Genomic DNA, 57671 nt, shown 5'->3' on the forward strand with positions numbered 1-57671 from the left:
GAACGTTCAGCACCGGTGGAACAAACTCCGCTATTGAAAGTCCAGGAACAAGACAGCAACAGGCGGTTGGTGGAGGATCGGGTGGGCACGCCACTAACAAAGGCACAACTAAACGGCGCCACCTCAAACAACGGTCTCGTTAACCCTTTCGGGACTATATAACAAGTATAGCAAAAAGCATGGGCAAACCCGACGAGATCAGGGCGCCCATGCTTTTTTTGGGTTTGGTGAGTTGCGTTACAGGTACTTTTTAGTACCTATAGCACTTTAAAGTACGTACTATACTTAATGGACATATCTCTTCATAATAGCACTTACCGGCCGGTGATTAACACAGCGTAGGAGTGAAAGAAATGTCCTTAGATAAAAGAAGAAGCACCTTGGCGCTCTTAGCTCTAGCCATTAGTGCCTTTGCGATTGGAACCACTGAGTTTATCAGTGTGGGGCTGCTGCCTCTAATCGCCACGGATCTGCATATACCGGTAACCACAGCCGGGTTGACCGTTACTTTATACGCTTTAGGAGTAACTTTTGGCGCACCCATCTTAACGTCGCTAACCACGTCGATATCACGCAAAACATTGCTGCTAAGCATTATGATCGTTTTTATTATCGGCAATAGTCTTGCGGCGGCGGCGGACGGGATTACATTGCTGTTAATCGCGAGAGTGATTTCCGCCCTGGCACATGGCTTGTTCATGTCGATTGCTTCGACCATTGCCGCCGACCTCGTGCCTGAGGATCGTAAGGCCAGTGCCATTGCCATCATGTTCACTGGACTTACAGTAGCTACTGTTACTGGCGTTCCGCTAGGTACGTTCCTTGGCCAACAACTCGGCTGGCGTGCTGCATTTGTTGCTATCATTGCAATCGGGCTTATAGCACTCATCGGCAATCTGATCCTTGTTCCTTCATCCGGGCTGCGCAAAGGTACCCACACACCCCTTCGTGAGCAAGTTAAGCTGGTCACCAATGGGCGTTTACTGCTTGCCTTCGCGATTACAGCTTTGGGCTATGGGGGCACATTTGTAGTCTTTACTTATTTATCGCCCCTTCTGCATGAGATCAGCGGATTCAAAGAGAATACAGTCGCCGTCATCTTGCTTGTATACGGCATTGCGATTGCCATCGGGAACGTGATTGGAGGTAAAGCCGCCAACCGCAAACCAATGAATGCTCTATTCTATATGTTTGCAGTCCAAGCTGTCGTCTTATTTGTCTTAGCTTTTACCGCACCTTACAAGGTTGCCGCACTGATTACGATCTTCTTCATGGGACTGTTAGCTTTCATGAACGTGCCCGGCTTGCAAGTACATGTTGTTACGCTTGCAGATCGATATGCGCCAAGTGCACGAGATGTAGCTTCTGCATTAAATATTGCTGCTTTTAACGCTGGTATTGCCATTGGAGCGTACCTTGGCGGCATCGTCACAGATCATATGGGACTGATTCATACCACTTGGGTAGGTGCAATCATGGTTCTGTCCGCAGTATTACTGACGGCATGGAGCCGTGCTCTGGAGAAGAAAGATGAGGCTCCTCTCCAGACTAAAGCTGCTTAAACAGCAGTCCATTAACAACCCAAACAAACTTTTAAATATCTTAGGAGGTTACTTTATTATGGCTCAACATCTACAGGATACAACTACATTACACAACGGTGTAAATATGCCTTGGCTAGGGCTTGGCGTATTTAAAGTAGAAGAAGGCGCAGAACTGATACAAGCGATCAAGTCCGCTATTAAACACGGTTACCGCAGCATTGACACTGCCGCAATTTATGAGAATGAAACAGGCGTGGGACAAGCCATCCAAGAGGCTCTGCAAGAGAACAGCTTGTCCAGAGAAGAGCTTTTCGTAACCACAAAGGTCTGGACCGCAGATATGGGCTACGAAGAGACCATCGCCGCCTACGAGACTAGCTTAGCTAAACTCGGACTTAAATACCTGGATTTGTACCTTATTCACTGGCCTGTAAAAGGAAAATATAAAGAGTCTTGGAGAGCGCTTGAAACGTTGTATAAAGAGGGCCGGGTAAAAGCCATTGGGGTCAGCAACTTCCAGATTCACCATCTTGAAGATGTACTGAAGGATGCTGAGATTAAGCCGATGGTCAATCAAGTTGAATTACATCCCTATTTGAATCAGCAAGAGCTGCTCGACTTCTGCAAAGAGCAAGGAATCCAATTAGAAGCTTGGTCTCCGTTAATGCAAGGTCAATTGTTCGATCAGCCTGTACTGAAACAAATTGCTGCCAAACATGACAAATCCGTCGCTCAAGTTATTGTCCGTTGGGACCTGCAACGTGGGATTATCACTATTCCTAAGTCTACTAAAGAACACCGGATCATCGAAAATGTAGACGTGTTTGATTTCAATTTATCTGACGAGGATATGACTCTAATTAACTCTCTCAACCAAGATCAACGGGTAGGTCCAGACCCAGATCATTTTGATTTCTAAGGGCTTACGCACCTTGCACTAACACTATAAGCACCGGCAACACGAGAAACGAAGCAAGCGTCGTCCACAAAATACATTTGGATACCAGCTCCGGTGAGGCATTAAAGCGCTCGGCTAACACTACGGCGTTGACGGCAACTGGCATAGAAGCCAAAATCAGCAGCACAGAGAACAAGGTCCCGGTTATTTGCAGGATCGATAATCCGAGGTAAGCCACTAGCGGCGCTAAGATTAATCGAATCGACATCCCTGTCCAAAAAGTAGACTGGCCCTTGCGTGCGGATGGCATGGTTCTCACTTTAACCATCTGTGCGCCAAGGATCGCCAGTACCACCGGCGAATATCCTCCAGCTACCAAGGCAACCCCTGTAGCCACCTCTGTAGGCAAATGCAGGCCAAAGATGCGGAGAAGAAGGGCCAACAGAGCTGCGTAAATGGCAGGAAGCGAAAAGACCGATTTCACTGCATTTTTTACCGAAAACTGAGATCTTGCTGCAAAATAAACGCCTATCGTATTCACGATAATCATCTGTCCGATCACATATACAGAGGCCTTATCGAGACCAAGCTGTCCGAAAGCTAGCAACACCAGCGGAAGTCCATAATTCACGCTATTCGTAAACGTTGAAATCAAGGTCAGACCGGATACTTCGGATGGATCTAGCTTCAATAATTTGCCCACTATATTCGCAATCGCCCATAAGAAGATTAGATTTAGAAGCGAAAAGGCGAGCGTCCTATAAATATCATTCATGGATATCTCGGCAGTAGCCAATGTATTTAAAATAATTGCCGGCGTTAAAAAGTATAGATAAAGCGTCAATAACGGCTTCGTATCCAGATTCTTAAACCGCCCAAGCAGCGCACCCACGATCACAGGAATGGACAAGGGCACGATGACTTGGTATAACGTCGATAACACACTTTGGATCATGAATAGAACTCCTCTGCTGTAGTTTACTTCAAACTATAAGCGCAACAGCGCAGAACGTCTAAGATATGAAATCAATATACCTCATAGCCAAAACCTATCATGCCAACAAAAAAAGCTCCCAGCCCTTACAAAGGGTTGAGAGCTTTTCGGTATATTGTTACATCATTTTGATCTCAAGCAACTCATATTTAATGATGCCCATCGGTGCATTTACACTAACAATATCGCCGACCTTTTTACCCAGCAATTCCTTGCCTAGCGGGCTTTCATAGGAAATCTTGTTATTAAGAACATCTGCCTCAGCAGCTCCAACAATTCTATATTCGATCTTCTCCGAATATTCGATGTCATTCAGAATAACAATACAACCCATACTAACCTTTGACAGATCCATTTGGCTCTCATCCACGATCTTGGCTTTGGTCAACATTTTCTCCAGAATCATAATACGAGTCTCCATGAACGATTGATCGTCCTTGGCCGAATGGTACTCACTATTTTCCTTCAAGTCTCCATAGCTGATCGCCAATTTAAGCCGTGCCGCCAATTCCTTACGCCCTGCGCCTTTCAATTCCTTCAGCTCTTCCTCTAATTGAGCCAACCCTTCTTTGGTCAAGAACACTTCTTCATTAGACATGTATACAACTCCTATTTAGATAATTTACAGCTTGAACATATAAATGCTTATATTTTAAAAAAATCCCTGCCACAATTGAACATTGGGCAAGGAGGTCAATGCTGCTTAATTATTCTGGCAAATGCTCTTTACAAAAAAGGAGTAACGCTTCTTCCTCGTCCTCTTCCATATCGAAATCGAGCAGTTGACCTGAAGTTGTCTCCTGTAGATCATAACTTACGATGCTGACTTGATCTTCATCCACCTTAATAATCGCTCTAGCGGATACTCCGTTCTCTACATACAGCTCATCATCCTCTGGAACGTCCAGTTGAACGACAAATTCATACCGTTTACCGGTTAGTATACCGAAAGGATCTTTTACATTCTCCACATTGTAGCCCGTAAATGTCAACATAACTCAATCAACCTCTTTTCCTAATACCTGCCACGTCATTGTATCACAAAAAGTAACATATTGTTGTCGAGGTAGTCCATCAAGCCATGGCTTTGGATTTCTTGATTTGTTTGCTTCGCAGCTGTCCGCAGGCAGCATCAATATCCACACCATGCTCCAGACGAGTGCTTACGCTGACACCCTGCTTCTTCAAGGTATCAAAAAAGGCACGCACCGTCTCCCGCTCGCTTCTTTGATATTGGCTGTGTTCATCCACCGGGTTATAAGGAATCAAATTCACATTGACGAGCGGGCGTCGATCGCCAATCAGCTCGGCCAGTTCAAGCGCATGCTCTCTGCCGTCGTTTACATCCTTCATCAGAATGTATTCCAGCGTAATTCTCCGCTTGGTTTTCTCCAAATAATAATCTATAGACTCCATTAGCTTCTCTATTGGAATGGCCTTGTTAATCTTCATGATCTGCGTCCGCAGTTCATTATTAGGGGCATGCAAAGAAACCGCCAGGTTCACCTGCGTATTCGCATCCGCAAATTCAACGATTTTGTTAGCCAATCCGCTCGTTGATACGGTAATCCCTCTACCCGCAATTGCTAGTCCCTTGTGATCTTTGACAATCGCCAGGAAATCGAGCAGGTTCTTAAAGTTATCGAATGGCTCGCCAATGCCCATCACTACGACGTGACTGACCTTTTGATCCAGGTTCGCCGCATCCAGATGCTGCTGGACCTTCATAATCTGCTCCACAATCTCTCCGCTGGAGAGATCCCGGCTCTTCGCCAACAGCCCACTTGCACAGAAGCTGCAGCCGATATTGCAGCCCACTTGCGTGGTTACACATACAGACAGACCGTATTTCTGTCTCATAAGCACTGTCTCGATCAGGTTGCCATCCTTTAGGCGGAACAGGAACTTAATCGTTCCATCCGCAGATTCCTGCTTCACATGTTCTTCCAAGGTATGAATGACAAAATTCTGCTCTAATAATTCTACACAATCTTTATTTACATCGAGCATTTCCGAAAAGTCTGTAATCCGCTTCCGATAAAGCCAATCCCAGACCTGCGTAGCCCGAAACTTTTTATGTCCACGTTCTAACAGCCATGCCGCCAGTTGATCAAAAGTTAATCCATAAATGGATTCTATATTCATTCGTTATCCTCTTTTCAAAACGTTAAAGTTCAGACCATCACTACTCATTGTCTCAAATTTTTTTTATTAAAACAAGGGGAGTTATTGGGTTGTGTCGAAGTTTACACCATTAAAGTCTGTTCTATGAACATGTATCTAAGGAGCGATGGAATCATATGGGTTCAACAAGAATAAAAGCAATCAGTCTCACCCTTCTAGCTGCCGTTCTAATCCTTGGCGGTTTTTTAGTGTATATTACCCTCACTGACTACAAACCACAGGAGATTACTACCCTTACTGTAAACAATAATCCGCAGCAAGTACTGAAGCAGGGAGAGTCCTTCTCGGTAACCACCTTTAATATTGGCTACGCCGGGTTGGATAAAGGCCAAGATTTCTTTATGGATGGCGGAACAAAGTCACGCTCAAGCAGTAGGGAACAAACGAAGACAAACCTTGAGGCCGTAGCGTCCCTTATAACAACTACAGACTCGGACCTGTTCATGTTGCAGGAGGTCGACATCGATTCTTCCCGTAGCAACGGTATAGATGAAGTCTCTTACTTGTCGAATAAATTCGCTGATTACAGCAATGTTTTCGCGACCAACTACAAGGTACCTTGGGTACCGCTTCCTGTTCTTGATCCGATGGGCTCGGTGAACAGCGGTTTATTAACTTTATCCCGTTTTAACAGCACAAGTAATATTAGATATGATCTCCCGGGCAAAGAAACCTGGCCTCGCCAACAGTTTGATCTCGACCGTGCTTTTGTGGAGAGCAGATTCCCCGTTGATAATGGAAAAGAACTGATTCTAGTCAATCTTCATTTATCAGCTTTTGACCAAGGCGGAACGATTCGTAAACAGCAGTTGGAGTATTTATCGGCTTATATCAAGAAGGAGAATGACAAAGGGAATTACCTCATCTTAGGGGGAGATTGGAACCATTCCCTTCCGGGTACAGTTCCTGATGCTTTCGAGACAACGCAGGATTGGCCGCAATGGCTGCAAGAATTCCCAGAACATTTTCAACAGGGCTTTCAGTGGGCCGTAGATGCCAAGGTACCCTCCGTCCGGACGCTCGATGTTGCCTATTCAGAAGGTGTGAATTTCCGCGCAGTGATTGATGGCTTTCTAGTCTCACCAAACGTCAGCATAAGCGGCGTACAGGGTCATGAGTTATCCTTCGAACACAGTGATCACAACCCTGTAACAGCCACTTTTATTCTGCAATAACATGGATTCTCTGATTCTATTTAAACACAACAAATTTCAGGTTTTTCTCTTGAAAATACTTAATGATAGCAGGCAAAGCTTCTACAGTAATCTTCTTTTCGTGAAATAGATAGACTCCGCCGGACGGATCGGCATGATGAACATATTGAAGAATATCCTCTGGGTTCTTGACGTTCCAATCCTCAGGATCACGATTCCACAATAATACCTTCATCTGCTGTTCCGTCACCTTGGCGGTTAACTTGTCATTGATCGCCCCATATGGCGGCCGAAAAATAGTAATCGGCGATTGTGTAATTTGCTCCAGCGCCTGATTAGTCTTCGCCAAGTTACTCCGGTTCTCCTCAACGCTATTAGCAGTCATTTTGCTATGATCCCACGAATGACTCCCAACCGACATCTTATGCTCATCAGCATACCTAACGGCTTCCGCATTATGAGCTACTTTATTCCCAATGAATAAAAAGGTGGCAGCCACCTTATGTTCTACTAGAATATCTACGATCTCTTTCGTATACTTTGACGGTCCATCATCAAATGACAAGGCAACGTAACCCTTTGGCAAGCTATACAAAAATTCATTCTCGGGTAATTCATACTTTTCGTACGGCAATGTCTGTTCCTGAGGAGGGGCCGAAGGTTCTGGTGTAGGCTCGGCTTGCTGGTTATGAACCGATATCGTCTGCGCAAGGGTAACGAACGGCACCGAAAGTAATGGCTCAGAGTCGGCCCCTAATACGGGTTTCTCCAGCGCTTCAGCACTATCTACGAGTTGTCCATCCATTCGCAGAGGTAACACAAATATCAAACAAGCGAACATGAGACACAGCAGTGCAACCAGTCCAATTCGTTTGGTCTTCTTTCTGCTTATCCTATGCCCTGGTTCTGTAGAGGGAAGCATGGTCTGAACTACCCTCTCCTCTTCTGCTTGAGGATAGTCCTGCTGCTTTAATTGAAGAAGTTGGTTTACATAATTTTCAGAACAGGCAAAATACAATGTTTCGCTGTAAGCTCTGTTCATTATAATCAGCGTGCTGTAGTAACTATTCCGAAACGGATCCCACTTCGGATACAGCGACAATCTCATTCTCCCTCCGGAAAAGGGACCTAGCGCCTTCAATTGTTCGTATGTAAATTCATCTATGGTGAGCTTGCTTCTTGCGTACCCAACATTACGGGTTAGACCTACCTCAATCTGATAACCGGCCTGTTCATGCTCAAGCGACAGTAACTCAATCATTAGAATGGTGTCCGGTTCCTTAGGTGCCATGAATCCTATGTATCTCCGTTTCCATCGTTTCGATCCGTCAGACTACTGCCACTCCCAAAAGGAACCGTCATCCGATTGGTAAAATCGCTGATCATACCCGAGAGATACGCCTTTTCTTGGCGAATCGTATCGTACTTTTGTTTTAGATGTGCATTCTCAATCTCAACCCGTCCGATTTTCTCTTCCAGATCATTCATCTTTTTGAGTTTCTCTGCATGGGCTTCGTTATGTTTTTGAATCAGATTTACATATTTTTGCTGCTCCAGCTCAATGGTACTCTTTAATTCCTCGATCTCAGCTGTGAGCGCAGTTTGAAGCTCGCGGTAATCCTCCAGCACTTGATCGACCTTCAAATTTCTCTCAATCAACTTATGCTCAAGCTCGCGGACATTCTTTTCTCTTTCCTCAATGACCTTATTAAGGTTTTTCATATCCCGGTTTAATCGCTCCACATGACTGCTGGAATGGGTCAACCGATCCTGAAGCTCATTAATATTGGTCTCCGCATGTTGTCTGGCCTGAATAATCTGCTCCACGGAGAAGATCAAATCGAGTGATTTTTTATCAAGCTGAGCTTTGCCTGTCGTAACCAATCCAGCTAAAGTCTCGTCCGAGGTCTTTTCTTCTATTTCTTCGACCTGATCATCTAATAACTGTACCTTTTGAACCATATCCGACTTGGATTGCTTATCCACTGAATCTTTCTTTTTAAAAAAGGGGGAAATCATCGATTTTATCACCTCAATTATAAAAAAATGTCAAAAAATGTCGAGTACCCACGAGTCTATTATAGTTTACTTATCTTGTATGTAAGTGAGCCTTTATATCTAACTTTCTGAAATGCACCTAAAGACCTATTTTCTTCTGCAAAATAAAAAAAGCACCCCTTCGGGTGCTTTGATTTCAATTGAATTTATCGGGAAATTGTTTGATCAATCCCTCGGTTAAGATATCTGCGAACATGATCATATGCTCCAGCCCTTTATCAAATGCGACAATTTCGGCATCCCAATCCTTTTTAACTCTAGCCGTCACGTCATCAGTAATCAATTCCAGATGTTCATGAAGCATTTCCTTTAATTGTTCATAAGAATATTTGGGATTCTGACTACTAAGGAACTTGGCAATGTCATCGGCGTTGGTATACCACTCTTTATTGTATTTTTCCACATCGGCCTGATTTCCAGCCTTTACAGCACCTAGAACTTTTCCGGCAATAAGAATATGCTCCCGCAATAATTGAGCCAGCTTATCTCCAACTGCCTCACCGTAATACGGTTTAAAGACATCCCCTATGTCCTGTTGATTCTGTAACAGCCTTGCCAGTACCTTATCCTTGTCCTCAGAATCTGCAAAGGCGCTAACAATGTAGTTTTTTGTCCATACCACATGATCGATCCATAACTTCCTAAGATTATCCTTAAGCTCAATTACGGAGGGGGTTAAGCATTGCTTGTGGGAGCTCTTTTTCTCTTTAGCTGCTGCAGCATCGGCAATTGTAGGTGTAACACTTACAACCAGAAACATACACAATAAGGTTAGCTTCAACATCAAATACTTATTTTTCAATATGACCTATCTCCTTGTGAACAGTGATGGATTTGAATATCTTGTATATTGTGCACCTTTACTTCCATTTCATTCGCAACTATTCTCAGAACACAAAAAAGCACCATCACGTGGACGGTGCCTGGGTCTTACTTTTATCTAAACATCACTTTATCTACGTTGTATTTAGATTTCAGTTCATTAATGATATAGGTTTCGTAGATCTCTCTATGAACTGGACTTTCGATCAAACACACATCAATTCTGGTGACCTCGTCCCGATGTTGCTTGATGTCAGATACGGTGTCTTCAAAATGTTTTTTAATTCTTGGTCTTAGCTTTCTCGCTTTACCTACAAACAACAACTCATCCTGATCATTGTAGAACATAAAGATACCGCCGTAATCTCTCGGAATCAGGTGAAAGTCCGTAAATCCGTAAATATTGCTTAACTGCGGGTTAATTTGTTTAGTAATACTAACATCCGCTTTTGGAATCGTTATGTTGATCATTAGCTCACGTCCTCTTTCTATATAGGAGTAAATAGTATCATAAATCGCTAAGTAAGACCATTCAATCTGGCGCAGTCAAATAAATACAATAAAAGCAAGTTCGATTGATCTAATGGAAATATTACTAAAAAATATGGCATTATTCAAAACCTTCCTGCCCAAGGGTTGCGGTCTTAGACAGGAGAGGATTATAAATAAAATAGAGGCGTCTGCATCATGATATATAGATATTTGTCATCTAGGAGGATTTGATTCATGGCAGTAACAGACCGGCAAAAAATAGTAGATAGTGTCCCGCAAAAGGGTTTCTTCGGACATCCTAAGGGACTTTTCACCCTTTTCTTCACAGAATTTTGGGAGCGTTTCTCTTATTATGGCATGCGAGCTATCCTTGTCTACTACATGTATTATGAAGTGAGCCAAGGCGGCCTCGGATTACCTGAAGATATGGCACTTTCTATTATGTCTATCTATGGATCGCTTGTATATATGTCAGGGATCATCGGAGGCTGGCTTGCAGATCGGCTTCTCGGAACTTCGAGGGCTGTTTTCTACGGCGGCGTTTTAATCATGTTCGGGCATATACTACTGGCTATTCCAGGCAATACCACATTATTTTTTGCTTCGATGGTTTTAATCGTACTCGGAACGGGTCTACTGAAACCCAATGTTTCAAGTATTGTCGGCGAAATTTATAGCGAACAGGATAACCGCCGTGACGCTGCCTTCAGCATTTTTTATATGGGCATCAACCTGGGAGGATTTCTCTCCCCACTAATTGTTGGCGCAGTAGGCATGAATAATTTCCATCTTGGTTTCTCGATTGCCGCAGTCGGAATGTTTATTGGACTAGTCGTTTATATTATGACTCGCACAAAAAATCTGGGTCTGGCCGGTACGATTGTACACAACCCTATTCCTGCAGATCAGAAGAAAAAAATCTTTACTTGGATTGGTGTAGGATTAGTTGTACTTGCGATTTTGATTACGATCGGCATTCTTACCGGAGTGCTTACCTTTGAAACATTAATAAAAATAGTAGGGGTGTTAGGCTTACTTATTCCTACGATGTATTTCATTATGATGTACCGCAGTCCCAAGACAACAGCCGTTGAACGGTCAAGAATTCTCGCATACATTCCTTTATTTATCGCATCGATTATGTTCTGGGCGATTCAAGAGCAGACTTCCACAGTTCTAGCTAGTTTTGCTGATAAACGGACCCAATTGGATTTTGCAGGCTTACACATTTCTCCTGCTTGGTTCCAATCGCTTAACCCGCTGTTTATTATCACTCTTGCACCTATATTTGCCTGGTTGTGGTTAAAGCTCGGTAACCGTCAACCCTCGATTCCGCAAAAGTTCTCGCTTGGTTTATTGTTTGCAGGTTTATCCTTCCTGGTGATTCTAGTACCTGCTTATTTCGGTGGAGCTAATTCACTTGTGAATCCATTATGGCTGGTACTCAGCTATTTTATCATCGTAATCGGGGAGTTATGCTTGTCCCCTGTGGGTTTATCAGCAACGACCAAACTGGCACCGGCGGCTTTTACCGCTCAAATGATGAGTATGTGGTTCTTATCGAATGCCGCTGCCCAAGCAATTAATGCTCAGATTGTGAAGTTCTATACCCCGGATACCGAAATGATGTATTTTGGAGTAATTGGCGGAGTGGCCCTTATCCTTGCGCTTATCCTCTTCCTATTCGCTTCCAAAATTCAGAATTTCATGAAAGGGATACATTAAACACACCCAAAGGCTGCCCGAGATTCTCTCGGCAGCCTTTTTTTGGTTTCCTATAGTTATCCAACCTCTACACCAGAAACATGGCGACAATCGTCGTGACTACCAGCCCAATCAATACAGGCTTAACATTCCGTCTCGCCAGCTCAAAGGGGCTTACTCCGCAAATAGCGGCGGCCGGAATCAATGCCCACGGAATCAGCGTGCCTCCACCCACCCAAATGGCAGCTACCTGACCTAGCGCAGTTAAAGTCGCCGCATCGGAATGTGTGGCCACCGCAAACAATTTCCCAATGGACCCGGCAAGTGAAATGCCCGAGAACCCTGAACCATCTAGGCCTGTAATGGCTCCGGTTATAGTTGCGGTCACAGCACCCACTGCGCCGTTCAGAGGAACGTTATGAGCTAGAGCGACCCCTAGATCATTTACAATCCCCTGAGATGCGGCGGGCAGCACTTTGCCGAATAATTCAGCAAACGCCGAATCCCCCAGATAGAAAAAAGCGGCAATCGGTATCACAGGACCAAATACTTTGAAGCCAAACGTAAGTCCATCAATCAGATAAGAAGTTACTTGCTCCAATCCTTTATTACGATGTGCCAACAAGGTGACTACAACCAAAATGAATACCGCAGTTCCACCAACTAAGGCAGTTGCATCTCCACCCTGCAAATCGAGCAGGAACATGCCTGCTACATCGGCTAAAAACAGGATGGGAATGGCGATGGCCAGCCATTTTTTCAATGCTGGATGAATCACCGCTGGATCCTCTGCCGTATCATTCTCTGCAGATAACGCACTCCCGGCACTTTTCCCGGCAATAAGCCCGTCTCGCCAAGTTCCCTTCTTCTGATCTCTGCGCATCATCCAATACGCCGTTATCGTAGTCACCACGCCCATAACAATTACAAGCGGAACACTCGCCTCCATGACACTGGTCACTGGAAGTCCTGCCGCATCTGCTGTTAATTTAGGCGCACCTTGAATAATATAATCACCTGAGAGTGCAATCCCGTGGCCAAATAAATTCATTGCCATCGCCGCTCCAAGAGCAGGCAGTCCCACTCGAATGGCAACCGGCAGCAGCACAACCCCGATCAAGGCCACTGCGGGTGAAGGCCAGAAGAACCATGAGGTGACCATCATAATCAGACCGATCCCCCAAAAGGCTATGAACGGTGTGCGCAAAAAGCGGGTAAGTGGAGCAACCATGATCTCGTTAATCCCCGTGCGTGTTAATACCCGGCTCATGGCTACTATGATCGAAATAATCATGATCGTACCCATTAGCTCCTTGGTTGCATATACAAAAGAGTTGAATACACCTGTGACTGAACCACTGACGGTTTCCGTGGCTAACCACCCAAGTACAAAGATGCCCGCAATACAGATCATCGTTGTGTCCCGTCTCTTGATCAGAAGTGCCATTATAAATATGATAAATGCCAGATATACATAATGGAGCGCTGTTAACTGGATGCCCATCTCTGCACCACACCCTTCTCCTACTATCCGAGTGCTATATGGTATGCAGGGGTGTAGGCTAATGTTCGGTAGAAATAGACCTAAAACAGCAAAAGAAGCCGTCCCGCGCGTAGAGAAAATCTACGTATGGGACGGCTTCTTAGTGTTTCTTAATTAAAGATTATTATTTAGCTACGACTCCGCCATCAACCGGCAGCTCAACACCTGTAATGTAAGAAGCTTCATCAGAAGCCAAGAACAATACAGCTTCAGCTACTTCAGAAGCACGACCAACACGTGGCAGCGCAGTCTGAGACATAAAGAAGCTATGCATTTTTTCGTTATTTACAAATTCAGCACTCATTGGGGTTTCGATAAATCCTGGGTGAACAGAGTTCACACGAATGTTATCTTTACCAAAGTCTACAGCTGCTGCTTTACTTAGCATACGAACTGCACCTTTAGAAGCTGTATAAGCACCAGCACCGCTGCTGCCAGTCAAACCTGCGATGGATGAAATATTAACGATAGAACCACCTTTATTATTCTTCATTTGAGGAACAACATGCTTCATGCCAAGGAATACGCTGCTCACGTTGATGTTCATTACTTTGTTCCATTGATCAACAGTGGATTCGAGCAATTGAACCGGGAATGAGATCCCTGCATTGTTTACCAAAATGTCGATTTTCCCGAACTTGCTAATCACATCTTCTACAACCTTGATCCAGTCTTCTTCGGAAGCCACATTATGTGCATAAGCTGCTGCTTGTCCACCATTTGCTTCAATTTCCTTCACAACTGCTTGTACGGCAGCCTCGTTAATATCAGTTGCCACAACTGTAGCGCCCTCTTTGGACAATAAAAGGGCTTCTTCACGGCCCATGCCACTGCCTGCACCTGTAATAATTGCTACTTTATTAGTTAGACGATTCATAATTAGGTCTCCTCTATAATCGTATTGTGATATAATATTTGAGTGATGATAGTCACACTATCACTGTGATATACATCATATCATTTTTGTAAAAGAACTACAACCACTCCTTGCTTAATCCAATAAACGGTGGATATAATACTAATAATTGAAAATCCCAATCAAAAAATGGAAGGGTCTAGCCCTCATGAATCCTAAAACACGATACGAAAAAGAAAGATCCGATGGTAAGCAGCAACGATTAATTACGATCCTCGAATCCGCAGAACGAGTATTATCACAAAAAGGAATCGAAAAGTCGACGATGCAAGATGTCGCAAGCGAAGCCAACATCGGGATTGCGACGTTATTTCGCTATTTTCCCAGAAAAGAAAAGCTCATAGTGGCTGTAGCCACCCGAATGCTGGAGCCTATGCTCGATCATTTTAAATACGTAGCGGACTTGCCCCTTACTTGTCTTGAACAAATCGAGAAATTATTTGATTTCTTTATTCAGGATCAAAATCATCTAAGTATTATTTTTATGGTCAATTTCGAAAGCTACGCCTCACACTCAAGTGAGCCTGTTGAGGATGTTCTGAGTTTCAATGCACTCAACCGCAAAATTTGGCATGAATACTCCAGGATCATTCAAAATGGGGTAGAAGACGGTTCTATTCGTGCGGGTCTCCCCGTAAAAGAGACCTTAATTACGCTCATGAATAGCTTTGCCCTCTTTTCCAGAAAACTAACGATGAAAAAAAATATTCTCCTGCTGGAATCGGATCTAGACTCCGACGATCAGCTTGAGCTGCTTAAACAAATTTTTCTGGATCATTTAAAAGCCTAAAAAGCGCCAGTTTCCTTAGGAGGGGAACTTGGCGCTTTTTCTATAGTCAAACAAAAAGAGACATTTCCAAGGAAAATGCCTCTATCCAGATTCAAGTTGCGACCTATACTGCCTTCGTCTGCTAGTGAAATGGGCAGGTTGCCACGGGTGATTGTTGATAAAGAAAACGAGGGCTGAAATCATATTCTTTTAACGTACGATCATGCCAAATCGGTGTAGACGAGGGTGACATAGGCGGAATCAGCCAGGACCAGCGCCCTGAGACTTTGCGCCCCTGCTCGTTCTCCTGTTGCTGGAATCGAACAAATTGATCAGCTGCTGTATGGTGATCCACGATGCTGACACCTGCTTGCTTGAAGGAATGCAGCACTGCACGATTCAGCTCAAGAAGCGCCCTATCCTTCCAAAGCGTTGTATTGCTGGAGCGATCCAGTCCCATCACATCAGCTATAGCTGGCAAAGTGTTGTATCGTCCGGTATCCCCCAAGTTACGCGAGCCGATTTCAGTCTCCATGTACCAACCGTTAAAAGGAGCAGCCGTGTACAGAATACCGCCAATTTCCAACTGCATGTCCGCGATAATGGGTACAGAATACCAACGAAGCTGAAGCTCAGCAAAACGTTCAATTTCAGGATGTGTTAACGGTACCTCCTGAATGAAGTGATCAGGAATGGGGAAAACGTAGGGATGCCCGTTGCCAATACTGATCACTAACGGCAACACATCATAATCGCCACCCGTTCCTTGCCAACCTAGTTGCTGGCATATTTTTGTGAATTCATCCGATGCCGGATCGCCAGCGCGTTCGTGTTCTCCATCGCCAGGGTACCCGGCATAACGAATCAATTGGTGGTTCCAGATCCGAATCTGCCGATTCGGATCTTCCCCGCTGCGGAAGACCGTGATGAGTGAACGAATACGTCCTCCGTTGTTCGCCTTTTCCAGATGTCGCAGCAACGCTTCAGCAACTTGTTCCTCAGTCTCTGCTTGGCGTTCATCGATTAACTCAATGGATTGCCAAAAAAGACGCCCAATGCAGCGGCTATTGTGGCGCCAGGCCATTCTTGCACCATGCGCTAATTCTTCCTTTGTATGTGTGTAACTGCCTGATTGGTTAATTTCCTCATGTACGGCTAGGATGCGATGATCCGTCTCGGCTTCAGACTTGTCTAGTTCAGCGTAACATTGTCGAATGAAAACTTCCGCCTGCCGGGTTAATTCTTCGATGTGCTTGCCATCCATATCCCTTATCCCCCATCTAAACCCTTGCTTAAACTCTCAATCCAGTATAACATCCCTCTTCCTATGCCACATCTTTCAGGGAACAGCGCATAAGAACAACCCGTGAAGCTTGGAGCTTCACAGGTTGCGGCAGGACCATTTAGCGCTCTGAACGTTTCCCTTGCTTATTCAATGAGGCAAGTCTGCTCTTATCCTCGGTCAACAGTTCTTCAGCCAACTCCACACCTTGAGGACCTAGCCAGTCCTGAGCTTGCTGAATCGCCTGCTCAGTATGTGCCAGGCGGTTCTCAGCCTGTGCCAAAGTCTGTTCTGTTGGATGACTAAGTGCCTGAGAGACAGAGAAATGAAGCTTGCCCAAAGAATTTTTGGCTTGAGTTACATTGTCATTCGCTTGCAGACTGGAATCGGGTTGTTTCATAAATGAAATACGCTCCCTTCTGAAATGCGCCTGTTCTCTTCTAGCATGGTTTGGGTGAAGTAATCTTATGCATTCACTATCTACTGGATAATGGATTGCATAAAGGACGTCATTTCATTACTCGCTTTATTCAGGCGCTCAATGACACCGCTGAATTCAGTGACCAATTCTGCTTGTGAGTGTGAAGAAGCAGAGATCGCTTCAATTTCTTGCTCCATTTGCTTAATGGACTTTTGAACATCACTCAGTGATTTTTCAATATTATGGGTTGCTTCTTTAGTGTTAACGGATAGTTTGCGTACTTCCGTAGCGACCACCCCAAAACCTGCCCCTTGCTCTCCTACACGCGCGGCTTCGATTGCCGCATTCAGCCCAAGCAGGTTCGTCTGCTCAGAAATCTCACGAATGAAGCCGGCAACCTTATTCACTTCTTGTGATTCCGTTACGGCTCTACGCGTATTATCTAATATTTGCTGCGAGGTTGCTGATAATTCCTGAGATTGGGCAGCTACGCTCTGCACCATCTCCATTAGATGACTGCTTATCTCATTAATCTCATCTGTGAATCCTTCAAGCTTATTCTCGTTCTCTAGTGTATAGGCAATGGCAAAAACCCCGATTACATCATCATCCGTTCCGTAGATAGGTACACATGTTGAGATTACAGGAGCTCCATAAATTTCTGCTGGGATTCGGTTAGAGCTTGCTATACCTTTCAGTCCATTTGAAAGCGACAGATCTTCAGGAGGGATAGGGTTACCCTTAACCAATCCGAGATCAATAACTTTACTTGGTGCGTAATAATGGAAGATCTCCCTGTCCGTGATTCCAATCATAATATCCTGCGAGTGAATCTTTTTGAAATAAGGTGCTGCGAGGACTAAGGCATCGATAATACTCATCTCTTCATCTCCCATATAAAAAAAATGTATATGTAGTTTTATCGTCACAATGGGTTATTAAATGAATATTGTCATAGTAGAGTAACAATCCCCACGTATGATTTGTTTATGAATACTATTAGCAGACGACAATTTCTAAAGAAAAGCGCTCAATTGACTCTAGGGCTTCTTGGGACAGCTGGTGCATCCGGCATCTATTCACATTGGATCGAACCCTACTGGCTGGAAATCAAATATGTAGATATTACACTTCCTAGACTTCCTCCAGCCTTCGATAGATTTCGTATCGTTCATTTTAGTGATTTACATCAGGGGGTATATTCCAAGCCGCAAGCTTTAACGGAGTTAGCGCAGCAAATTCAACAGGTAAATCCAGATCTGATCTGTTTCACCGGCGATTTATTAGATCATTCAGCCGATTATATTTCAGAAGCCGTAGCCTTGTGCTCTCAATTGCGGGCCCCCTTTGGACAATATGCAGTATTAGGAAATCATGATGCTTTTGGGACCAGAAAGGTAGTAACGAAAGGGCTAACACAATCAGGCTTCCATGTGCTCCATAATGAACATATCGTCTTAACCCAAGGTACGAACAAGCTTTATATAGCCGGAATAGATGATCCTTGGGTTGGAAAAGCAGACATCGCCCAAGCACTGCTTCATATCCCGGAAGAGGCTTGCACAATTCTCCTTGCCCATGAACCTGATTTCGCCGATGACTTTTGTAAGCTGCCTATAGATCTGCAATTGTCTGGCCATAGCCACGGAGGACAAGTGCGACTCCCATTTGTAGGAGCTTTATATACCCCGCCTCACGGAAGTAAATATTCAAGCGGATTATATCAACTGCCCAACAGCCAACTTCAGGTCTATACCACTCGCGGGATAGGAGTAACTCGTATGCCTGTTCGTTTTAATTGTCGCCCCGAGCTCACCGTAATTACTTTACATTCTTAATGCTAGTGTCTTAATCGTACAAAATGGTTAAAAAGTATATACCTTTTGCATATCTATGCAACAACACTGTAACCGCCTTTGTAATCAAATCGAGTTAAAAGCTAGCTATAATTGTAGAAGTGATAAAGGAAAAAATATCATATTGCAACTACATAAGCCCATCCTTGGGAAGGAGAGATTAAGTTATGAATAAAAGTATGAAATGGACCTCAGCCATCTTGGCTGCTGGAGTATTGCTTGGAGGGTCGGGACTAGTAGGAGGAACTTCAGTTCAAGCCGCAACTACCGGAGGAAATACGGTAAAACAAGCCGCACAGCAACCCTCTGTAGTGCTTAAATATAAAGGCCAGACCTTATCGCAGCAAGCGAAAATAGTAAACGGCAATACCATGATCCCTTTAACTGTACTACGGGATGCTTTTGGCCTTTCCATTAACTATAATGCAAGCACTAAAACTTATAGTGTGGGCAGCGATTCCATGAAGCTGGACATGGAGGTCTCGGATTACGGTGTTAGTACAACCCTGAATGGCTATTACATTTATAGCATGACCGGCAGTCATGATGTGAAGGTCATCAACGACCGGATTTATGTTCCATTCAAACTCTTGTCTGACTATTTAGGAGTGCAAGGCGTTTATAATCCTTCATTGAAATCACTTGATCTAAGTAAAAAAGTAATGAATGACATCAAAATTACCTCTGAAACCTTAGATAAGAGTAATAAAAATGCTAGTATCAAAGTGCAATATCCAAAAATCAGCGGCTTAACAGATGAAGTACAAACTAAGATTAATGCAATCTTCAAAAAGCAAGCTGAACAATTCGTCGCAGAGAGCGAAGAACAGGCTAGTCATAGAGATGGCACTATAGAGAATAAATATGATTTCTCTCAAACTTTTGTTGTCTCCTTTAACCGCGAAGGGGTTCTGAGCATCGTGACTGACCAATACGGCTATACTGGTGGAGCTCATGGTGGAGCCCTCCGCACAGGATTTACCTTCTCGTTGAAGGACGGCAAGCAAATAGAACTGAAGGATCTGCTGAAGGCAGAGCCAAACTACAAACAAAAGCTAGATAAAATGTTGAAGGAAAGCACCAAGGAGCTAGCTTTTCCAGATACACCTGGCGGACTAACAGAAAAACCAAACTTCTACGTTTCCGAGAGTGGCCTTGCAATCTTCTACCAACAGTATGAAATTGCCCCTTATGCGGCTGGAATTCCTACGTACACCTTTAATTTCAGTTCAATATTACCAAAGGGAACTAACCCATTCGCTGCCTTCAAATAAACTTCTTTTGTAAAAAAAGAGCGTCACAGTCATTAGGACTGTGACGCTCTTTTGGTTTTACAGCTTATGCTTCCAAACTTCCCGCCGGGCCGAAGAATTCATAATGAATTCTGTCTTCAGCCACCTTCCATTCCTTAAGAGCCTTATATATTGCCTTCATAAAAGGAGTCGGTCCGCAGAAATAGAATTCAGAGTTTACGTCTGTTACTTCTTGCAGCCAAGCTAGATCAATATAACCTGTTTTATGGAACGTATCTCCTTCACCTGGAGTTTCATAACATACATAGGATCGTAGGGTAGGATGGGACTGCTCCAAATCCGCCACCATTTCTTTCATAGCATGCAAGCTTCCATTGATGGCTGCATGAATGTACGTTACCTCTCGTTCTGGCTGCGTAGCAATTAACGTCTCCAGCATACTTACCATAGGGGTTAGTCCAACCCCACCGCTAATAAGAACCACTGGACGATCACTATCTTTATTTAGTACGAAATCACCCGCTGGCGAGCTCACTTCCAATATAGATCCCACTTGAACAACATCATGAAGGAAAGTAGATACGACACCAGCCGGTTTATCGGGCCCCTCACCTTCCCGTTTAACTGTGATGCGGTAATACGACTGTCCCGGCGCACTGGACAAACTATAGTGGCGAACATGGGTGTATTCCTCGTCCTCAGGCTGAACACGAACCGTGATGTATTGACCCGGCAAGTAAGAAGCTATAGCCCCTCCGTCCTCAGGAGAAAGGTAGAAGGAAGTAATAAGTTCACTTTCTTTAACCTTCTTAGTAACCACAAAGTTTCTAAATCCACTCCAACCCCCGGGAATTTCGGCAGCCTCACGATACTTCTCTGCTTCGACACCAATAAAGGCATCTGCGATCACGCCATACGCCTTTGCCCAAGCATCAATAATTTCTGGCGTCGCCGCATCGCCAAGTACTTGCCCAATGGCAGCTAACAAAGTCTCACCTACGATGGGATAATGTTCAGGTAATACTCCCAATGCCCGATGTTTCTCCGCAATCTGTTTTACCACAGGCAAGATATTTCCTAGCTGATCAATATTCATTGCCGCCGCGAGTACGGCGTTAGCAAGTGCAGTCTGCTGTTTACCTTCCCGTTGGTTGGCGTGATTAAATATATTTAGTAACTCCGGATGATTTTCAAATAACATGCGATAGAAAGTAGTTGTGATGGTCTTCCCATGAACCTGCAAGACAGGCACCGTTGATTTTATGATTTCAATTGTTTGTTGATCTAACATCTAAATACCCTCTTTCCTGCAATAAATTAATTCCTCTATAAAAAGCATATAGAAGCTTCGCATGCCATAGTGTGCGTTCAATCACACGGGAAATTGAAAAAATGTGAACGAACCAATAATTGCAATGATATCCATCACAATAACGTACCCAAAATCAAAAAAAACTATCCAAGCAGCCATTATAGCTTCCGGGATAGCTTTTTATCTTATTATTTTGACAGCTCCACAAAACCTTCTCCGAATACATCTCTTACATCGTGTATGGTAATAAATGCCTCTTTATCAATGGATTTGACGATTTTCTTAAGCATAGTCACTTCCTGCTTGCTAATCACAATATACAGCAGCTCTTTAGGTGTCTTGGTATAGTACCCACGGCCATATATTACTGTGACGCCTCTATCCATAATTCCATTAACCTGTTCAGCAATTTTGTCCTGCTCTTGGGATACAATCGTAACAGCCTTCTTAGGGTTCACTCCCTCAATAATGAAGTCCATTATCTTGGTGGCTACATAGAGCATCACGATCGTAAACATCAGACTTTGTACTCCAATGATGAAATACGAAGCGAACACCACAATTAAATCGACGAGCAGCAGCGCGTAACTCACGTTCCAGTCCAAATATTTATGTAGGATTCTGGCGATGATGGTTGACCCTGCAGTCGTTCCACCCACTCGTATAATCAGCCCGATCCCCACACCTGAGAAGATACCCCCGAATATTGCATTAATTATCAACTCATCACTGCCAATATTCCAATTTTTCGTAAGAATCAGGAATAACGAATTGAAAAACACCGCAATAATCGTGTATACCGTCGTAGTTTTGTCTAGAAATTTGTACCCCACAATTAATAATAAAGCGTTAAGAATCAAACTAACAATACCGGGTGACCACTGATACAAATAGTAAGTAATCATAGTCAGTCCCGTGACCCCGCCTTCACCGAACTCGTTTGGAATTACAAACAAATTAACGGCCAAGGAGAATAACAAAGCTCCTACTATGATGGAAACAATATCCGAAATACGCTTTTTCATACGATGCCCCTTCTACCCTAGATCTATATCCACAAATACTAACACCGCTTTGATATAGATGCAATCCATCCGAAAGAAGTCAACAGTCTATAGATACAGTAACCAACCACCCCACCGCTAGTGTTCAAAATAAGATCATCCACATCAAAGGTACCGATATACAATACTAATTGCGTGAATTCAAAACAGAAGCTCAGCGCCAGTGAGAGAAAGAAGACTCTTTGAAACAGCCTTACTTTTTGCGATAACAGCATAGGCACCAAGATCCCAAATGGAATAAAAGCCAACAGATTCCCTACTAAATTAATAGATGAAAAAGGATCTGAAAGTGACAGATTGTCCATCCCCCGTGAGATCTCCTTAAAAGGGATATAGTTGCCACGCCGATTAAAAATCCTGTCTGGATGTTCAAACATACGTCCCGCTTGATCCAAAAGCGATAATAAGTTAACCGGTGCACCTTTAAATAAAATAATTCGGATTAAAAAATACATATAGACGATAAATATCGCTGCCAGCAAAAGGTTTATAGCAGACTTTTTTTTCGGCTCTTTAGTCATTAATATGTAGTAACAATTATGCCATCCATGTTATCGCCTGAAGTCATATATTGCCCTTCCTGTGGAATTTTGATCGTAGTGTATTTGGATACCGGAAAATAACTTACTGTATAAGCTTTACCGTCTACTGTTGTCGAAATCTCTTTGTTCTCCTTCAAGAAATCCAAATATTGCTCTAACACAAGCCCTTTCTCATGAATAATGGCGCTGTGCGGCAACCCTACATAACGGAAATGCCAGGGTTCATATTTTATCCCCGTAATCTCGGTTTTGTCTTTCGGATAGCGGAGAATAAAGCCGTATTTCCAAGCATTTTTTTGCAGCCATTTTCCTTCAGGCGCTTTACTCATTTCTGCTTGGGACGACCCGATATCCAGAGATAATCCTAAATTATGTTCACTGTATTGCGCCGGTAAAGCATAGTCCGAGCCTTTTTCCTGATATAATTTTTCTTGCTCTTCAAAGTCCCTGTACCCGCTGCTAATTAAAAAATGATTCACACCCTCTTTTTCGGCAGCTTTGACCATCTTATTGAATTTATGCGCTACACTTTCAGACAAACGAATCGAGGTATCCAGCAGTCCATAACCCTGCACCAGATCCGCCTGCTCATATAAGGTCACGATATCAGGCTTCACACTATCCTCATGTACCGGGTATTGTCTATTCACCAGCAACAAATCCCCTTGATACACCTGATCTTGTGTTACCACCTCTAAACTATTGTTATTTGTAATAGATCCTCTGCGGATCTTATCATCGTATCCTAAATTGCCCGTATTCGGTAAATAACGAGCCGCTGCATACCCAAGCAACAATACAACCAACGCCAAAAAGCCCCACTTCTTCATCAGCAATGTCCTCCCATTTCCTTGATAGGAATAGAATAACGAAGACACTTTAAAGAAAAGGCGGGACAAATATAAAGTTTTTCTTAAAATATATAAACTTCACTGGCTTTACCCATTAAAAGTATATCCAACGCCCCAGATCGTCTTAATGAATTTATTCTTATTGATGTCTTCGCCCAGCTTTTTGCGCAAGGTACGGATATGCACCATGACCGTGTTCCCACTCTCATAATAAGCATCGCCCCACACCTGTTGAAAAATGCTCTCCGCACTAAACACCTGCTTGGGATGGCTAACCAATAAATGCAAAATATCAAACTCTTTTGGAGTTAACTCTATGACCTCACCATAAAGAGTAACCGTATGCTCATCCGGTGAAATCATCAATCCCCGAACCTCTAGCACCGATTTAGTTATGGCTGCGGGCTGACTGAATTGTATGGAACGCCGCAACTGGGAATTAACCCGGGCGACCAGCTCCATTGGATTAAACGGTTTGGTCATATAATCATCTGCGCCCATAACCAGTCCGGTGATTTTATCAAGATCGGAAGTTTTAGCACTCAGAAAAATAATCGGCAGATGATGATGCTCCCGAATATGGCGGGTTACCTCGTAACCATCCAGCCCCGGCATCATAATATCCAGAATCGCCAAATCTATCGTTTGCGACTCAATGGCTTGTACCGCTGCCCTTCCATCGGACACTTTGAGGATATGATACCCCTCTTTTTGCAAATGCAAGGCCACCAAGTCGGCAATTTCCGCCTCATCATCCGCAATTAAAATGGTGATGCGCTTCATCTATTTTTCACTCCTATAGGTTGTGCTGTACACTCTTCATCCATTATACCCTAAACTCAAAAACCACTCCTAGAAAGAAGTGGTTTCCAATTAAATCTATGATTTATATAGTTTATTTACTTTTATTATAGCTGTCTAACAATAGCTCTAATGAAATACCATTTACTGTGACGCCTGAAAGATTGCAGTCTCTTATATCCACATTCGAAAGATCACAATCTACAAAGGATGTCCCGTTCAGCTGGCATCGCTCAAACTTATTGCCTTTGCCGTACAAATGAATATCGTGGAAATAAGCCTCTCCTAGTTCACTGTTACTAACCTCTATTTCCCACAGCCCCACTTCATTAAACTTAACAGAATGCATATTGATGTCATTAAAGGTGGTACTGCTCATATTAATATTATCGAATCCGGTCCCCTCCATATTTACATTGGAGAAGTTTGTCTTATGCATATCAATATCATCAAATTCACTCTGGCCCATAGCCACACGACGAAAATTCGTTTCAGTCATTCTTTCATCCTGAAAGACTCTCTTCTTAAATTCGTCCTGTAATTTGTTTTCAATAAGATTATTATTCACTGTACTCAACATCTCCCTTTTTAAGATCGCTCTTGATCTACGGAGTCTACTCTCAACAGCTTCGCTGGATAAATCAAGGAAATCGGCGATTTCCCTAACCTTGTAATTGTCGATATAGTAGAGAATTGTGACTATACGATTAGCTTCTGATAGGGTGTTTAAGGCTTTCCACACATCTTGCTGGAGTTCTTTTCTGATAAATTTTAATGGAGAGGGGATTTCAACTTTTCTACTATGGTCTTAGCCAATCTGCTTCATCCCCCAAATGTATTCGGATGCTTCTTCACCGTGATAATTATAGCCTAATTATTACCTAGCTAAAACAATCTGCGAGCTGTCACCAAACGTTTCTTCCACTTGTCACTTAAGGCTTCATAATGAACGCCAAGCTCCTTGGAGTACGTATGTAAGATCTGATTATTTCCCGCGTAAATCGCCACATGTCCAATATCAAGTCCACGTGCACTGAAGAATAACAGATCCCCCTTGCGCAGCTCGTTAATTCCAACCTCTTTGCCCTCTTTGGCCTGATTGTAAGAGACACGTGGCAGGTCAATTGCCAACATATCCTTAAATACATGTCCTACAAAAGAAGAACAGTCAAAGGTTGACGTCTGGTCAGTAGCAGCGCCAAATTCATAAGGCGTTCCCAGATATTTTTCTCCGTAAGCAAGCAGCTCGTTTCCCTGCCGCTCTACAAGAGCAGCACTCGTATAATTGCTATATTTGGGTTTAGCAGAGATATATCCACTCTTGTTATCCTGCGTTCGCACTTCTAACCATAAAGCATCTACTTCTCTAACCACATGTACCTTATCTCCTGCCGACAACATTTGCTGAACCGTTGATTGGGCTGACGAATCTGGCAAACTTCGCAGATTAACTCCATACAGAATTGTCGTATCGTAATCCACTGCCGAGTAGATACGAACAGCACGAGTAGCAGTATCCCACTTCACAGTGCTGCCCAAAGCTTCGCTGACAAAACGCAGTGGCATCATCGTATAACCGCCGGCAATCTGGCCGGGAACGGCTACGCTTAAGGAATGGCCATTTTTATTCGCTGCTTGATCGCCAATATGATAGGTCAGCACCAGGTCTCCCTTGGTTGCCTTAACGGTCTTGGTATCATTATTCCAAGTAATCTTTGCCCCTTGAGCTTCAAATAACTTGCGCATAGGGACTAGTACTGTATCGTTTACGAGCAAGGGCTGAGCCTCTAATTGTAGCTGTTGATCATCCAGATAGACGGCTGTAACCGGAGTCTGAGGCGTTGTCGCCGCATAGGCCGGAGCAGTATAGAGCATAGATGTAAGTAGTAAAAGTAACATAGCTTTCTTTTGAAATTTCATGATGTCATCACCTCGTTGATTGATATGTACACCTATTGTTACTAAAAAAAGGGTGATTAGTTTTGTTACAAATTTTGGGGTAAGCATCTACCTACGGCATAAGCACCTAAAAAAAGAGGACTACGATCACCTTTCGGTATCATAGTCCTCTTTTTAAATATGCCTCATGGAGCCGGCTAGACAGGTTCCTCAACTTCAAAAATGGAATCAATAATGATCGGTAGATTATCCCTTACGGAAACAGCACCCAATACAGAACGAGCATGAACACCCTTGTCTCCGAACACCTCAAGCATTAAATCTGAACAACCATTAAGCACTTTATGATGTTCTTCAAAAAGGGGATCTGCATTAACGAAGCCTTGAATTTTGACTACTCTTTTCACTTTGTCCAAAGAACCTAAAGCTGTCTTAAGGACGGCAAGGATCTCTATACCCGTTAAACGTGCAAAATGGTAGCCTTCTTCGGTAGTGTAGTCTTGTCCCAGCTTTCCTTTGGGATGGCCCGCTGGTCCTTTTCCCGACACAAAACATAAACCATTAACAATTACGTAGTTAGCGTATTTTGCCGCCGGTTCACTAGCCTCAGGCAGGACAACTCCTAATACTTCGAGTCTGCTCGCTATAGTGTGCTCTGTCATATCCATCTCCCCCTCCATTATCAACAGCTTCAATAATTAAGTAAGATCATAGTTACTACTTAGCTTCAACCTCTGCTTCCCATCTCGATATCTCAGCGCGAACAATGGGTGCTACTTGGGTACCCAATAGCTCAATGGCTCTCATTACATCCTTATGAGGCATTGTGCCAAGCGGCACATGCAGCATAAAACGTGTGATGCCTACTTGCTTGCGCAGGTGAATGATTTTCTCAGCAACGGTCTCTGGGTCACCTACGTACAAGGCACCTTCAAATCTACGTGCCGCATCATAGCTTGCACGGGTGTATTGACCCCATCCGCGTTCCCGGCCAATAACATTCATACTAGCTTGCGTAGAAGGGAAGAACATATCCGCAGCCTGCTGATTATCCTCTGCAATGAAGCCGTGTGAGTGTGAAGCAACGGGCAGCTTCGACACATCATGTCCCGCTTGCGCCGCAGCCTTCTTATAGAGCTTCACGAGCGGAGCAAACTGTAGCGGACTGCCGCCAATGATAGCCAGCACAAGCGGTAATCCTAGTAGACCTGCACGAATTACGGATTCTGTATTTCCTCCGCTGCCAATCCATACTGGCAAAGGATTCTGCACGGGACGCGGATAAATCCCCAGATTATTAATGGCAGGACGGTGCACGCCGCTCCAGGTTATTTTTTCGGATTCCCGTATTTTGAGCAGCAAGTCCAGCTTCTCATCGAACAGCTCATCATAATGATTCAAATCATACCCAAACAGCGGGAACGACTCGATAAAAGAACCCCGGCCTGCCATGATCTCTGCGCGTCCATTTGAGATTCCATCAAGGGTAGCGAAATCCTGAAACACACGTACTGGGTCATCAGAGGAAAGTACTGTAACCGCACTGGTTAGCCGAATCCGTGTCGTCTGTGAGGCCGCCGCAGCCAGCAAAACTGCTGGAGAAGAAGCCGCATAATCTTTACGATGATGTTCGCCCACGCCAAATATATCTAAACCCACCTGATCTGCAAGCACAATCTCCTCTACGACCTCGCGCAAACGCTGCGCATGACTTATCACTTCACCTGTCTGGACATCCGGTGTTGTTTCTACGAACGTGCTTATTCCTATTTCCACTTACAAATCCCCCTTAACTATAATTTCCTCTTTAAATTGTTTGTTTGATTATAACACAAGTTAAGGTTAAAAAAGCTAATCATTCTGTCCAACCCCAGTTTGTCGAGAAACTCATCCTTAAAATTTGCAAAACCACGCTTACAAATAGAGGATTTTGAATGAATATGTTGAAACACTCTTAAACAAATAGCCGTTCTCGTAGAACAAATGATCATATGGCAAACCATTAAAATTCAAGGTAACATGAAAGAACTGTTAACCGGGTGGGAGAAGGTGTCACTGAAATGAATATCATGACATGGATTGATTTATTATTATTTTTTGTTTTGTTCGCTTTGTTCATCTACATATTTGCGTCTGTAACCATCACTAACCTACATAAAGCATACTTAGTATTTCATTTTACTATGATGTTATGGCCCTTCTGTCAATTTGCTATCAAAACAACCGACAATCCCAGGTTTCAATTGTTTTATGTGAAGCTCGCATTTATCGACTCGGTTCTGTTAACGATTGGCTGGCTTCTTTTTACGATACTTCTCACTGGAAATTCACATCTCCTTCGAAAAAAGAACACGCTGATCCTATACATTCTCGCAGCATTGATCATAGTAGTAGTGATCGCTAATCCAAACGGAAATTTTGTTCTCCCTATGAATGGCGGATATATCGAAAGATATTATGGTCCGATTTTTTGGCTGCTTATTATCTTCTTAACCACCAGCGTAATGATTTCTCTGTATATCATCTATTCAGCCCTAGTCTCAAACACTACACAGCGGATCAAAAAACAGGTTGCTCATGTGCTCAAAGGGGTGCTGGTGCTAACGGTATTTATATTATTGGATGTTTTTCTTAATGTGGTGTTGCTTAAATCTGATCCAGTTATTCCGGGGCTGACCTCTCTGGGGATCTTAATCTCGGCAATTTTTTTCGTAATTGCTATTCATCGGGATAAAATATTTGATCTCGTAACCATCGCCCATCAGGATATCATTGACACCATTACAGAAGGAATTCTTGTACTGGATGATAGTGAGACTGTAGTAGAAATCAATCGCTCGCTTTTCCCAAGAATCAATCTACAAACCGGTGCTCGCTTTGACGTGTCGACCATCGCACCCATGGAGCAAACTTCCGGAGCTTTCGATTTATTCCTTCATACATACTTGAACCAGCCCATGGAGAGAACCGAGGTTGAACTATTCTACACCTCACTCAATGCATACATTAACATTACTGCCGCGCCGATTGTGGTAGGTGGAATCAGGGTTGGACGCATTCTTACTTTTCAGGACAGAAGCGAGCTGCATCGCCTCATAGCCGAGACCAATCACCAGAACGAGACCCTGCAAGAGCGTAATGCTGCATTAACTGAAATCCAGAATGAACTATCGCAGACCAACCAAAAACTTAAGCAGATGGCCATAACGGACAGCTTAACCGGTTGTTATAATCGTCATTACTTAACGTTACACTTAGAGCATGAAATCATAGAAAATATGAAACTCAAGCAGCCTTTTGCTATCATTCTTCTGGATATCGACTTTTTCAAAACAGTGAATGACAATTACGGCCATTTGATTGGCGATGTAGTTATTTGCAGCACGGTAGAGGTAATTAAAAAAACGCTGAGGGAGACAGATATTCTGGCGCGTTATGGCGGAGAAGAATTTATCATTTATTTGCCAAATACAGATCAAACACAAGCAAACCACTTGGCAAAGCATATCAAATCTATAATAGAAGCTAATAAAGTACATGTAGAGGATGTTGCTCATGCCCTATCAATTACTGTTAGTATGGGACTGCTGTCCATTAGTAATTTTGCAGCTCAATATACAGAAAGCCTGACCAATCAACTAAATGATTTATTCGAATCTGTGGACAAAGCCTTATATCAAGCAAAAAATGCCGGACGAAATCAGATTGTTGAAATTAATAGATAACGTTTAAAATAAAGAATCAGCCTACTTCTGTTGAAGTTAAGCTGATTCTTATTTTTTAGATCTTTTTAACAAACTCGGACTTTAATTTCATAGCTCCAAAACCATCGATTTTGCAATCAATATCATGATCTCCGTCCACTAAACGGATGTTTTTCACCTTTGTTCCTATCTTCAGAACGGATGAGCTTCCTTTTACTTTAAGGTCTTTAATAATAGTTATAGCATCTCCATCATTTAAAATATTTCCGTTGGCATCTCTGACAACCTTGTTCTCTTCACTGCTTTCAGCCTCTGTGTCGAGGCTCCACTCATGCGCACATTCCGGGCAGACGAGCAAACTACCATCTTCATAAGTGTATTCTGAATTACATTTCGGGCAATTTGGCAAAGTAGACATCAAAGTGTCCTCCATTCGTTAATGTAAATCTAGTTGTGGTTCCAGTGCATAGCCTCAAAAGTATATTTCATATTTGGTAAGGTTTCCACTAGATATCAGCAGTAAGTTTGTCTAGATTTCGACAGCGGACAGTAATTCTCAAATATTGTCTTGTATATTTTTTCCTAATTCAATAAGATGGAAATGTCGAATTTTTATGTAAATACATAGGAGAGTGAGTAATGATTAGTCGCAGAAGTGTTGCATTCGCCATTATTTTGTCATTAATTACATGTGGGCTCTATACAATATATTGGTTTATTGTTCTAACCAATGAGGTAGGCGAACTGAGTGGGGACTATACATTTACAGGAGGAAAACATTTTCTTTTAACGTTGGTTACGTGTGGGATCTGGAGCTTCATTTGGGCCTATCAGGTAGGTAAACATATTGCTGAAGCTCAAAGACAGCGCGGCCAATACCCGTCAGATAATTCAGTGCTTTATGTGATCCTGACACTCTTTGGTCTGGGTATTGTCACGTATGCCTTGGTACAATCCGATGTTAATAAACTGGTATAAGTTTACGACTTATAAAAGGACACATCCTAAACTATTTTGGGGTGTGTCCTTAAGTCTCGTCGGCGTAGTTTATCTCAAAGCATGGATACCCTTAACCAAGATTAGTATCCCTTGTCCATTTCATGAATGGACTGGATTGTATTGTCCCGGATGTGGAGTCACAAGAGTTATTCTTTCCTTGCTGAAGTTCGACGTTATTCAAGCGTTTAGATTTAACCCGTTGCTGTTTATTTTAGCACCTCTGTATATGTTGTATTGGATTACTAATAAGAAGCAAATCCGGCCTCTTAGCCAGGCAATTATGGCTATAATGTTGATTCTGACCGTTACATTTGGAATACTGAGGAATCTCCCGCTGTTTGAATATTTGGCCCCGACAGTAATTCGTTAACAGCAACAACTATTACAAAATAGCTTGCAGTCGCACAATCGCTTGGGCCCGATCAACCACTTCTAATTTGCTGTAAAGATTGCTAATATAATTACGCGCCGTACCTTCCGCAATATGTAATGTATCGGCGATTTCACGATTGTTCAGTCCCCGGATAATGAGCTGTGCCAGCTCCTCTTCCCGTTCTGTCAGACTGATGCGATCCAGACCCGATCTCTGCCAATGTTCATAGTCCTCTGTTAACCTGTTCATCCTCGACGCCAGTTTGGCTGCTACCGGAGCTGGCAGAATAAATTGCCCGGATAACGTATCATGAATCGAAGCGATCATTTTATCTGCATCCATGTCCTTCAGCATATAGCCGCTTGCTCCGTAGGCCATTCCCTCTACAATATAATCAGTCTCTATAAAAGTAGTCAGAATCAGAATGAAGATGTTCGACCGAACCTGCTTTATTCGCTTCAAGGCGCTAAGGCCATCCATAACTGGCATTTGAATATCGAGCAGCACCAGATCAGGCTGGAGTGCTTCAACCATCTCGCAAGCTTCTTCTCCATTCTTGGCAGCACCGACCACTTCCATATCATCTTCCAGATCCAAAATGGTGCGAAGTCCTTCCCGCGTCAACAATTGATCATCGGCAATTACAATTTTTATTTTGCTCAATTTCTATCCACAACCCTTCGCATGGGCAGATCAATCTCCAGTAAACAGCCTTCATCCATTTCTGAATCGATGGATAAGCTGCCTCCCAGTTGCTCAACCCGTTCCTTCATCGTCCTAAGTCCAAATCCCATCACGATTGGACTCATCCCTAGCCCACAATCCTTGAGTCTAAACTGCAAGTTCGCTCCAACAGACTCCAGACTAAAATGGAACTCGGCACTCTTTCCATGTCTGATCCCATTAGTTAAGCCCTCCTGCAAAGCATGATAGATTGCCTTTTTATAGGCTGTTGACATGGCTTCCGGCAGATCATAAATAACTGCATGAACAACAACGCCTGCATTGCGTTCTGTATCTTTAATCAACTGCCTCAGCATCACGGTTAGGTCAGAATACCTGTCCTCTTTCAGCATATGGACAGAGCCGCGGATTTCATTCAAGCTATGCCGCACAAGATCCTGGGCTTCTGCCAGACGCTGAAAGCCGCTGTCTATCTCCTTCTTCTGAAGCAGCCGCTTGCCAGCTTCAATCTGCAGAATCGTCGATGTAAGGGTATGCCCGACAATATCATGAATCTCTTGGGCAATACGATTGCGTTCCTCAAAAACAGTAGCTTCGGCCAAAGCCGCAGATGTTTCCCGCATCGAACGCTCCAGGCTGCGAGTTCTTTCTACCACTTGATCCTCCAGATTTTTTTTGAGATATTGGATTCCCGAATATAGCTTGGCATTAGCGATTGAGATTGCGCATTGTGAACCAAGCAGCTTGAGCACATCGAGTCTGCTTGGAGTAAATACACCCGGCGATAGATTATTCTCCAAATAGAGCAGGCAAACCAATTTATTCTGATTCATGATGGGGAGACATAGAACGGATTTCAGTCTATTATTCCTAACGTAAGTATTACGTGTAAATATCCCTTCACTGAGCGCATCATGTAATACAACCTGTTCTTGTGTTCTTGCCGCGTAAGCTATAATCGCTGCCGGGACCAACCCCGATTCTTCCCCAAGTGGAACAGATTCGATATGCTGGGCTTCTGAGGTCCCATAAGCTTCCACCATCCATTTGCCGTCATGATCAAAAATAACAGCCCCATATTCTGCCCCAGCATTGTGGAGCATGATTCGCATCAGCGTGGCCAATAATCGGCTCATCTCCATCTCGCCCGATAATGCTTGGGCAGACATTACCACAGAAAGGGAATCCACACGATCGAGCCCGGGCTCTCGTTTAATATGCAGCAAATGGCGATGCTGCTGCTCCAGGTCAGCCGCTTTAGCCTTTGCGCCCCATTGCAGATAAGCCTCATAGGCCTCAGTCATATAGATTCTTGCCAGATGCATTTTGCCATGACGAAGCCCATATTTGCCATAACATTCCGCCGCCATCGCTAAATCGTGAATATGACCGTGGACCCGGGCGGTCTCAATGGATTGCTCATACAACGCTTCAGCTTGGCGGGGATCTCGCGATAGACGAGTTAACTCAGCCTTCATCAACAGATATTTATGCTGATAATTCCCCGGACAACGCATGGCAAGATTTTTCATTTTCTTCAAGCATTTACGCATTTTTGCCCGATATGTACGTTGCTCTTCAGCGTTATATTCCTCATACAACTGAGCCCAGACTAAACATTCATACATGATCTGCATGGGACTGTCTAAGCCATCTTCGCGTGATTTTATAATGGCCGCTGATTTGGCTAATGCCTCACTGGCTTCTCGGTATTCTCCAAATACATAGCCCGTCAAATACTGATAGATCCAGACCATTTCTTGTATAAAATCAAAGGTGTCCCCATGAACCGACTTTGCAAAATCAGGCTCGCTAATCTCCGCGATGGGAAAGGGATCATCTATAGAGCGATAACCTGTCAGTCGAACAAGAATGGCCGCCGCTACAATAGCCTGCTTACAATGAAGACTGTTGTTATGGCGCAGCAAATCTCCGGAATGAGTAATTAATCGCTCATAGATATCGCCGAGAGGATGACCAAATTGCAAAAGGGAGGCACAGTTGATCAGCACATTCTGGTTGCCCTTCCATAAGTCACCTGATTCCAGTCCCACTTTACCAGCCTTCTCGGTAAATGTATGGAGCATAGCAGGATCATAATGCCGCCAGCTGTCGTAGCACATGGCGAACGCAGCTAAGGTTGTCATATGCTGTTTCGGATAGGGTTCGGATAAGCTGAATGCCAGCATGGCCCATTTGAATGTCTCTTCATCATTACGGAAGTAATAGTATTGAAACATTGCATAACCTATGAATCCAATGGAAGCCTCCGGAGTCATCCCATAATCAAGCGTTAATTCAATCATGGTGAAGGAAGAAGCGAGCCACCCTTCTCGATTGACGTAGAAACAAGCATTGCTCGAATGATCTAAAGTAGACATTGCGATTCTACGTGCTTCATCAGTCATTGGAGGTAAAAGAGTAAGCGATTCGAGTGAGACCTTCTTGAGTCTACGCCGCAATCGCAACCATTGAAGCGTCAATTGAACATACCCAGGATCAAATTGATGCTTCACTTTCAGTAACGATAGGGTATGCTGGCCTAAGGAGATCACCTCTTCGTGGTTATCATTACTTGCTTCCAACTGCACCTTCATTGCGTAGACGTAAGCCTTATCCATATTTGTCGTAGCTTTATCAATTAACAGATGGAATAATTCATTAGCCGTATCAAAATGGGAACATAAATATTCGAGCTCCGCCCTCTCACGAAATACCCGGAAGGTTAGCCCATATTGCGCCTCCCAGCTCTGCTCCGCTAATAATGACGTTGCCTGAAGCATATATTGCAAGGCTGTCTCATGTGCGGTTGTTTGCTTCGCTTTTACCCCTGCCTGTAAGTTCAGCTCTACCAGTTGAAGCCTCTGTTCAGGGCGGTCTAACCATGTAAGTGCCTGATTCAAATGCTGGACAGCTTCAAATAGGGTCGTTCCTTCACTTAGCGGGCTGCGGCCTAGCAATAACAGACCAATCTTCCAATGCAGCTCGGAACGCTCCTCTTCGGAAATAAAGGCATATGCTGCCTGATGAATGCGGTTATGCTGAAACTTATAATGCGGATATTCCTCCCCGTTAACGGGCTGCAACAAGCGCCCATGTACAGCAACCGCCAACGCTTCGCTCAATGCCTCTATCGGGGTCTCCGTAATATCAGCAAGTGTACGTAAATCAAATAGGCTGCCTATGAATGCGGCTCTGCTAAGTGCATATACCGTCTGTTCAGGAAATTGTTGCAATTTACTTGAAAGGTATGAAGCTACGTTATCGGGAACATTTAATTCAGTAATACGCTGGAGATCCCATTTCCAGCTTCGAATATTCTCATCAAATTCCACTCGCTGATCATCTATCAAATCTTGAAGGAATTGCTTAATAAATAACGGGTTTCCATCTGTCTTATGAAGCAGCACACGCGCCAGCTCGTCCAAGTCAGCTGCCTCGTAACGCATAACATCAAGTAGCAGTTGTTTTAAATCGGTGAGTTCAAGCGCTTGTAAAGAAATTCTGCTCATCGCTACGTTGCGGTCAATCAGATGCTTTTCCAGCCTACTGAGTGGGTGCAGCCTTGTAATCTCCCGATTGCGATAGGAAAGCACGATTAGCAGATGAGTCGTTGCCGTATCCTCTATAAGCGAAGTGAGATATTGCAGCGACGTATCATCAGCCCATTGCAAATTATCCAATACCAAGATCAATGGATGATCCTCATGAGGAAAGAGTTGAATAAATCGGCTCATGATTAATTGAAAGCGATGCTGAGCTTCCAGCGGTGGCAGTGAAGGCACGGAGGGTTGTGGGCCAATCAAAAGTTCAAGCTTAGGAACAAAATCGATCAGCAACTGACCGTAATTGTCCACTGCTTGTAGAATACGCAGCTTCCAAACTTCCACTTGCAGCTTTGTTTCCATCAGCAGCTGACTAACCAACTCTTCTATGACTTGATGCCAGATGCCATAAGGGAGTGAGGTATGTCGGGATTCGAATTTGCCTCTGGCGAAGAAACCATCCAAAGAGACTGTATTTCTAAGGGTCTCCTTTAGAAAGGTTGTTTTGCCGATACCACTCTCCCCGCTAATCCAGACCGTCTCTACGGCACCTTGTGATGCTCGTTGCAGCGCTTCCCTTAAGCTTTGTTGCTCAAGATGTCTTCCATAGAAGCGTCCTGATACCATCCACCGCTCTGGGATATCCCAGCTTCCTAGTGGAAAAGGCTCAATATGCCCGGATTCTTCTAGACGGGATAGACATTCCTCAAGATCCGATTTAATGCCTAATGCGCTGGCGTATCTCGCTTCAGGCATCTTCTCCATGCATTTACCAACAATATCAGAGACCGATAGAGGGATAGTGGGGAACTTGCGGTGCAGAGGCTCAGGTGTATCTGCAAGATGACGATATACAATATCAACAACATCATGCAGCTCAAAGGGGCGGCTGCCTGAGAGACATTCATACAGGATGATCCCAAGCGAATAAAAGTCAGAACGGTAATCCGGTTTGACTCCGGTTCGTCCCGTTTGTTCTGGAGCTATATAAGGAAGCAGAACATCGGGCCGACCGCTTAACGGTGACAAAGGACTCGTGATGTTTTCGGTAGAGCACATTCTTATATCAATAAATTTCACTTCAAAAGTAATGGGATTGACGATTAGATGAGCGGGGGTTAGTTCATTTAGTGTTATTTTTTCACGATGAATTTGCATAAGACAATCAGCAATAGCTGTAGCGATCCGAAGCAGCGCTGGAAGACCCAGTGAATTAACAGGCATACGCAGGATCTGCCCAAGAGTACTCCCCTCTATATCTTTTAAGAGAAGGACTGGTCGGTCCGCCATAATTTCCAAACTGTACGCCTCTATTGCACCACGTCCGCAAAGTCGCTTAAGCATGTCATACTCATGACGAAAAGCATCGACCATGGCAGCTCCCGGGTATTCTCCTATTGTTGTCTTAGCGATAACCCTTAGGCCGTCCTCTTGACGTAGGAGTCTGTATAATCTGATATCCGCGGTATTATCTATCAGATCTAAGGTTTGGTATCCTGGCAATTCAAACATCAACAGCACTCCCTAATTACAATTAGACAGAATACTCAATCTTGCAAAGTAGTTAAAGCCATTATAACATCTGATCTTGCCGTTCTACTCGTAAGACATTTCATATTTCGTTAATCCTATCGCGTTGGCGCACAGTGCCGCCTGTGTCCGGTCAGTAACCTGCAGCTTCGCTAAAATCTGACTGACATGCTTCTTCACCGTAAATTCACTGATAAAAAGACGTGTGGCAATCACTCTATTGCAAGCACCTTGTCCAAGCTGAATCAGGACTTCCTTCTCTTTTGGTGTCAATTCATCTGTTGGACTGCTGGCGCTCATTCGCATCTTTTCTTCCATTAGGCCAGGATCGTAATATTTTCTCCCTTTGTACACCAACTGGATAGCAAAGAGTAATTCCTCCGGCAGTGCCTCTTTCAGTACATATCCGTCTACCAGTACTTCTTCAGCCCTCAAAAAATCCTCTCTGCTCGCAGAGGAAGTCAACAGTATGAATTTACTAACCATGCCGCGGGTACGTGCTATCTTAATGACATCCAGTCCTGATTCATCAGCAAGCTTAAGATCAATGAGGACAATGTCTGGCTTTGTCTCTTCAATCACATCAAGTGCTTCCGGGCCAGTCGTAGCTTCACCTGCAAATTGCATATCCGATTGCATTGCAATGACAGATGCCAGCCCTCTTCTAACTAAAGGATGATCATCTACAATGATGATTTTCACAGAAACACCTCTCTCTAAACCGCATACATTATTTACTTCTTTGTATAAAAAGCTTCAATTAGAGTATTCATTTAAATTTGACGCATTTCTGATTAAGTATAGTTAAAAGACTACACCGCTTATAGTGAGCGTTGTCATTTCTTTTGTCATATGACAAAATGGATATTTTTACATAAAAACTTCCTCATTTAAAAACTGGCGAACCATGGTTATAGAGACCACAATCCGCCTGCTTTCTTGGGAATTTAATTATTATTAATAAAAGAAATGATTTGCACGAGATTACCTGCGACTTGGTAAGTTAACCCCAGCATGTAAGTTCCTTTCTCCTCGTTCGATAGGTCAATAGTAAACACATCCGGATTAGCAGCCCATTCCTTCATATCAAACACAATTTCTTTAGATGTTCTAGTGTTTCTTACCCCAGCGGAATTAGGGATCACTTTGCTGCCATCGAGCCCTTTCACCAGATTAGCTACTTCAACCACAGGTCCCTTAAATTCTCCTACCTCTACCACTTGTGGGTCGGCCAATAAGCTCGTTAGTTTAGTTAACCCTTGTAATGGGGAGAAATCTGTAATTTCATTTCCAGTAATATCAAGTGTCTCTAGGCTCTTTGCGTACTGCAAACCTTCCAAGGATCTGACTCTTCTGGTTTCGCTGGTTAACGTTGTAAGGCTATACATATCCCCTAGCGTTAGTTCTCCAGTTACGCCCAATGTAGTCTTGATCGAAGCACTTAAATACGGGTCCGCCACAGTAATCACTTGCGTAAGATCTATTTGGACCAAACCTTCGGTTGCTTGTTGCAACGCTGCTACAGCTTCGTCTACTTCACTTTGCGTAACAGAAGAGTTAACCAACACTGTCTCTGCTATCGAGAGGCTGGACGTAAATGCCGCGATGCTCTCAGGTGTGAAGCCTTCTAGAGAAATTGCTTTAGCCGCTGCAATCGCCTGTTCAAGATCTCTAGTGAATAAGTGATCTCCATTCGCGAAATGTAGTTTGGCTCCACCCCATGTAGCATGGTCAGATCCGTTGCCATTTCCCCCGTCTGTGACGACTAATTTCAGTTCTTTTGCTTCATTAATATCCAATTCGATGAATTTCTGCGGATCTCTCGAACCCATGACCCCACTATCGAATTTCTTCTCTCCATCGACAAACACCTCAAAGCTCACCGAACCAACAGAACCGTACATTTGTCTATCTACACCTACATAGGAAGTGAAATAGTCCACGTTTTTGTCGCTTAGATCGTATACAATCGTCGAGTTAGAGTGCGCTCCAATTCCTCTTTCATAGGACACTACCTGATTGTTCTCATCTGTTAATCTCAGCGTATTGACACTAATAGATTTATCCTTCAAAGGTGCAGTATAGCTGTTCTGAGTAGAATTCCAGTCGTAATTTGTCAGGTACGTAAAGTCCGTCATGTCTACTACGGCTATCGTTCTAATCTTCGTGGTCGTATTTCCATCACTATCTGTTACTGTGTAAGTGATTGGATACTTTCCAGCCCGGTTGAAATTAACCTGCTCTAGGCCTGTGACCTTCACTTGAGCCGTCAAGTCACCGTCTTCCGAATCCATTGCCGAATAGCTTTCATTGATATCAATTGCTTGGCCCACTTTGGTTGAGACAGATTTAGATATGGTAAGCTCTGGTGTATTGTTCAAGATCATAAACTTCGCATCAGCAAAATCACCATGATCTGAAGCATTTCCGTTACCTGCATTATCTAACACCAGCTTCAATTCACTTACACCCTTAACAGGTATCCGCGCAAGCTTGGCTTCTGTACCAAATTTCATCAGTCCGCTGTTATAAACCTCTGCCCCATCGGCAAAGATTTTGAAAATTACACTGGAGTTGCTCTGCTCAGCGATATTCCTATCAACCCCTACATACGTTTCAAAATATTCATAGTTTGCACCCGCCAGATTATACACGATTTCAGAGCTGGCATGGGTTCCTAAGCCCTTAGCGAACTCTTTGACCTCACCATTTACCAGCAGCTTAATCGGATTGTTAGAGCTAGCCTTATCTTTTCGAACCACATTATAATCCGTTTTTGCCGATTGCCAATCTACATCACTCAGGTATTTACTAGCGCTGTATACAACAATCTTTCTGGCCTGCACAGCGGAGTTTCCATCTGAGTCTGTAACTGAAAACTCGACGTTGTAAGTCCCTGTTTTGCTTGATGTGAATCCATTGGATTGTACTTCAACGGCTCCAATTAAATTACCATCTTCCGTATCAAAAGCTGTTACATCGCTCAACACATCAAATTCGCTGTTCAGCTTAACGAAGGTTGTCTCTTCCGGCACTGTAATGATAGGTTTGCTTGAATTATTTGAGAACTTCGCATCGGCCCATACCGTATGGTCTGAAGCATTGCCATCCTTAGCATCTGTTGTAACCAGCTTCACCTCTCTTGCGCCAGTCACAGGGATTTTCACAAATTGATGTTCTGTTCCTGCCCGGAAAACATCACTCTCAAATTTCTGTTCTCCATCCACATACACTGCAAAAGTAGCCGAGGAAGGTTTCCCTTTCATGGCTTGATCAATCCCAATGTAGCTTTCAAAGAAGTCGTAACCCTTACCTTCAATATCGTAAACTACCTCAGAGTTGGCATGAACACCAATCCCTTTCGCGTACGTCGCAGCCAATCCTTGGCGAACAAGGGTTATGATTCCCCCGGAAACGGCTTTATCTTTCTTTAATTCACCCCAGCCTACAACGACTGAATTGGCATTGAGATCGGAAATATAGGCGTAGTCGCTCGTTACCGTAACCTGTGTGGTTTTCGTTTCCGTAACCCCTTCGCTTTTCACTTCATATACAATTTCGTAGTTGCCTTTTTGCGTTACATCAACGTTATTGGCTTTCAGAGAGACATCCGCAGTAATATCGTTTCCTAGATAGTTAGCCGCTTTTACATAGCTCATCGGATCAAAGGTTTGATTAAGCTTTAAAGTGAGCTGATCTTCAACAGACAAGGCTGGCTTAAAGGCTTTAACCTGTACGGGCTTCAGTGGGTTCAGCTTTTTATCATAACCGACGATCTTGTACGTATAGTTGATACTCGCATCTACATTCTGATCCACAAATTGGTCAGTTCCTGTAAAACCAACTAACACATCATTTCTATACACTTCATATCCTAAAAAGTCTTGCTTAAGCTCTTTATCTATACTGAAACTTAACGTGTTCGTTCTAGCCGTGGTGTTAGGTGTGATATTAACCTTAATGGCCAGATTTTTATCCGCTATTCCAGTTCCCTCATAATTAATCACCGAGTTATTTAAATACCATAACTTTTGCGGTGCCGGATACTTGGCTACTTTCGCTTTTGTCTCAGGATTCACAGTGAAGCCATGTCTGGCAAAATAGCTGCTTAAATCTAATCCCAGTACTTCGGAGGAGAACTCCACCAAATACTGCTGCTTGGAATTGTCACCGTTGGGAAGGGTGACCTTCCGCTCCCGATATAGCTTGGTCAGCTCTGTCCAGTATCCCGGATGTGCCAGCTCCAGCTGCCAATAGGCTCCGAGTTGTGCAAATAAGCCCTGCTGATTCATTACCACTTTATTTTCTTCGAGGACATATTTATAGATATCTGATTCATACGGTATACGATTATCTATCGAATTCGCCGCGACAGACATAAACATAGACACCATATTATTAGTTACTTCGCCATATTCCCGTTCACCCATAGCCAAGCGATGCCCAATTTCGTGATTCAGTCCCCAGCCCGGATAAGCTTTGTTAAAATCACCTAACATGGTTCCTACTGTTCCAAGTTGGATCCCTGTATGATCTCCCGCTGCATACATCGCACCATAAGGCTGCATCAATCGAATATTCTCACGAATTAGCTTGGCATCATGAATCTCACTACTGCCATCCAAGCCATAGAAGGTAAAAATGCTTTTCATCCAGGTGTCATACCCAGTTACGGTATCCAGCGGGTTATTTCCTTGCGTAATAAATTTGTTGTATGCTTCAGTCGCAGTTCCTGTAAAAATAACATGATCGCTGGCCATTTCTACCACATCGATAAGTTTGCGATCTTGAACATTTGGATGAACCGCTTTATCTTCGTCTAATCTTTGTTTGTATGTGGTTAAGAAGGTTCTGAATTGTTCTGGATCCGTGGTCTTGGTCATAAAAGGAATCTTTTCTAAACCTTCGAAGCGGATCAGTGGCGCCTTCCCTTGCTCCTCAGCTGTATAGGGATTTACGATATAAACGGTGCCGCCCTTAGTTACATCATGAGCATAAGCACTAGTCGTTGTAATTTCAGGTACAGTTATAGTGTTCTTGCCCGCACGCAATTGTACGCCCCTAGCCCAACTATTCCAAGCTCCCTCTTGTTGAGAAAAGATCAAAGAAGGCAACTTATCACCCGAAGCAGCATCCACATAAACATTGATGGTCTCGCCAGGCATTGCCGCAAGTCCTGTAGGCTGGTTGTTCGTGCCGAAGCCTATTCTCAGGTTTTGCTGAGCATGTTTTTTCATATCTCCACGCTGCTCGGCCTCAATGATGGTGCCTTCGGTTTGAACTTCACCATTCACTAGCTTCTTAGCTAAATCCAAAGAATCTTTCAGGATTGGATAGAGCGGATGTACTTTTGCCGCTTCTTCTAATTCGTTGATTGCTTCGACGCTATTATAAGCAGGCACAACCGCACTCATCGTTCCATCTGTGAAAATACCATTTACAGCTTCGCTTACTTTATCTTCTGTATAAAATCTAAATTCAGCCGCAAAAGGTCTGTTAATATTAGCTTTTGTGAACTTAAATTTTAATCTTTTAAACTTCGTCGGTTCGAATTTAAATTCCAAAAAATCATTGGTACTAATCGCGGTTCCGCTAGATACCAGTTGGAAGGTCTCTCCTTTACTCGTCTCTGATGCATAGATTTCAAAAGCCTCTGGGAATCCTTTGCGATTATCTCTAGCCAAAAAAGCCACTCTGTCCAGCACTTCCGCTTGCGCTAGTTCAAACACGACTTCATTCGTGAAGCTTGCATCATTGTTTTTGTTCGTTTCCCAATGCGTAGTGGGCTGGTCATCCAGCATATATTCAGGCTTCGTACCTGGGTAGCTTCCACCGTTCACCGTTACTTTTGATACGTTTGCATTTGGCATTCTATAAGCTTGGCTATAGGCATTTTCATAGGCTGTACCATACCCTTTTAGCTTCGAAACCTTGGCTGCCGTTACCTCTACCTGATGGTTCTCCAAAAGGATCTTTGCATTCTCTATCTCTTCTTTAAACTGCGCATACAGTGGATGTGCTTGTACTTCATTTTCTAAAGCTGTTAATTTCTCTGCCGTATCAAAGGCTGTACTAACTTGGCTCAAGGTATCATCTGTAAATAAATTTTTCATTTTAGCAGAGACACTATCCTCTTTATAAAAAGAAAACTCAGCCGCACTCGCCCAATCTTGGTTCGCTTTTTTGAAGACAAATTTAAGTCTCTTAAAAGCCGTAGGTGCGAACTGAATCTCCACTACATCACCGGTTGAGCCTGTATATTCTCCAGAAGACACGAGTGTGAAATCACCCGCATCGGTAGTGGAGCCATAGATATCAAATTCTTGAGCAAAACCTTTACCTTTAGCACCAGATTGCCTAGCGGCATAGACCATTCTATTTAATTCAGTGGACTCATTGAAAACAAACACAACCTCATTCGTAAACGTTGAACTATTCGGTTTGCCAGTCTCCCAATGCGTGCTCATATCCCCATCCATAGCCTTAGCTATAGGCGAGCCTGAGTAGTTGCCACCGTTATTTGTGATGGATTTAATATTTGCTGGATTCATTCTAAAAACCTCATTATAGGCATTTAGAGCATCCTTGCCGTACAGCTCAAACGGAATAACCGAAGCGTTGCTTAATAAGTTGACCTTACTTTGCGCGACTGTTTTTGTTACCTTTACCTTGCTTGCCTCACTTGCTAAAGCATAACCTGCCTCACTCGAAAAACTGGCCAACATGGCCGCCGATGTAGCGATCGCAATCATTTTCTTCATCTCTTCTTACCCCCAGATGTCATATGAATCTCTCCAGTGCCCAAAAATGGGCACAAAAAAAACTACCCCAAAAGAGTAGCTTGATTGCGTATAAAGTCGCCTAAAAATTAAGACTTAATTTTTATTAAACCTTAACAAGCATAAACGCCTTCGGCGTCCTTATAAGGACGGTAAGCGTTTAAGCGAGAAATATAAGATATTAAGTATAGGTGTATAACTTATACTTTCTTATATTTTAACAAAAAGCGTTACACACTCTTTGGCAGCTGGCTGACAATAGTTATGATAACCTTAGTCCCTATAGCTTTGCGTCCCTACATTTCCATAGGTTTGCCTATGAAGTTTCGAATACATTCAAAGAGTAACATAAGCCTAGATCTGATCGCATGATTAATTGGTATGAAATGAGTATAGGTAATTGCAATTAGTTTTTCTCATGTGATAGATATTATTTATCGACTATCCCGGAAGAGAATGGGATCCTTTAGGACTGGAGGTCTAATTAACTCCCCGATCCGAACAAACGCCGGAACCAATTCCACACATCGCCCGTGATGGGAATTAATCCGAAACCATGTTCGCCAACTGCGATTACACCATATGCCCATTGTCCGATAGCTATGGCACCCCCAGCGATCCTGCCTATCGCTATCGCACCAAACGCCGTATCCCCTATGGCGATGGCCCCCAACGCTTTTTCCGCGATTGCGATCGCTCCTACAGCCACTCCTGCAATCGCAATCGCTCCCACTGCGAAGCCAAGCCAGCTAAGTGCTATTGCTCCAATCGCTAACCACATTCCCAGTGATATTGCTCCTAAGGAAAGTACGCCCACGCTTATCGCACCTATGGAAATCAATCCGACAGCTACATCTCCAATAGCGATTAAACCAACGGCTGTCTTTACACGGGGTTTACTTCCATGACCATACTTTTGACCTGAGTATCGCCCTAAATTACTACGAATACTGATGACCGGAAATGAGGGAGAAGGCCATTGATAATCAATTTCTCGTCCATCAAAGCCCCTAGAATCCGCCCAGCGCGTTACAAATTGATGCCATTTCATATCCATCCCGTCCCCCTTTTCAAATTACCTAAATTATACAACCCCGGGGGTTGGCTGTACTCAGACTCTGACCTGAAATTCGTCTCATCCTCTGGACCGATATATACTCATTAGGATTACTGTTTGGGAATAGGATCAGGCTTTCCAAATAAATATCCCTGAAACAACTGATAACCACTCTGCTTAAGCCATTCAAAGTCCTCTCTAAACTCCACACCTTCTGCTAAAGGAACAGATTGGATTTCTAAAGCCTTTTCTAAAAATTGTTTAGCTATTTTCTGTTTGTTCGGATCACTGGACACGCCTTGAACATATTTCATATCTAACTTCATGTAATGAGGTTTAAGCTCCAATAACATCTCGATTGTGCTGAAGCCTTCCCCAACATCATCTAAAGCGTATTCAAATCCCCGATCCTTGTAATATGTTAAAATAGCTTTCAAATGAGCGAGATCATCCACTTTCTCCGTTTCAACAACTTCAAAGACAAAAAGAGAGGGATCGACACCTAATTGATTAGCCAATTCAACCGTTGATCTTAAGCAGAACTCTGGAGCGTAAATTGATGTAGGGATAAAATTAATAAACGTTTTTTTATTTAAGGGCGCAGCATATTTTACGGCAGTCATTCTACATAACCGGTCTAAAGCATATAAACGCCCACGATTCCGTGCTGCCGCAAAGATCTCATTAGGATAGATAAGGGATCCATCTTCTTTTTTAAATCTCGATAAAAGCTCGTATGCAAAAATCTCTTCCCTTACGTTCACAATCGGTTGGAAGTAACAAGTAACAAGACCCTTAGTGATAACCTCATCAATCCACTTCATATCCATTACAGTAGACATCTCGGATAGAGGTCTCCATGCTTGGTCATCTATACGAAATTCAATTTTCCCGGACTCCATATGATCGTTACAGAAATCTAGAAGATCTCGCGCTTCAGCTTCCTTAATCGTAATCACATTTTCTTCTAACTTATGTATCGTATTACTTCTACTCAAGTGATGAATAACCTCAGGTAAAACCCTAAGATTAAGCTCACCATGAGGCTTGATTTGAAAATTCAGCTCTCTTACTACACAATGATTACAAGCCATATTCATAACCCCTTTAATAATCGATTCTCTGAAAAAGATCCCGGAACGGCTCTTCTCAATCGAAATCCGTATACTCCAGTAAATATGTCGCGTCTAACACGGTGATCTGCTGATGTTGAATCTCAATAATCTTTTGCTCTTGCAGATCTTTAAGCACAAGGGTAGCCGTCTCCCTTAACGTTCCGATCATATCCGCGAACTGCTGATGGGTCAATCGAAGATCAATCCTCTGTTTGCCTTGCTCCTCTACTCCAAATCTTTGGTATAGTCTTCTCAGCGTAAATATCGCACGCGCTCTCGCATCATGAAATTTCATTTCATGTAATAACCGATTCGATAAAAATAAACGGTCCATTTGCAGCAGCATCAATTGCTCCTTAATCAACGGGTAATCGGCAAGCATCTGCTTAAAAAGCTCATGTTTAATCTCAAATAATACAGTATCATTCATAGCCACCGCAGACAGCACTCTTATATTGGAGGGATGGATCACTTCCAGATCGCCAAAGAAATCGCCTTTTCCAAAAAGATCTACGGTATGCTCTTTCCCTTTCGTGGTAGCGTACACCCTTATAATCCCCGAATAGATAATGTAGGCATAATCCCCCGGATCTGTTTCTGCAAACACCAGGGTCCCCTTAGAATATGCCTTATAAGTGAATAATCCTGAGACCGCCTCGATCTTCTCCGAGGGTAAACCTTGAAAAAAGCGAGTGCCAGTCCAAAAAGAAGCTTCCATCTCATTATTCCTTTCTAACACATTCCATAGTTTTGTATGCCAACATACTGATAATAAATCATCATCCTGTTATATTCTATCGTAACGTTGTCACATAGGCTTGATGCCAATACAAATTACAAAGGAGATCCATTCATGAAATATAATTTTGACGGAAAAGGACTTATTGAAACGCCAGATGTCGTGTTTGAGAGCAATCCGCTACTAGAACTGAGCATGTACAACAATCATATTAAAGAGATTCCCGATCAGCTCTTCCTTCATGACGAATTAGAGGTACTTAATTATGCGGGCAATGAAATCGAACAGTTATCCGAGAACATCGGTCGCTTAGTTCACCTAAGAATGCTGGATTTAGGCCATAATCGGCTGAAGGTGTTGCCGGAGAGCATTGGCGGATTGCAGGGGTTGGATTCTTTTCTATACCTAATCAACTGGCCGTCTTGCCAGAGCATTTGGGTGCTATAGAAGAACTTCGGATACTTGATTTAAGTGATAATCGAATCACTAAGCTGCCTTCATCTATCGGTAATTTAAGCAAGTTAAGAAGACTGAACCTTAGAAAAAATAAACTTAATCAGCTTCCTGAGGAAATAGGTCAATTAAGCAGCCTTGTTGAGCTTGATTTAAGAGATAATCATCTGCAAGAAATCCCGGATTCGATTCTACAACTTGGACGATTAGAGAAACTGGATTTAAGATGGAATCACAGCTTAAGAAGAACAGAATTATTAGAGCAATTAGAGCAAAGAGGATGTATCGTTTATAAATAACAAAAAAAGCCTCCAATTAAAGAAGCTTTTCACTCAAATCCATAATATGCGTAACGCGATTTCTCCCCTGTTCTTTCGAAGCGTAAAGCGCATGGTCAGCTTTTTCCAGAAGAGTGATGTCTGTATCGGTTGCTTCAAAAGTAGCTATGCCGATGCTTACCGTAACCCTGCCAATCTCCCAAGTGGAGCTGGCTATGAATTGTCGCAAATTGTCCGCTATAGCCTTGGCATCCGATGAATCGATATTAGGCAGCAGAAGGATAAACTCCTCACCACCATACCTAGCTACGATATCTTCTTTACGAGATTGGGATTTCAGGATACTCGCCAATTTCTCCAGGACATAATCACCCATTTGATGACCGTAGGTATCATTCACATTTTTAAAGTGATCAATATCTAAAATACATAATGAAAAAGGCGCCTGATCACGGTGATACGCTGCAATCTGCTCTTCCAGCTTTTCTTGCAGGAACCTTCTATTCTTTAATCCAGTAAGCTTGTCTGTAGTAGATAGCTCTACTAAAACGGCATTCATCTCCAGCAATTCAGCTTGCTTTTGCTCGATTTCAAGGTGGATTTGTTTGAGCTTTGCCAGCGCCTGATCTTTTTCCCAATAGGCCTCTTCTATTTGCTTCTTCGCAGATCGTAACTCTAGCTCATAATCAATACGTTTGCCCATCTGTACGAGAATACAATCAATGACCTCTACACCTTCACACTCGAGGCGTCTACCATTTAACAAGTAAGGGACGGCTTGTCCCTTGCTGTCCTTCAAATTGATAAATAGCTCTTCTACATGTCCATTCAGATTGATAAAAGGATAGAAGTATGAATGAAAAATAAGCTTGTTCGCCGTAGACATGATAGATTCAAAATGTTTATTTACCAAATCAACCTGCTGATATCCCATCCCATCCAAAAAGGTTTGATTCACATTGAGGATCATTCCTTCATGGGTAATGGAAACATATCCGCACGGCGCATATTTTAACCGGTCATCCATTGTCTAAATATCCTTTCAACACCATAATCTTCTCCATCTCACCTAAGATACTCATTAATCAAAGTAATGGTCTCCTGTGGATGGCTAATATGCGGATAATGGCCCTTGGCCTCCATTAACCGGAACGTACTATTATTCAAGTGTCTATGTAAATATTCTCCTACTTCTATAGGAACGATACTATCATCCGAGCATTGCAATATGAGTGTAGGCACTGTCGCTTTAGGCAGATCTTCTCTATGATCCGAAAAAAATGTAACTTCCGCAAATTCTCTAGCGATAATAGGGTCGGCCGAAATAAAACTTCGTTCCAGCTGTTTAGTCAACATTGGGTCAGGGTTATTCATCGCAAGTGGAGCCATAAAGCTAGCCCAGCCCGCGAAATTCATCTCCATCATATCCAGAAGCTCAGTAATATCACTTTTTTCAAAGCCCCCGAAATAAGCATCTCCCTCATTTAAATAACGTGGGGAAGGTCCGATCATAATCATTTTATCAAAATAATCCGGCCGCTCGATTGAAGCAAGCAAACCGATCATAGAGCTAATAGAATGGCCTATAAAAATAATATCCTTGAGTTCAAATGTTTCGATGACATCTAGTACATCCTGTACATAACCATGGAGAGTATGATATTTATCCGATGTATATGCGCTTAAATCTGAATGGCCTGAGCCTACATAATCAAATAGAACGATTCGATACTTTTTCTCAAATGATGGCGTAATAAACTGCCACATGCTTTGATCACACCCAAATCCATGCGCAAAAAGGATAGTTTTTTCTCCTGCTCCAATGACTTTTACATGATTCCGCACCATAACATCGTTCATTTCATATAACTCCTCTATAGTTAGCATTCTCTCTATTTTGCAGGGTTCCCCTGGAAATATCAAGCGTATAAAAAACTCCGCTAGATTAATCTCTAGCGGAGTTTTATGTAACATCCCGTTTGGGTCATCATTTGGCATAATGGTAGCGTGCTGGGGCACTCCTTCGTTTAATCCGATAACATTTTGCCCGAAAAAATTGGTTGGCGGACCCAGCAGACCTTAAATGCGCCATTATTCCATATTTGAATTGCTATCGGACTCCACTGCAGCTATTGGCGCGAAAACACCAAATATGGGCCGATTTATATGAAATAGCGTCTCTGGAGTCCGAATCCCTTCTCAAAAGACTGAAAATTTGCGAATAACGTCATCTGGGTCCCTAAGACTCCGTGGATAAATTGTTGAGGCAGAGGTAGACAACCAACATTTAGAATGCAGAAGTCCAACCCGCATCAGCAGCGATGATAGCTCCGTTCACAAAACTGGAATCATCCGAAGCCAGGAATAACGCAACTTGTGCGATTTCTTCAGGTGTACCTACACGAGGGATCACAGCCTGTGTTAATTGTGTACGGCTCACGCCGAATTCATTTATATTTTTCATTGAAGCACTGATGTTTGTGGCAGTAGCTCCCGGTGCGATAGCATTACAACGAATCCCTTTGTTGGCATACATAAAAGCTGTATTTTTCGTCAAGCCTACTACAGCATGTTTAGAGGCAGTATAAGTTGCTCCCGCATGGGCACCACTTACGCCACCTGTAGAAGCGGTATTAACGATAACCCCTTTTCCTTTTTCCAGAAAAATAGGCATTGCTTTACGAGTGGACCGCATTACACTTTTGGTATTGATATCAAAGATAAGATCCCATTTCTCGTCGCTAATGTCGCCAACTGGCTCAAACCCATCCATAATACCGGCGTTATTAACAAGAATATCTAGTGTTCCGTATTCTTTTACTGCGGTATCAATCATGCTATCGATATCTTCAACTAGGGCAACATTTACTTTCAGTGCCTTAGCTACTCCACCATTACTGTTGATCCCTGCAGCTACTTGTTCTGCACCTTCGAGATTAAGATCGGCTACAATCACTTTCGCCCCTTCTTTAGCGTACAACTCTGCGATAGATTTCCCCATACCTGATGCCGCCCCGGTAACCACTGCAACTCTGTCTTGAAGTTTCATGTTGGAAGTCTCCTTTACGTTTATCTATAATGTAAATATCAATATATAAAATCTCTTTAACGCTTAAAATTTATACTACTCAAGTTTAATCCTCTAAAATTTAACTATCAATATACAAATGGGACACCAAATGTTCATAAATATATATAATGCAGGATTCTGTTCAAATAGGATTAGAAAATAGACAGTTAGGTGGTCTTCTGTTGCTTAAAAATAATCGGAGAACTAGCAAATCGCGTAAAGAGCTTAAAAACGCATTGATATTAATCATGGAAAAAAAGAATTTCCGCACCATTACGATAACCGATATCGTTACCCTTGCCGATTTAAACCGCGGAACCTTCTATAAACATTATCAAACCAAAGAAGAACTTCTGAATGAGCTAATTGATGATGTGTTGGAGGATTTAATTAAGGCTTATAAAGAACCCTATCTTCATACCGATAAATTTATAGTTAGTGAGCTGACCACCTCGAGCATCAAGATTTTTGAACATGTGGTCTCTTACTCTAATTTTTATACCATCATTATAAATTCCAATGTTCTGCCAGGGTTCCAAAATAGGATTTGCGACCTCTTAAAGGAGCTCACCAAGCGGGACTTAGTCGCAGTTAATAACACTAATACCAATGTTAATATCGAATTGTTTTCCAGTTATACCGCCTATGCTCTATTTGGATTAATCATAGAATGGGTAAAAGGCGGATTTAAATATACAGCTAACCATATGGCAGAGCAGCTGATTGAGATTCTGTCTTTTAATTCACATAATGTGATCATCAATACTTCAAATCAACCGATTAAACAGAATTCCATCCCTGTTAACGGCGACTGATTTACCTCAAACTATCAAAAGCCACTCCAAAATAATGCTGGAGTGGCTTTTGATATGCAATTTATAAACTAAGGTCTTCTGTTTCCACCACCGCCACCTGGACCTTGATTAGTGTTTGCGGTTGTTACTCCTGATTCATTTAGCCAAGTTACGCTGCTGGTAATTTCGAACGCTACTACTTTTGTTCCTCCTGTGTATTCACCATCCGTATACAGTCCGTTCGCTTCACTACCATTCGAGGTACCTCCCGAGTAGAGGGTGTAAGAACCTCCGTCCTTCAGATCCGGTGAACTAATCACCACCGTTTGATAGCTCTTCGAAGGAGCAAAGGTCAGGATTGTGTTGCCTTCGCTGTCCTCTAGATGAACCAAGGTTCCAGCCTCCTGGGTCTGAGGGAAAGTCATGCTCACTGCATGTTGGCTAGAGGTGTCAGACGGTGCTTGTGCCATGCCCGAACTTCCCGCAGCCACCAAAATTCCTCCACTCTGTTCAAAGCTACCGTCGAAATCAAGTGCACCGTTACCGCTATTGGTAGGTCCATTGACAATAACCGTGCCACCCGACATTGTGATGGAGCCGTTCGAATCCAGCCCGTCACCTGAAGCATCCACCGTTAGTGTTCCTCCACTAATCGTTAGCATATTGCTAGCAGAATCGCTGAATTGATCCTGCTCCTGAGGGCCGCCGCCTACAGTCGCCTCATCGTTACCTCCTGCTACATTCACTCCATCATCAGAAGCAACCACATGAGCCTCGCCACCGGAAATCTCGATGTTTGCTCCTTCAATCCCTTCGTAGCTCTTCGTAATATCAATTTTGCCACCAGATATCGCCACCAAGGCATCCGCATGGATTCCATCGTCGCCAGTTTTGATGTTGAATTCTCCATCAGCTATAGCAATGTTACTGTTGCTGTGCACTGCATCATCAGCAGAATCGATGGTAAAGGTTCCGTTGTTTAAGCTAATATCTCCTCCAGCCTTCAATCCTTTAGTACTTGGTGTTTCCGATTCTGTAGTTGTTGCCGTTGTTGTCGTTGTTGATGCTTCCGTTGTTGGTATCTCCGGTTTTGTTTCTGGCATCGTCTCTGGTTTTGTTTCAGGTATTGAGGTTCCTGTTGTTCCTGGTGCTTGATCCCCTGTTCCCTGACCTCGGCCACCTCTCATGCCCATACCTTGCCCTTGATCACCTGTTTTCACTTCACCCTTCTCGTTGCCCCCACCCGTAACTAAGGTGTATGTTCCGCCATCTATTACAAGTGAAGTCTCAGCTTGAATTCCATCATTACCAGCCGTAATATCAAATGTTCCTGCTGCTATTGCTATGAAGCCTTTGTCCGTCTCAGTATCGTTGGTTGATTTCATACCATCGCCTTCTGCCGTTATGCTGATATTTCCGTCTTGTACAGCGACAAGATCTTTACCTACAATCCCGTCATCGGCAGCCTTAATTTCAATAGTGCCACCCATAATTTTCAGATCGTCCTTGCTCGTAATTCCGTCATTATAGTTAGCGGAAACAGACAGCTTCCCGGTACCATTAATCGTTAAATCCGCTTTACTGAAGATAGCCGCACTTGGTTCATCTGTAGTTTCATCGGCATACACGTAAGTTGCTCCATCAGATACGGAGTTCTCCGTCCCGTCTTCCAAGGTAATGATCACTTTGCCTGCTTCTTTAATATCAATTGCAGCACTATCGCTGTTCGTGATGTTCACACCGTTCAGTACCAAGTGCACACTACCTTCATCCTGATTATTAACTACAATCTGTCCATCACTCAGCTTACCCGACAGCACATAAGTTCCTGCTGCAGTAATTGTCACTGAGCCATCCTTAGACTCAGCCCCGGTGCCGTCAACAAGCGCACTTGTTCCAGCCAAAGCAATTTCCGTCGATTGGTCAGCCGTCCAAGTTGTATTAGAATCCTCTTCATCGAACGTCACCAGATCGGACAATTTGGCGCTTGCCAGCTGTACTCCCGTGGCAGCCCCGTTCTGAGTTATCGTTGTTCCCGAGGCTGCTGCTGTACCCGCCGCTTCAGGCTGTGTTGTTGTGGAATTGGTGCTGCAAGCCGACATAAGTAATGCACACAATAGCAAGATTCCTACTTTACTTCCGGTTATATATTTATCCATTTTTCATCCATCCTTTCGTTATCTTAATAGTCATTAACAGTTGGAGTCATGGTCAGCGAGAGGTCTAAATTACCGTTCCGGGTACGAATCGCATCCAAAAATTCCTTCTGGTTCACAGCCTCACCCAGCGTTACAGCGTAGACCAGCTCATATAAACTGCCAAGCTCAGTTGTTCTAATCTTTTTAAGCTCGTACCCAACATTATATTTATTGAATACTTCAGCGAAGGCTTCCTCATATCCCAGACTCTCCGGGATGGTTACCTTTAATGTTTTTTGCGACGTTGTTCTTACGCCAAAGTTAGTCCGGTTAAGGATAAACATAAGGGCACATAGGATAAGGGTGAACAAAACTGCATATCCAAAGGAACCCACTCCGCAGGCAAGTCCAGAAGCCATGGTGAACAAAACAAATGTGATATCCTTCGGATCGCCCGGCGCACTTCTAAAGCGAATGATGGAGAACGCCCCGGCAAGACTGAAAGCTCTGGCAACATTACTGCCGATAAGCAAAATGATGATTGCCACAATTACGGGCAGCAGTACCATCGTCAGTGTGAAGCTTTGCGAATAGCCGCTGGCATTCGTCTTCATATAGGTGTAGCTAATGATTCCGCCAAGAACAATAGCTATAAAAATAGTTAGCAGTGCGTTGGTAAACGTTAACTCTGTACTAGTTGCTACGGTAAATAATGAATCAAGCATAGAGGGCACTCTCCCGTTCTGTTTTACTGTTCTTCAGCATTTTTTTATATTCGTTGCCGTACTTAGAGAAGCTTGTACGGTACATTTGATGCTCTGAGAGCATTTTGGCCAGCCAGACCGGAATCGTGTTCTCAGCCTTTACTTCCATAAGCCACTGCCCCGGCTCCAGCAAGGGTTCGCCATGAACACCGTGCTCCATCTTCAGATCGTATCGGCGGCTGCGAATATTTGTATCGAATGTAATTCTTAGATCGCGATTGTTTTTACAGAACAACGCTTTTCGGTCATAAGACAGATACACCTTGGGCTGCAAATCATAGCGTGTAAGAAAATATTTGATCTCTTCAATCACCTGTTTATTCATGTAATCCTTGAATTCCGGTTCCATACCGGTGGCGACAAAATCATAAGCCTCGTTTAATTTGAGCGACGTTCTTCTTTTATTAACAAGACCAAATACCTTCTTCTTGATTTCCAGATACACCTTCGTATCTTGATTTGGAACACCGTAAGCTCTTAAACGAAGCTTCTCTTTGTACTTGGGCTTCGCAAGACTGTTACGAATCAGGGTATTGTGCTCCGTGTCATAATATAAGTTGGTTATGGAGTAAAACTCATGTTGCTTGTTGAAATCGTCCAGTTCCATGTATTCAAGCAATTGGTTATAAAATTTATAGTAGGCTTCGTTGTCCAACAAATATTTGTTCTCATAACGGTTGAATACCTCAATCGCCATATGTGATCAATCCTTTCTGTTTATCGTTGTCTCGTGTGCTTATGAATGTATCTTAGATCCCAAACCTTTAATGAATCTTAAATGGTTTTACAAATTATTGATTATCTTTTACATTCCCTTAACACAGGTGTACATCGTAACTGCGGTGTATGTTGGACTTCCGGCCGCTGTTGTCTCTCTTCATTAAGGTTCAATAAAGGTAATACTGATATAATGACCTCAATAACAAATACTGGTTCTATGTAGGGGATGGCAAAACCATGAGAATATTAATAGTAGAAGACGAGCTCCATCTCGCTGAAGCCTTAACTCAAATATTAAAAAAACATAATTATTCGGTGGATGCAGTCCATGACGGCAGGTCGGGTCTGGATTACGCACTGAGTGGAATCTATGATTTGCTGCTGCTCGACATCATGCTGCCTGAGATGGATGGGGTTAGCGTCCTCAAGACGCTGCGAAAAAAGGGGATACCCACTCCCGTTATCCTGCTTACTGCAAAGGGTGAGATTACAGATATGGTCACTGGGCTGGACTATGGGGCTGACGATTATATCGCCAAACCTTTTTCCTCAGAGATCTTATTGGCAAGAATAAGGGCTGTACTAAGACGTAAAGGCGAGGTGATACCGGATGATGCTTTAAAGTTCGGGGATATTGAACTGAATACATCCAATCTGAAGCTTACCGTGGGTGGCAAAGAGATCAAGCTCAATCTAAAGGAATGTGAACTATTGGAGCTTCTTATCTTGAGGAAACAAGCCGTAACCTCCAAAGAACAAATTATTGAGAAGCTGTGGGGCTTCGATTCTGATGCTGAGCACAATAATGTAGAGGTGTATATTTCTTTTTTGAGAAAAAAACTGACCTTCTTAAATTCGACCGTACGTATTAGTACGATCAGAAACGTAGGGTATGTATTAGAGGTGACGACCTAATGTTCACGAAGCTCAGAAATCGGTTTCTTATTGTTAACTTAGTCACTATCTCGGTGATCATGCTGGTGGCCTTCATCTCGATTTATGTAATTACGTACCAAGATGTCCAAAACAATATTCAGATGGATCTTCACAGAATCATGGAAAACTACAAGTCTCCCGGTGGTGATACAGGACGAATGGGCTCAACTAAGGGAAGTTCCCAGTTACCCCATGCTGATAATAAACGTATGGATAACGGGACTCCACCTCCTGAACGGTCAGTCTCATTTATGCTGAAGATAGATACAGCGTCGAACCTCATAGGGAAAGATTCCAAATTTACTATGGACGATGAATTTTATAATACGGCTCTGCAAGAAGCGCTAAGTGCCGGTAAAGATACCGGAAGGTTCACCTTGGATAGCAGCAAATGGATCTTCAACATCCAGCATACGAGTGATGGGGCGATGCTTGTATTTCTGGACATCACTGCAGAGCAAAAAATCCTCACCAATCTAATCTATACCTTCTCTGTAGTTGGTTCGGTGATGCTGATTATCTTGTACTTCGCTAGCCGCTTTTTTGCTAATCGTTCAATTGCGCCGGTAAAGGAGGCTTTTGAGAAACAGAAACAATTTATTGCGGATGCTTCCCATGAGTTGAAGACGCCGTTGACCATTATTAACACCAATGCGGATGTTCTCCTGTCCAACAGTGATGACACCATTCACAATCAGTCCAAGTGGCTGCACTATATCAAATCGGAAACAGAAAGAATGACCAGCCTGACCAATGATCTGCTGTACCTGACCGAGATGGACGATTCCAGATCAAGAATGATTTATTCGAAATTCAATCTGAGCGACGTGGTTGAAAATATCATTTTAACAATGGAAGCTGTAATCTTTGAGAAGCATATCTCCCTTGAATATGACATCGAGCCTGATCTGACAGTGTTAGGCAATAGTGAACAGATCAAACAAGTAATTATGATCCTCTTGGACAATGCTGTAAAATATTCGAACCCTAAAGGCTCAGTCACCTTATCCCTTAAAAAACAACATAATGACATGGTGTTAGCAGTCACTAATACGGGGGAGGGCATTGCACCGGAGCACTTAGCGAGCATCTTTGACCGATTCTACCGTACAAATGCCTCCCGGGCGCGTAAACAAGGAGGATATGGCCTAGGGCTGGCGATTGCCAAATCCATTGTTGAACAGCATAAAGGAAAAATTTATGCCAAAAGTTTCGTCGGCGAGTCCACCACGTTTTACGTACATCTTTCATAACTACAAGTAAAAAAGACTCAGACCCTGTTATCTCTAAGGTTTGAGTCTTTTTATTTACTTTACACTTCGCCCCAATAAATTTCCGTCTTATAATCAAAAAACACTTGCCCACCCTGGTTATTTCGTTCAAAAATATTCCGCAGCTCAGCCATCATATTCTCATAGCTTGGATCTCCGGGGACCGGAGTGTAGGAAGACGATCGAAGCCGCCCGCTTAAGCCCTCCAAATCAAATACCTGCTGATTGCTAAAATGCGCTACTTGCATCTGTCCTTTTTTGAAAAAGGAACTAAGGATCTCAGGGGTAATGTTCTTATGATTAACTTGAGTGTAGTTCGTGCCGAAGGTCTGCAGCAGCTGCTCATATTCCTCCAGAAATGGG

53 protein-coding genes and 1 riboswitch (2 of these 54 cut by a window edge) are annotated in these 57671 nt (G+C 43.2%); of the genes, 16 read left to right on the forward strand and 37 right to left on the reverse strand.

Annotation, left to right across the window (positions count from 1 at the left end):
- The 3 genes from NYE72_RS29555 to NYE72_RS29565 form a co-directional block, all read left to right on the forward strand.
- A protein-coding gene (locus NYE72_RS29555) for a hypothetical protein (RefSeq protein ID WP_244886541.1) crosses the window boundary here: on the forward strand, positions 1 to 143 show its end. The gene continues 370 nt to the left of window position 1, outside the view; 143 of the gene's 513 nt are visible here — the last part of the coding sequence; its start codon lies beyond the left edge, outside the window; it ends in the stop codon at positions 141 to 143.
- A 210-nt stretch (positions 144 to 353) separates the two neighbouring features.
- On the forward strand, positions 354 to 1562 hold the full coding sequence (locus NYE72_RS29560; protein ID WP_038573785.1) for an MFS transporter: 1209 nt from the start codon (positions 354 to 356) through the stop codon (positions 1560 to 1562).
- Between the two features lie 58 nt (positions 1563 to 1620).
- On the forward strand, positions 1621 to 2463 hold the full coding sequence (locus tag NYE72_RS29565) for an aldo/keto reductase (RefSeq protein ID WP_038573786.1): 843 nt from the start codon (positions 1621 to 1623) through the stop codon (positions 2461 to 2463).
- A gap of 4 nt (positions 2464 to 2467) precedes the next feature.
- Here the strand turns inward: NYE72_RS29565 and NYE72_RS29570 are convergent, their stop codons facing one another.
- The 4 genes from NYE72_RS29570 to rlmN form a co-directional block, all read right to left on the reverse strand.
- Positions 2468 to 3397, reverse strand: coding sequence for an AEC family transporter (locus NYE72_RS29570; RefSeq protein ID WP_038573789.1), 930 nt, complete (start codon positions 3395 to 3397; stop codon positions 2468 to 2470).
- Between the two features lie 157 nt (positions 3398 to 3554).
- Positions 3555 to 4034 (reverse strand): transcription elongation factor GreA, encoded by a 480-nt coding sequence (gene greA, locus NYE72_RS29575; protein WP_036682220.1) that lies wholly within the window; start codon positions 4032 to 4034, stop codon positions 3555 to 3557.
- 109 nt (positions 4035 to 4143) lie between these two features.
- Positions 4144 to 4431, reverse strand: coding sequence for a DUF6509 family protein (locus NYE72_RS29580; RefSeq protein WP_036682221.1), 288 nt, complete (start codon positions 4429 to 4431; stop codon positions 4144 to 4146).
- Positions 4432 to 4510: 79 nt separating this feature from the next.
- Complete coding sequence (gene rlmN / locus NYE72_RS29585; RefSeq protein WP_036682223.1) at positions 4511 to 5581, reverse strand: 23S rRNA (adenine(2503)-C(2))-methyltransferase RlmN; 1071 nt, start codon at positions 5579 to 5581, stop codon at positions 4511 to 4513.
- A gap of 155 nt (positions 5582 to 5736) precedes the next feature.
- Between rlmN and NYE72_RS29590 the strand changes: the two genes are divergently transcribed.
- Positions 5737 to 6795, forward strand: coding sequence for an endonuclease/exonuclease/phosphatase family protein (locus tag NYE72_RS29590; protein ID WP_339211007.1), 1059 nt, complete (start codon positions 5737 to 5739; stop codon positions 6793 to 6795).
- 16 nt (positions 6796 to 6811) lie between these two features.
- On the opposite strand, the gene NYE72_RS29595 is transcribed toward NYE72_RS29590, so the two are convergent.
- From NYE72_RS29595 to NYE72_RS29610, 4 genes are all read right to left on the reverse strand, one after another.
- On the reverse strand, positions 6812 to 8065 hold the full coding sequence (locus NYE72_RS29595; RefSeq protein WP_339211009.1) for a polysaccharide deacetylase family protein: 1254 nt from the start codon (positions 8063 to 8065) through the stop codon (positions 6812 to 6814).
- A gap of 5 nt (positions 8066 to 8070) precedes the next feature.
- Positions 8071 to 8793 (reverse strand): hypothetical protein, encoded by a 723-nt coding sequence (locus NYE72_RS29600; protein ID WP_036682228.1) that lies wholly within the window; start codon positions 8791 to 8793, stop codon positions 8071 to 8073.
- 175 nt (positions 8794 to 8968) lie between these two features.
- Positions 8969 to 9634, reverse strand: coding sequence for a glycosyltransferase (locus NYE72_RS29605; RefSeq protein WP_339211011.1), 666 nt, complete (start codon positions 9632 to 9634; stop codon positions 8969 to 8971).
- Positions 9635 to 9768: 134 nt separating this feature from the next.
- On the reverse strand, positions 9769 to 10125 hold the full coding sequence (locus NYE72_RS29610) for a nucleotide excision repair endonuclease (protein ID WP_036682230.1): 357 nt from the start codon (positions 10123 to 10125) through the stop codon (positions 9769 to 9771).
- A gap of 255 nt (positions 10126 to 10380) precedes the next feature.
- Here NYE72_RS29610 and NYE72_RS29615 point away from each other — a divergent pair, with 255 nt between their 5' ends.
- Positions 10381 to 11871: a peptide MFS transporter gene (locus NYE72_RS29615; RefSeq protein ID WP_339211013.1), complete on the forward strand. Its 1491-nt coding sequence runs from the start codon at positions 10381 to 10383 to the stop codon at positions 11869 to 11871.
- Positions 11872 to 11938: 67 nt separating this feature from the next.
- On the opposite strand, the gene NYE72_RS29620 is transcribed toward NYE72_RS29615, so the two are convergent.
- Both NYE72_RS29620 and NYE72_RS29625 read right to left on the reverse strand, forming a co-directional pair.
- Positions 11939 to 13354 carry a hypothetical protein gene (locus NYE72_RS29620; RefSeq protein ID WP_038573800.1) on the reverse strand — a complete coding sequence of 472 codons (1416 nt, stop codon included), beginning with the start codon at positions 13352 to 13354 and terminating at the stop codon, positions 11939 to 11941.
- Between the two features lie 163 nt (positions 13355 to 13517).
- The gene (locus tag NYE72_RS29625; protein ID WP_038573803.1) at positions 13518 to 14270 is read right to left on the reverse strand and encodes an SDR family NAD(P)-dependent oxidoreductase; all 753 of its coding nucleotides are present in this window, start codon (positions 14268 to 14270) and stop codon (positions 13518 to 13520) included.
- A 187-nt stretch (positions 14271 to 14457) separates the two neighbouring features.
- On the opposite strand from NYE72_RS29625, the gene NYE72_RS29630 reads away from it, so the two are divergent.
- On the forward strand, positions 14458 to 15099 hold the full coding sequence (locus NYE72_RS29630; protein WP_076143883.1) for a helix-turn-helix domain-containing protein: 642 nt from the start codon (positions 14458 to 14460) through the stop codon (positions 15097 to 15099).
- A gap of 121 nt (positions 15100 to 15220) precedes the next feature.
- Here NYE72_RS29630 and NYE72_RS29635 read toward each other — a convergent pair whose 3' ends face one another.
- The 3 genes from NYE72_RS29635 to NYE72_RS29645 form a co-directional block, all read right to left on the reverse strand.
- Positions 15221 to 16342: a nitric oxide synthase oxygenase gene (locus tag NYE72_RS29635; RefSeq protein ID WP_339211015.1), complete on the reverse strand. Its 1122-nt coding sequence runs from the start codon at positions 16340 to 16342 to the stop codon at positions 15221 to 15223.
- Positions 16343 to 16481: 139 nt separating this feature from the next.
- Positions 16482 to 16760, reverse strand: a complete 279-nt coding sequence (locus tag NYE72_RS29640) for a hypothetical protein (protein WP_038573810.1) — start codon at positions 16758 to 16760, stop codon at positions 16482 to 16484.
- An 80-nt stretch (positions 16761 to 16840) separates the two neighbouring features.
- The gene (locus tag NYE72_RS29645; protein WP_036682244.1) at positions 16841 to 17662 is read right to left on the reverse strand and encodes a methyl-accepting chemotaxis protein; all 822 of its coding nucleotides are present in this window, start codon (positions 17660 to 17662) and stop codon (positions 16841 to 16843) included.
- 108 nt (positions 17663 to 17770) lie between these two features.
- On the opposite strand from NYE72_RS29645, the gene NYE72_RS29650 reads away from it, so the two are divergent.
- Both NYE72_RS29650 and NYE72_RS29655 read left to right on the forward strand, forming a co-directional pair.
- Complete coding sequence (locus NYE72_RS29650) at positions 17771 to 18619, forward strand: metallophosphoesterase (RefSeq protein ID WP_076272955.1); 849 nt, start codon at positions 17771 to 17773, stop codon at positions 18617 to 18619.
- A 185-nt stretch (positions 18620 to 18804) separates the two neighbouring features.
- Positions 18805 to 19911 carry a DUF4163 domain-containing protein gene (locus tag NYE72_RS29655; RefSeq protein ID WP_076105094.1) on the forward strand — a complete coding sequence of 369 codons (1107 nt, stop codon included), beginning with the start codon at positions 18805 to 18807 and terminating at the stop codon, positions 19909 to 19911.
- Positions 19912 to 19975: 64 nt separating this feature from the next.
- On the opposite strand, the gene hmpA is transcribed toward NYE72_RS29655, so the two are convergent.
- From hmpA to NYE72_RS29700, 9 genes are all read right to left on the reverse strand, one after another.
- Entirely contained in the window at positions 19976 to 21181 is a 1206-nt protein-coding gene (gene hmpA / locus NYE72_RS29660) for an NO-inducible flavohemoprotein (RefSeq protein WP_326046180.1), read from the reverse strand.
- Positions 21182 to 21390: 209 nt separating this feature from the next.
- Entirely contained in the window at positions 21391 to 22227 is an 837-nt protein-coding gene (locus tag NYE72_RS29665; RefSeq protein WP_036682251.1) for a YitT family protein, read from the reverse strand.
- A 38-nt stretch (positions 22228 to 22265) separates the two neighbouring features.
- Positions 22266 to 22787 (reverse strand): VanZ family protein, encoded by a 522-nt coding sequence (locus tag NYE72_RS29670; protein ID WP_051491230.1) that lies wholly within the window; start codon positions 22785 to 22787, stop codon positions 22266 to 22268.
- Positions 22787 to 23638 (reverse strand): M15 family metallopeptidase, encoded by an 852-nt coding sequence (locus NYE72_RS29675; RefSeq protein WP_076105096.1) that lies wholly within the window; start codon positions 23636 to 23638, stop codon positions 22787 to 22789. The genes NYE72_RS29670 and NYE72_RS29675 overlap by 1 nt, the downstream gene beginning before the upstream one ends.
- 108 nt (positions 23639 to 23746) lie before the next feature.
- Complete coding sequence (locus NYE72_RS29680) at positions 23747 to 24442, reverse strand: response regulator transcription factor (protein WP_036682255.1); 696 nt, start codon at positions 24440 to 24442, stop codon at positions 23747 to 23749.
- A gap of 112 nt (positions 24443 to 24554) precedes the next feature.
- The gene (locus NYE72_RS29685) at positions 24555 to 24959 is read right to left on the reverse strand and encodes a pentapeptide repeat-containing protein (RefSeq protein ID WP_141118434.1); all 405 of its coding nucleotides are present in this window, start codon (positions 24957 to 24959) and stop codon (positions 24555 to 24557) included.
- Positions 24960 to 25345: 386 nt separating this feature from the next.
- Positions 25346 to 26380, reverse strand: a complete 1035-nt coding sequence (locus tag NYE72_RS29690; protein WP_076140620.1) for a stalk domain-containing protein — start codon at positions 26378 to 26380, stop codon at positions 25346 to 25348.
- Positions 26381 to 26556: 176 nt separating this feature from the next.
- Positions 26557 to 27021, reverse strand: coding sequence for a RidA family protein (locus tag NYE72_RS29695; RefSeq protein WP_076140618.1), 465 nt, complete (start codon positions 27019 to 27021; stop codon positions 26557 to 26559).
- Positions 27022 to 27076: 55 nt separating this feature from the next.
- Positions 27077 to 28135 carry an LLM class flavin-dependent oxidoreductase gene (locus tag NYE72_RS29700; RefSeq protein WP_076124143.1) on the reverse strand — a complete coding sequence of 353 codons (1059 nt, stop codon included), beginning with the start codon at positions 28133 to 28135 and terminating at the stop codon, positions 27077 to 27079.
- Positions 28136 to 28419: 284 nt separating this feature from the next.
- Between NYE72_RS29700 and NYE72_RS29705 the strand changes: the two genes are divergently transcribed.
- Entirely contained in the window at positions 28420 to 30084 is a 1665-nt protein-coding gene (locus NYE72_RS29705) for a diguanylate cyclase (protein ID WP_076140617.1), read from the forward strand.
- Between the two features lie 55 nt (positions 30085 to 30139).
- Here the strand turns inward: NYE72_RS29705 and NYE72_RS29710 are convergent, their stop codons facing one another.
- Positions 30140 to 30481, reverse strand: a complete 342-nt coding sequence (locus tag NYE72_RS29710) for a zinc ribbon domain-containing protein YjdM (protein WP_036682263.1) — start codon at positions 30479 to 30481, stop codon at positions 30140 to 30142.
- Positions 30482 to 30702: 221 nt separating this feature from the next.
- Here NYE72_RS29710 and NYE72_RS29715 point away from each other — a divergent pair, with 221 nt between their 5' ends.
- Positions 30703 to 31041 carry a DUF4234 domain-containing protein gene (locus NYE72_RS29715; protein WP_051491231.1) on the forward strand — a complete coding sequence of 113 codons (339 nt, stop codon included), beginning with the start codon at positions 30703 to 30705 and terminating at the stop codon, positions 31039 to 31041.
- Positions 31022 to 31432, forward strand: a complete 411-nt coding sequence (locus tag NYE72_RS29720) for a DUF2752 domain-containing protein (RefSeq protein ID WP_038573826.1) — start codon at positions 31022 to 31024, stop codon at positions 31430 to 31432. The genes NYE72_RS29715 and NYE72_RS29720 overlap by 20 nt, the downstream gene beginning before the upstream one ends.
- 12 nt (positions 31433 to 31444) lie before the next feature.
- Here NYE72_RS29720 and NYE72_RS29725 read toward each other — a convergent pair whose 3' ends face one another.
- The 7 genes from NYE72_RS29725 to NYE72_RS29755 all read right to left on the reverse strand — a co-directional run bounded on the left by NYE72_RS29725 (position 31445) and on the right by NYE72_RS29755 (position 46863).
- Positions 31445 to 32098 (reverse strand): response regulator transcription factor, encoded by a 654-nt coding sequence (locus tag NYE72_RS29725; RefSeq protein ID WP_038573828.1) that lies wholly within the window; start codon positions 32096 to 32098, stop codon positions 31445 to 31447.
- Positions 32095 to 37176: an AAA family ATPase gene (locus NYE72_RS29730; RefSeq protein ID WP_038573830.1), complete on the reverse strand. Its 5082-nt coding sequence runs from the start codon at positions 37174 to 37176 to the stop codon at positions 32095 to 32097. Before NYE72_RS29730 ends, NYE72_RS29725 begins: the two co-directional genes overlap by 4 nt.
- Before the next feature lie 84 nt (positions 37177 to 37260).
- On the reverse strand, positions 37261 to 37896 hold the full coding sequence (locus NYE72_RS29735) for a response regulator transcription factor (RefSeq protein WP_038573832.1): 636 nt from the start codon (positions 37894 to 37896) through the stop codon (positions 37261 to 37263).
- A 245-nt stretch (positions 37897 to 38141) separates the two neighbouring features.
- Positions 38142 to 43955 (reverse strand): NPCBM/NEW2 domain-containing protein, encoded by a 5814-nt coding sequence (locus NYE72_RS29740; protein ID WP_339211018.1) that lies wholly within the window; start codon positions 43953 to 43955, stop codon positions 38142 to 38144.
- Positions 43956 to 44213: 258 nt separating this feature from the next.
- Positions 44214 to 44300, reverse strand: a riboswitch (cyclic di-GMP riboswitch).
- A gap of 157 nt (positions 44301 to 44457) precedes the next feature.
- The gene (locus tag NYE72_RS29745; RefSeq protein ID WP_036682474.1) at positions 44458 to 45024 is read right to left on the reverse strand and encodes a hypothetical protein; all 567 of its coding nucleotides are present in this window, start codon (positions 45022 to 45024) and stop codon (positions 44458 to 44460) included.
- A 116-nt stretch (positions 45025 to 45140) separates the two neighbouring features.
- A complete protein-coding gene (locus NYE72_RS29750; RefSeq protein WP_038573834.1) occupies positions 45141 to 46124 on the reverse strand; it encodes an EAL domain-containing protein in 984 nt (327 codons plus the stop codon).
- A gap of 55 nt (positions 46125 to 46179) precedes the next feature.
- Positions 46180 to 46863 carry a Crp/Fnr family transcriptional regulator gene (locus NYE72_RS29755; RefSeq protein WP_038573836.1) on the reverse strand — a complete coding sequence of 228 codons (684 nt, stop codon included), beginning with the start codon at positions 46861 to 46863 and terminating at the stop codon, positions 46180 to 46182.
- A gap of 135 nt (positions 46864 to 46998) precedes the next feature.
- Between NYE72_RS29755 and NYE72_RS29760 the strand changes: the two genes are divergently transcribed.
- On the forward strand, positions 46999 to 47331 hold the full coding sequence (locus NYE72_RS29760; protein ID WP_339211020.1) for a hypothetical protein: 333 nt from the start codon (positions 46999 to 47001) through the stop codon (positions 47329 to 47331).
- Positions 47307 to 47636, forward strand: a complete 330-nt coding sequence (locus tag NYE72_RS29765; protein ID WP_339211022.1) for a leucine-rich repeat domain-containing protein — start codon at positions 47307 to 47309, stop codon at positions 47634 to 47636. Before NYE72_RS29760 ends, NYE72_RS29765 begins: the two co-directional genes overlap by 25 nt.
- A 16-nt stretch (positions 47637 to 47652) precedes the next feature.
- Here the strand turns inward: NYE72_RS29765 and NYE72_RS29770 are convergent, their stop codons facing one another.
- From NYE72_RS29770 to NYE72_RS29780, 3 genes are all read right to left on the reverse strand, one after another.
- Positions 47653 to 48642 carry a sensor domain-containing diguanylate cyclase gene (locus NYE72_RS29770; protein WP_076296990.1) on the reverse strand — a complete coding sequence of 330 codons (990 nt, stop codon included), beginning with the start codon at positions 48640 to 48642 and terminating at the stop codon, positions 47653 to 47655.
- Positions 48643 to 48680: 38 nt separating this feature from the next.
- Complete coding sequence (locus tag NYE72_RS29775) at positions 48681 to 49475, reverse strand: alpha/beta hydrolase (protein WP_036682278.1); 795 nt, start codon at positions 49473 to 49475, stop codon at positions 48681 to 48683.
- Between the two features lie 427 nt (positions 49476 to 49902).
- Positions 49903 to 50664 (reverse strand): SDR family oxidoreductase, encoded by a 762-nt coding sequence (locus tag NYE72_RS29780; RefSeq protein ID WP_036682280.1) that lies wholly within the window; start codon positions 50662 to 50664, stop codon positions 49903 to 49905.
- Positions 50665 to 50867: 203 nt separating this feature from the next.
- Between NYE72_RS29780 and NYE72_RS29785 the strand changes: the two genes are divergently transcribed.
- Entirely contained in the window at positions 50868 to 51500 is a 633-nt protein-coding gene (locus NYE72_RS29785) for a TetR/AcrR family transcriptional regulator (protein ID WP_235219469.1), read from the forward strand.
- A gap of 68 nt (positions 51501 to 51568) precedes the next feature.
- Here the strand turns inward: NYE72_RS29785 and NYE72_RS29790 are convergent, their stop codons facing one another.
- The 3 genes from NYE72_RS29790 to NYE72_RS29800 are packed head-to-tail and all read right to left on the reverse strand — an operon-like array spanning position 51569 to position 55078.
- The gene (locus NYE72_RS29790) at positions 51569 to 53638 is read right to left on the reverse strand and encodes a carbohydrate-binding domain-containing protein (RefSeq protein ID WP_339211024.1); all 2070 of its coding nucleotides are present in this window, start codon (positions 53636 to 53638) and stop codon (positions 51569 to 51571) included.
- A gap of 23 nt (positions 53639 to 53661) precedes the next feature.
- Positions 53662 to 54342 carry a DUF4956 domain-containing protein gene (locus tag NYE72_RS29795; protein WP_036682284.1) on the reverse strand — a complete coding sequence of 227 codons (681 nt, stop codon included), beginning with the start codon at positions 54340 to 54342 and terminating at the stop codon, positions 53662 to 53664.
- Complete coding sequence (locus NYE72_RS29800) at positions 54335 to 55078, reverse strand: polyphosphate polymerase domain-containing protein (RefSeq protein WP_076105108.1); 744 nt, start codon at positions 55076 to 55078, stop codon at positions 54335 to 54337. The genes NYE72_RS29795 and NYE72_RS29800 overlap by 8 nt, the downstream gene beginning before the upstream one ends.
- Positions 55079 to 55338: 260 nt before the next feature.
- Here NYE72_RS29800 and NYE72_RS29805 point away from each other — a divergent pair, with 260 nt between their 5' ends.
- Both NYE72_RS29805 and NYE72_RS29810 read left to right on the forward strand, forming a co-directional pair.
- Positions 55339 to 56016 carry a response regulator transcription factor gene (locus NYE72_RS29805; protein ID WP_076099753.1) on the forward strand — a complete coding sequence of 226 codons (678 nt, stop codon included), beginning with the start codon at positions 55339 to 55341 and terminating at the stop codon, positions 56014 to 56016.
- Positions 56016 to 57290 carry a HAMP domain-containing sensor histidine kinase gene (locus NYE72_RS29810; protein ID WP_036682290.1) on the forward strand — a complete coding sequence of 425 codons (1275 nt, stop codon included), beginning with the start codon at positions 56016 to 56018 and terminating at the stop codon, positions 57288 to 57290. Before NYE72_RS29805 ends, NYE72_RS29810 begins: the two co-directional genes overlap by 1 nt.
- 59 nt (positions 57291 to 57349) lie before the next feature.
- Here NYE72_RS29810 and NYE72_RS29815 read toward each other — a convergent pair whose 3' ends face one another.
- Positions 57350 to 57671, reverse strand: the final stretch of a protein-coding gene (locus NYE72_RS29815) for a class I SAM-dependent methyltransferase (protein WP_076099754.1). The gene runs 434 nt beyond the window's last position; 322 of the gene's 756 nt are visible here — the last part of the coding sequence; its start codon lies beyond the right edge, outside the window — the gene reads right to left on this strand; the stop codon is at positions 57350 to 57352.

Origin of the sequence: Paenibacillus sp. FSL L8-0333, from assembly GCF_037965665.1 — a bacterium.
Taxonomy (GTDB): domain Bacteria; phylum Bacillota; class Bacilli; order Paenibacillales; family Paenibacillaceae; genus Paenibacillus_AQ; species Paenibacillus_AQ odorifer.

Bases quoted from the DNA above. Each gene is read 5' to 3' on its own strand.
- NYE72_RS29560 (WP_038573785.1), top strand. From the start codon at position 354: ATGTCCTTAGATAAAAGAAGAAGCACCTTGGCGCTCTTAGCTCTAGCC.
- NYE72_RS29565 (WP_038573786.1), top strand. From the start codon at position 1,621: ATGGCTCAACATCTACAGGATACAACTACATTACACAACGGTGTAAAT.
- NYE72_RS29570 (WP_038573789.1), bottom strand. From the start codon at position 3,397: ATGATCCAAAGTGTGTTATCGACGTTATACCAAGTCATCGTGCCCTTG.
- greA (WP_036682220.1), bottom strand. From the start codon at position 4,034: ATGTCTAATGAAGAAGTGTTCTTGACCAAAGAAGGGTTGGCTCAATTA.
- NYE72_RS29580 (WP_036682221.1), bottom strand. From the start codon at position 4,431: ATGTTGACATTTACGGGCTACAATGTGGAGAATGTAAAAGATCCTTTC.
- rlmN (WP_036682223.1), bottom strand. From the start codon at position 5,581: ATGAATATAGAATCCATTTATGGATTAACTTTTGATCAACTGGCGGCA.
- NYE72_RS29590 (WP_339211007.1), top strand. From the start codon at position 5,737: ATGGGTTCAACAAGAATAAAAGCAATCAGTCTCACCCTTCTAGCTGCC.
- NYE72_RS29595 (WP_339211009.1), bottom strand. From the start codon at position 8,065: ATGGCACCTAAGGAACCGGACACCATTCTAATGATTGAGTTACTGTCG.
- NYE72_RS29600 (WP_036682228.1), bottom strand. From the start codon at position 8,793: ATGATTTCCCCCTTTTTTAAAAAGAAAGATTCAGTGGATAAGCAATCC.
- NYE72_RS29610 (WP_036682230.1), bottom strand. From the start codon at position 10,125: ATGATCAACATAACGATTCCAAAAGCGGATGTTAGTATTACTAAACAA.
- NYE72_RS29615 (WP_339211013.1), top strand. From the start codon at position 10,381: ATGGCAGTAACAGACCGGCAAAAAATAGTAGATAGTGTCCCGCAAAAG.
- NYE72_RS29620 (WP_038573800.1), bottom strand. From the start codon at position 13,354: ATGGGCATCCAGTTAACAGCGCTCCATTATGTATATCTGGCATTTATC.
- NYE72_RS29625 (WP_038573803.1), bottom strand. From the start codon at position 14,270: ATGAATCGTCTAACTAATAAAGTAGCAATTATTACAGGTGCAGGCAGT.
- NYE72_RS29630 (WP_076143883.1), top strand. From the start codon at position 14,458: ATGAATCCTAAAACACGATACGAAAAAGAAAGATCCGATGGTAAGCAG.
- NYE72_RS29635 (WP_339211015.1), bottom strand. From the start codon at position 16,342: ATGGATGGCAAGCACATCGAAGAATTAACCCGGCAGGCGGAAGTTTTC.
- NYE72_RS29640 (WP_038573810.1), bottom strand. From the start codon at position 16,760: ATGAAACAACCCGATTCCAGTCTGCAAGCGAATGACAATGTAACTCAA.
- NYE72_RS29645 (WP_036682244.1), bottom strand. From the start codon at position 17,662: ATGAGTATTATCGATGCCTTAGTCCTCGCAGCACCTTATTTCAAAAAG.
- NYE72_RS29650 (WP_076272955.1), top strand. From the start codon at position 17,771: ATGAATACTATTAGCAGACGACAATTTCTAAAGAAAAGCGCTCAATTG.
- NYE72_RS29655 (WP_076105094.1), top strand. From the start codon at position 18,805: ATGAATAAAAGTATGAAATGGACCTCAGCCATCTTGGCTGCTGGAGTA.
- hmpA (WP_326046180.1), bottom strand. From the start codon at position 21,181: ATGTTAGATCAACAAACAATTGAAATCATAAAATCAACGGTGCCTGTC.
- NYE72_RS29665 (WP_036682251.1), bottom strand. From the start codon at position 22,227: ATGAAAAAGCGTATTTCGGATATTGTTTCCATCATAGTAGGAGCTTTG.
- NYE72_RS29670 (WP_051491230.1), bottom strand. From the start codon at position 22,787: ATGACTAAAGAGCCGAAAAAAAAGTCTGCTATAAACCTTTTGCTGGCA.
- NYE72_RS29675 (WP_076105096.1), bottom strand. From the start codon at position 23,638: ATGAAGAAGTGGGGCTTTTTGGCGTTGGTTGTATTGTTGCTTGGGTAT.
- NYE72_RS29680 (WP_036682255.1), bottom strand. From the start codon at position 24,442: ATGAAGCGCATCACCATTTTAATTGCGGATGATGAGGCGGAAATTGCC.
- NYE72_RS29685 (WP_141118434.1), bottom strand. From the start codon at position 24,959: ATGACTGAAACGAATTTTCGTCGTGTGGCTATGGGCCAGAGTGAATTT.
- NYE72_RS29690 (WP_076140620.1), bottom strand. From the start codon at position 26,380: ATGAAATTTCAAAAGAAAGCTATGTTACTTTTACTACTTACATCTATG.
- NYE72_RS29695 (WP_076140618.1), bottom strand. From the start codon at position 27,021: ATGACAGAGCACACTATAGCGAGCAGACTCGAAGTATTAGGAGTTGTC.
- NYE72_RS29705 (WP_076140617.1), top strand. From the start codon at position 28,420: ATGAATATCATGACATGGATTGATTTATTATTATTTTTTGTTTTGTTC.
- NYE72_RS29710 (WP_036682263.1), bottom strand. From the start codon at position 30,481: ATGTCTACTTTGCCAAATTGCCCGAAATGTAATTCAGAATACACTTAT.
- NYE72_RS29715 (WP_051491231.1), top strand. From the start codon at position 30,703: ATGATTAGTCGCAGAAGTGTTGCATTCGCCATTATTTTGTCATTAATT.
- NYE72_RS29720 (WP_038573826.1), top strand. From the start codon at position 31,022: ATGTTAATAAACTGGTATAAGTTTACGACTTATAAAAGGACACATCCT.
- NYE72_RS29730 (WP_038573830.1), bottom strand. From the start codon at position 37,176: ATGTTTGAATTGCCAGGATACCAAACCTTAGATCTGATAGATAATACC.
- NYE72_RS29740 (WP_339211018.1), bottom strand. From the start codon at position 43,955: ATGAAGAAAATGATTGCGATCGCTACATCGGCGGCCATGTTGGCCAGT.
- NYE72_RS29745 (WP_036682474.1), bottom strand. From the start codon at position 45,024: ATGAAATGGCATCAATTTGTAACGCGCTGGGCGGATTCTAGGGGCTTT.
- NYE72_RS29750 (WP_038573834.1), bottom strand. From the start codon at position 46,124: ATGGCTTGTAATCATTGTGTAGTAAGAGAGCTGAATTTTCAAATCAAG.
- NYE72_RS29755 (WP_038573836.1), bottom strand. From the start codon at position 46,863: ATGGAAGCTTCTTTTTGGACTGGCACTCGCTTTTTTCAAGGTTTACCC.
- NYE72_RS29760 (WP_339211020.1), top strand. From the start codon at position 46,999: ATGAAATATAATTTTGACGGAAAAGGACTTATTGAAACGCCAGATGTC.
- NYE72_RS29770 (WP_076296990.1), bottom strand. From the start codon at position 48,642: ATGGATGACCGGTTAAAATATGCGCCGTGCGGATATGTTTCCATTACC.
- NYE72_RS29775 (WP_036682278.1), bottom strand. From the start codon at position 49,475: ATGAACGATGTTATGGTGCGGAATCATGTAAAAGTCATTGGAGCAGGA.
- NYE72_RS29780 (WP_036682280.1), bottom strand. From the start codon at position 50,664: ATGAAACTTCAAGACAGAGTTGCAGTGGTTACCGGGGCGGCATCAGGT.
- NYE72_RS29790 (WP_339211024.1), bottom strand. From the start codon at position 53,638: ATGGATAAATATATAACCGGAAGTAAAGTAGGAATCTTGCTATTGTGT.
- NYE72_RS29795 (WP_036682284.1), bottom strand. From the start codon at position 54,342: ATGCTTGATTCATTATTTACCGTAGCAACTAGTACAGAGTTAACGTTT.
- NYE72_RS29800 (WP_076105108.1), bottom strand. From the start codon at position 55,078: ATGGCGATTGAGGTATTCAACCGTTATGAGAACAAATATTTGTTGGAC.
- NYE72_RS29805 (WP_076099753.1), top strand. From the start codon at position 55,339: ATGAGAATATTAATAGTAGAAGACGAGCTCCATCTCGCTGAAGCCTTA.
- NYE72_RS29810 (WP_036682290.1), top strand. From the start codon at position 56,016: ATGTTCACGAAGCTCAGAAATCGGTTTCTTATTGTTAACTTAGTCACT.